Here is a 44250-nt window from a genome sequence, read left to right as displayed (position 1 = left end):
CCTCCGCCTTGCAGCTGCACGCACCAAGCCCCGCTCACCGGCACCGGTTCAGCACCGTCGCTCCGAGTCGGGCTGATCCGAAAGACACGACCTAGCCCTGCCCTGGATCCTCACGGTGAGGCACACGTCACATTTCCGCCCTCCGATGTCACGTTCCCGCCCCCGAGGACCCTCGCAGTAGTGAGCGCGCACCGGGGAGGCCACGCATGACCGAGATCCGTGATCCGGGGACGGACGAGGCGACGGACGTCTTCGTCGACCACCGTGAGCTGCTGTTCGGCATCGTCTACAACATGCTGGGCAGCGTCGCGGACACCGAGGACGTGGTCCAGGAGACCTGGCTGTCCTGGACGGGCCGGGCCCGGGGCGGCGACTCGTCGCCGACCGGGATCGCCAACCCTCGCGCCTACCTGGTCCGTATCGCCGTGAACCACGCCCTCGCCCGCCGCGCCGCGATCAGCAGGCGCCGCGAGACCTACGTCGGCCCGTGGCTGCCCGAGCCCCTGCTCACCGACGCCGCCGAGGACACGGCGTTGCGCGGCGAGTCGGTCTCGATGGCGATGCTGGTGGTCCTGGAGTCCCTGACGCCGCTGGAGCGCGCGGTGTTCGTGCTCAACGAGGTGTTCGGATATCCGCACACCGAGATCGCGGACATCCTCGACCGCACCGCGGCGGCCGTACGGCAGGTCGCCCACCGGGCCCGGGAGCACGTGCACGCGCGCCGGCCGCTGTACGACGCGCATCCCAGGGTGCGGCAGGAGGCGACCGAGCGGTTCGTGGAGGCCGCGCTCGGCGGGGACATCGGCGCGCTGATGGAGATCCTCGCGCCCGACGTGACCATCTGGACGGACGCCGGCGGCAACCGCAGGGCAGCGGGGCTGCGTCCGGTGCGCGGCCGGGACAAGGTGGTCCGCTTCATCGACGGGTTCCGCTCCCGCGGCGCCGCCCTCGACCTGGAGCTGCGCTACGAGCAGGCCAACGGCGACCCGGCGGCGGTGCTGTTCGAGGGTGACTCGCCCTACGCGGTGATGGTCATGGACCTCACGCCCGAGGGTGACCGCGTGTCCGACGTGTACATCGTCACCAACCCCGACAAGCTCGCGCACGTCCGACGGGAGGACCGGTGAGCAGTGGGACGGGGCATCATGCCGGCGCCGAGGGAGCTGGAGGACCGTACGGACCAGCCCTTCCAGCTCCGCTCGTCGCCGTACTTCCGTGAACCGCCGTTCTCCGCCTACGTCTGGTCCGCCACGAAGGAGGCCATCCGGCTCAGGGCGGAGTTCCAGTTGATGGTGTGCTCGTTGGTCGACCAGGACTGGATGTCGTCGATGTAGCAGAACTGGCCGACGCAGCCCTGGAGTTTGCTCTGTGCGTAGGGGTCCTGGATGCTCGAGTTCGGCCCGCCCGACAGGGTGCCCTTCGGCGGGTTCGGGAGGTTCGGGTCGAGCTGGTGGGCGTACCAACGGCTGTGCTGGTTGTGGGAGTTCACCTCGCCGTAGCCGGTGACGTACGACATGTTCAGGGCGTTGCGGCCGAAGAGGTAGTCGACGCTCTGGAGGGCGCCGTCCCGGTACTTGGTCGCGCCCGTGATGTCGTACGCGGTGGCGATGACGATGCCGTTGTGCAGGATCTGGTGGTTGGAGCCCCAGTCGTAGAGGTTGTCGGTGGGCGCGTACGGCATGCCGTACGGCTGCGACTTCAGCGTGCTGAGGTAGCGGTCGGCGCCCTTGACGACCGACTGGCGGACCTTGTCACGGCCGGGCAGCTTGTTGGGGACGGTCGCGAGGTCCAGGCGGGCCGCGGCACCCGTGCGGGCCCAGTCGTAGCCGAGCGGGCCGAAGATGTCGGCGGTGTGGACGGGCGAGTTGAGGATGTAGTCCGCGAACCGCTTCTCCCCCGTGGTGAGATACAGCTCGGCCGCCGCCCAGTAGAACTCGTCCGTGGCGTCGGTGTCGGGGTAGGCGCCGCCGCCGGTGCCGTCGTTGGGGTCGGCGTGGAGGGCGGGGTGCGCGAGGGCCGCGGTCCAGGCCGTACGGGCGGCGGCCAGGGTCTTCGCCGCGAACGCCTTGTCGTAGGGCTTGTAGAGGCGGGCCGCCTGCGCCGCGGTGGCCGCGAGGTTCAGGGTCGCCTCGGTGGTCGCGGGGTGCAGCTCACGCTTCTGCGGGTCTTCGCTCGGCAGCAGCGGGAGGCCGGTCCACGCCTCGTCGTGGATCTTGTGGTGGGCCATGCCGGCCAGTGGTTGCCCCGCCGGCACCTGCATCTTCAGCAGGAACTCCAGCTCCCAGCGGCTCTCGTCGAGGATGTCCGGCACCTTGTTGCCGCTCTCCGGGATCGCGAGGGTGCCGTCGCCGAGCTTCGCGGGTCGGCCGGTGCGGGCGTGCAGGGCACGCTCGTAGGTGCTCAGCAGCTCCCAGGTGGAGATGCCGCCGTTGACGACGTACTTGCCGTGGTCGCCGGCGTCGTACCAGCCGCCGGTGACGTCGAGCTTGTAGTCGCAGACGCCCGGCTGGCAGGGTACGGCGGAGTCACCCTGGTTGGGGGCCACGTCGACATGACCGGCGGCGCGGCCGTAGCCGGGCCGGAGATCGTCGCGGATCGGGGTGCCGCTGCGCTGGGTGTAGTAGTACTTCAGGGCGTCCAGGCGCAGTCGCTCATAGGCGCCGGTGCCGATGTCGAACGGGCGACTGGTCTCCCCGTCGGCGACCAGCGTGTAGCCGGTGCCCGCCTTCTTGTACGCCCCGAAGTCGATCGAGTGGACGTTCTGCGCGGAGGACGCGTCGATGCCGCGCGGTGTGGTCGAACCCTGCGCCACCACGGTCCCGGAGGCGTTCTTCAGCTGCCAGGGCAGCTTGTCCGTCGCGTCCGTGACCAGCGTGGCGTTCTTCGGTCCCGAGGGCAGATAGGCGACCTGGTTGACCCGCACCCGCGGCCCGGTGTCGGGCTCGTACACCTCCGGCGGCACCCCGCCGAGCAGGGACACGTCGTCCATGCAGAACTTCCAGGCGTCCGCGCTGCCGCCGAGCTGGAAGCCGACCTGGGCCTGGGTGGCGTCGACGGGTGAGGTGAAGGTGTAGGAGTAGCTGTTGCCGGAGACGCTGAGCTGCGGGCTGACCTCGAAGTAGGTGTCGTACGGGGCCACTTGGAGCCCCACGATCGCGCGCACGACATGCCCGTCGGGGACACCGTCCGCCGTGAAGGCGAACTTGTACGACTCCCCCTTGACCAGGGTGACGTCGTTCTGGCCGACGGCGGCGTCCCAGCGGTTGGTGGTGCCGCCCGGCACGTCCGCGCACAGCCGCCCGTCGGACAGGCCCGCGGTGACGTTGCTGGTCGCCCACCAAGGGTCGATGGCGGTGTCGAAGGTGCCGTTCTTCAACTGCTCGACCTCGTCTGCCGCTGCTGGGGAGGTCGGCGCGGCGACAAGTACCGCACCCAGCAGGGCCATCAGGGACAACAGGGTGGTACTGCGTCTTTTCACGTCCGGGGCTCCTCGGTGAGCTACGGGCGGCGCTCATGATGGGAGCGCTCCCAAGTGGCGGTCGGTGCCATGCTTGTTGCAGGCATGACACCTCGTCAACGGTCCGGACGTGACTGATTGGTCCGATCCCGTCCGGACCGTACGCGAAGGCGGGTCAGGCGGCCGGCACCGCCAGCTTGCTGATCCGCACCGAGCCGCGGACTTCACCGGGATGGCCGCTGGTCAGAAGCAGCCGCAGCCGGGATCCGCCGAGCGCGTCGAAGGTGACGACGGTCGGCGCGTCGGACTCGCCCGCCCACTCCACCGCCGCGCCCTGCGCCTTCACCCAGCGCTTCCCGTCCCACGCCTCCGCCTCGACGGCGGCGGGCAGGCTGTGGGTCGCGCTCAGGGTGAACGAGACCTCCACCCGATCGAAGGTCCGCGTGCGCCCGAAGTCCACGGAGACCCAGTCCTCGGCCCTGGCCCCGTTGAACACCGGCAACAGCGCGGTCGCCGCCTTGCTGAAGGCGTTGGACCAGCCGGTCGCCGGGTCACCGTCGAGCATCGCGGCGGGCAGGGTGTCGGTGCGGCCGGAGTAACTGGCGTCCGGGTACGGGTAGTTCGGCGGGACAGGGTGGTCGGGCCGGAAGTCGGCCGCCGGGGTGGCCGCGGCCGAGCGGACGGGCTTGGCGCGCACGGTCGCGGTGTCCACGCGCAGCCCCGCCGCCCGTGCGGTCACCTTCAGGGAACCCGGCTCGGTACCCGCGCGCACGACGGCGAGCGCCTTGCCGTGGAACGCGGTGCGGGTGGCTGCCTGGTAGCGCTCGGCGCTCTCCTGACGGCCGTTGTCCAGCCCGGCGAGGGAGCCGCCCCGCACCTCGAACGCGATCAGATCCTCGGCGTCGGGCACGACCACCCCGCGCGCGTCGACGATCTCCGCGGTGACGAACACCAGTGAACGCCCGTCCGCGGCCACCGACTTGCGGTCGGATGTCAGCCGTACGGCGTGCGCCGCGCCCGCGGTGCGCAGCACATCGGTGGCGACGGTCTTCCCGGCCCGGCGGGCCACGGCCTTCAGCTCACCGGGTCGGTAAGGTACCTGCCACGTCAGGTGCAGCTTGCCGGCGCTGCCGTTGGGACTGGTGTAGCTGCCGGGGTAGGGGCCGTCGGTGAAGGTCTTGTCGTCGCCGGTCGCCTCGGTGGTCTCCAGGTAGCCGCGCCCGTCGACGGTCGTCTTCGTGTCGAACTTCCGCACACCCAGGGACTTTCCGTTCAGGAACAGCTCGACGGTCTCGACGTTGGAGTACGCCCACACCTCGACCGTGTCCCCTTCCTCGTGGTTCCAGGTCATCGGCAGCAGATGGACCATGGGTTCCTCGACCCACTGGCTCCGGAACAGGTGGTACATGTCCTTCGGGAAGCCGGCCGTGTCGACGGCGCCGAAGAAGGACGCCTTCACCGGGAAGACGTCGTACGGCGTGGGTTCGCCGATGTAGTCGATGCCGGACCACAGGAACTGGCCGGTGAACCACTTCCGGTCGCGGTCCTTCTTGTGGCCGTACTCGCCGCTCATGGTCCAGGAGGCGAGGTTGTTGTCGTAGGAGGAGACGGCCCGCTTGCCCGGGGTGTGGTTCTCGCCGGTGTTGAGGCGCTCCGGCTCCTGGTAGGCGCCCCGCGTCGAGGTCTCGGAGGACGACTCGGACTCGAAGAGGAACAGGTGCGGATAGCGGGCGTGCAGGGCGTCCACCGACTTGGCGGTGTTGTAGTTGAGGCCGAGTCCGTCCAGCTTGGCGAGGATCAGGTCGGCGGGGGTGCCGGGGGCGGGGACGCTGCGGTGGCGGTGGGAGCCGATGACGACGGGGCGGGTGTCGTCGTGGGACCTGATGCCGGCGATGAGACGGTCCGCGATGGTGAGGCCGGCGGTGGAGGTGAACTCGGAGATCTCGTTGCCGATCGACCACATGACGACGGCGGGTGAGTTCCGGGCGGCCAGCACCATCTCCGCGATGTCCCGGTCGGACCACTCGTCGAAGAACCGGCCGTAGTCGTAACGGGACTTGGGGCTGCGCCAGCAGTCGAAGGCCTCCACCATCATCACGATGCCGAGCTCCTCGCAAACCCGGATCATCTCCGGCGAGGGCGGGTTGTGCGAGGTGCGGAAGGAGTTGACGCCCATCGACTTCATGATCGTCATCTGGCGGCGGATCGCGTCGACGCTGACGGCCGCGCCGAGCGCGCCGAGGTCGTGGTGCAGGTCGACGCCCTTCAGCTTGGCGTGGCGGCCGTTGAGATGGAACCCCTCGTCCGGGTCGATGCGGACGGTGCGGATACCGAACGGGGTGCGGTAGGTGTCCACGGTCCGTCCGCCGACGCGGAGTTCGGTCAGCAGGGTGTAGCGGTGGGGGTCGGCGAAGTCCCACAGCCTGGGGTCGGGGACGGTGAGTTCGTGGGTCTCGGTCGCCTTGTCGGTGAGGTCGACCGTGGTCGCCGTGCGGGTGACCGTGCGGCCCCTGGCGTCCTTCACCGTCGAGCGGATCTCGACCTGGCTCGCGATGCCGGACGTGTTCACCACGGAAGTCGCCACCTGGACGATGGCCCGCTTCTCCGTGATGTCCGGAGTGGTGACACGGGTGCCCCAGCGCTCCACGTGCACCGGCTCGGTGATGACGAGGCGGGCCTCGCGGTAGATGCCGCTGCCCGAGTACCAGCGGCTGCTGGGCAGCCGGTTCTGCACCTTGACCGCGATGACGTTCTCGGTGGTGCCGTCGGTGTGCAGCAGATCGGTGAGGTCGAAGGCGAAGCCGGTGTAACCGTAGGGGTGGCGGCCGACCTCGGTGCCGTTGCAGTAGAGGTACGAGTCCATGTAGACGCCGTCGAACTCCACCGCGACGCGCTTGTCCGCGTAGCCGGGCGGCAGGGTGAAGGCGAGGCGGTACCAGCCGAGACCGCCGGGGAAGAAGCCGGTGCCGCTGGTGGTGCCGTTCTGGGTGGTCGGGGCGAGCTCGATGCTCCAGTCGTGCGGCACGGCCACCTCGCGCCAGGCCGAGTCGTCGTAGGCGGGGTCGGCGGCGCCGGCGTAGGCGCCGGTGGGGTCCGTGATGCCGCCCGGGTCGACCAGGGCGAAGCGCCAGCCGTCGCGCAGGGCGACCGTGCCGCGGCCCGCGGCGCCGCCCGCGGCCTCGGCGGCCAGGGCCGCCGGTGTGCCGAGCAGCGCTCCGGCCGTGGGGGCGGCGACGGAGGCGATCAGAACAGATCTGCGAGTGACCGTCATGACGTGCGGCTCTCCCTCATCCGGCTCTTTCTCATCAGGGCCCAGAAGTACTCACAACTGATCGTGAACACACAGATTCTGACGTGCTGCCACTCGGGACCGTCAAGGGTGCGGAACAGCGCAGGTGCCTCAGCCACCACATCGGCCGGATTTCCGCCTTGACCCCGTCCGGCGGCGGACCGCGCGGTACGCGGGGGGGTTCCGGTCCGCGCACGAGCGTGACGCACTAGGCTGGAACTCATGTGACGTGTCTGTTCACTGTGAGTGTGCGCAATGGAGTGGCCGCGATGAGCCCGGACTATCCGTTCGACGATGCCGCGACGGCGCGGGCTGTCATCGACGACCACGGAACAGTCGTGGAGTGGAACGCCGGCGCCGAGCGCCTGCTGGGCCGGCCCGCCGCCGAGGTCGTGGGGAGTCGGGCCGAGAACCTCCTGGTCAGCGATGGTGGCCCAGCGGCCTTCACCCCGGCCGGCCCGCGCTGGGACGGAACGGTCACGCTCCGTCACCGCGACGGCGGCACCGTGTCCGTGTGGCTGCTGGCCCATCACCACCGTGCCAAGGACGGCGCCCCGGGCCGGTGGCTCGTCGTGACCCCGCTGGAGGACGGCGAGCCGCGCTCCGGCGACGACCCGCTCGCCACGGCGGCGCTCGTGCAGTCGCCGTGCGCTGTCGCGGTCTACGACGAGCGGCTGCGGCTGAGCCGCCTCAACGACGCCATGGCCGACGTGATCGGACTGCCCGAGGCACGCATCCGGGGCCTCAGGCTGTCGGAGATCGGCGGCAAACCGCAGAGCGCGGAGCTGGAGGCACATCTGCTGCGGGTGCTCACCTCGGGCCGGGCCGAGGACGTCCAGACGTACATGCGCACCGGTGGCGAGACAATGGCGCACGCCTGGCTGGCCAGAATGGCCCCGGTCACCGACGGCGAGGGCCGGGTGCGGGGCGTGTGTCTGGCGGCACACGACTTCACCGAGAACTACCTGGCCCGCGAGCGGCTGCAACTGGTCAACGAGGCGAGCGTGCGCATCGGCTCCACGCTCGACGTCACCCGGACGGCGCAGGAACTCGCGGACGTCTGCGTGCCCGCGCTCGCCGACTTCGTCAGCGTCGACCTGCTGGACCCGCAGGAGAACGGAGACCCTCCCCCGGCCCTCACCACACCGATCGGGCTGCGCCGGGCCGCGCACCAGTCGGTCAACCCGGGCACCCCGGAGGCCGTGGCCAAGCCGGGACAGGTCGAGGTCTACCCGGCCTCCTCACCCCAGGCCGACTCATTGGTGGCGGGCCGGACCATCGTCGCCACGGTGGCCTCCGGGCAGCTGGACGAGTGGCTGACCTGGAACCAGGCGCGGGCCGACGCCGTCCGGCAGTTCGGCATCCACTCCACGATGTCGGTGCCGATCCAGGCCCGCGGGCTGACCCTCGGGGTCGCGGTGCTGACCCGGTTCAGGCGGCCCGACCCGTTCACGCCGGACGACGTGCTGCTGGCCGAGGAGGTGACGGCCCGCGCGGCCGTCTGCATCGACAACGCCCGCCGCTTCTCCCGCGAGCGGGAGACCGCGCTCGCGCTCCAGCGCAGCCTGCTGCCCCGCTCGCTGCCGCACACCGCGGCCGTACTGGCGGCCTCCCGGTATCTGCCCGCGGCCCGGGCCGGGGTGGGCGGCGACTGGTTCGACGTGATCCCGCTGTCCGGGATGCGGGTCGCGATGGTCGTCGGGGACGTCGTCGGTCACGGCATCCAGGCCTCGGCCACCATGGGCCGGCTGCGCACCGCCGTACGCACCCTCGCCGACATCGACCTGGCCCCCGACGAGCTCCTCACCCACCTCGACGACCTCGTGGTCCGGCTCTCCGCCGAGGCCGGCGCCGACGGCAGCCCGGGCGAGGTCGGGGCGACCTGTGTGTACGCGGTCTACGACCCGGTGTCGCGACGCTGCACACTGGCCCGGGCCGGACACCCCGCGCCGATACTGATCCCGCCGGGCGGCGCGCCCGAGCAGGTCGGCCTGCCCTCGGGGCCGCCGCTGGGCGTGGGCGGACTGCCCTTCGAATCGACCGAGCTGGAGCTGCGCGAGGGCTCGGTCCTGGCGTTCTACACGGACGGCCTGGTCGAGTCCGCGGACCGCGACACGGACGCGGCCAACCGACTGCTGGGCGAGGCGCTCGCGGCCTTCTCCGACTCCCTCGACGAAACCTGCGACCGGGTCCTCAACACCCTGCTGCCGCCCGGCGGCTCCACCGACGACGTGGCCCTGCTGCTGGCCCGCACCCGGGGCCTGCCCGCCTCCCAGGTCGCGACCTGGCACATCCCCGCCGACCCGTCCCTCGTCGCCCCGATCCGCAAGCAGGTCGTCGAGCAGCTGGGCACCTGGGGTCTGTCGGAGGCGTCCTTCACCGCGGAACTGGTGGTGAGCGAGCTGGTCACCAACGCCATACGGTACGGCGCGCACCCCATTCGGCTACGGCTGATCCATGACGCGACCACGCTCATCTGCGAGGTCTCCGACACCAGCCACACCGCCCCGCATCTGCGCCGCGCCAAGACCTGGGACGAGGGCGGCCGCGGTCTCCTCCTGGTCGCCCAGCTCACCCAGCGCTGGGGCAGCCGGCACACGGCCGACGGCAAGACGATCTGGGCGGAGATCACCCTGCTCGACGAGGAGTGAGCCGCCAGGGCCCGTCCTACGGCGACTCGGCCAGCCAGGGCCTGACCTGTCGGCGTGCCTCGTGCAGACGGGACTTGAAGGTGCCCAGCGCGATACCGAGGCGGTCGGCGGCCTCGGCGTACTCCAGTCGGCAGATGTCCCGGTACACCAACGGCTCGACCAGCAGGGGGTGTTCGCGCTCCAGGCGTTCCAGCGCCTCCAGCAGGTCGATCCGGGAACCGGCGATGACGCTGGTGGTGCGGGGGTCCGCGCGAAGGTCGTCGAGCGTCGGGGCGGGCTGTTCGGCGGAGCGCCGCTTGAGTTCGCGGTACTTCTGCCGGCAGCAGTTGGCCACCACGGTGTACAGCCAGGTGCCGAAGCGGCTGCGCCCCTCGAACATGCCGATCCTCCGGGCGACTTGGAGCAGCACGTCCTGGGCCGCCTCCTCCGCGTCCTCGCGGCAGGGCAGGAACCGTGCGCAGCGCCGGACGACCTCGGGGCGGATCTCCGCGAGCAACGCGTCGAGCGCCGCCCGGTCGCCGTCGGCGGCGCGCCGGGCGAGGTCCTCGGTCGGGGGTCGGTCCGGCACGACTGCTCCCCTCGCCCTGGTCGGTGCGGCAGGCATGATAGTCGTATGCACTCCGTCGAGCGCATCGGCCGCTACCGGGTCGAACGACGCCTGGGCACCGGCGCGTTCGGGACGGTGTGGCTCGCCCATGACGACACGCTGGACGCACCGGTGGCCGTGAAGGTGCTCGCCGACAACTGGTCGCACCGCCTCGACGTCCGCGAACGCTTCCTGTCCGAGGCCCGGTTGCTGCGCCGAGCCGCGTCGCGGCGGGTGGTGCAGGTCCACGACATCGGCGAACTCCCGGACGGCAGACCGTACTTCGTGATGGAGTACGCCGACGGCGGCACCCTCGCCGAACTGCTCCAGGACGGCCCGCTGCCCGTCGGGGAGGCGCTGCGGCTGACGGCGTCGGCGGCGCTCGGGGCGGCCGCGCTGCACGAGGCGGGGATCGTGCACCGGGACATCAAACCGTCCAACCTGCTCCTGCGCACCGGACCGGACGGCACCCGGCAGGTGCTGCTGGCCGACCTGGGACTGGCCAAGATCCTCGCGGAGGCGTCCGGGCTGACCCTGGCCGCCGGGTCGGCGGGATACCGGCCGCCCGAGCAGGCCGAGCCCGGGACCGGCATCGACGCGCGTGCCGACGTCTACAGCCTGGGCGCGGTCGGCTACCACCTGCTCACCGGAACGGTCCCGGGTACGCCCGGCAAGGTCGTACGGCCCGACCGGCTGCGTCCGGGTCTGGACCCCGGTGTCCGGCGTGCCCTGCTGCGCGCCCTGCGTCCGGACCGCGCGCGGCGCTGGCCCGACGCGCGGTCGTTCGCGGCGGAGCTGGAACGCCTGGCGGCGGGCCGTCGTCCCCGCCGCCGGCCCGCCCTGCTCGCCGGGCTGGTGGTGACGGCGGCCCTGACCGGCACGGCCCTCGCGCTGTGGCCGCAGGACACCGCGCCCGCCGACCGGCGGATCGAGGACGTGACGGGGCGGGTGTCGGCCGCCGTACCCGCCGCGTGGGCCGGCCAGGTACGCGCGGCGGGCTGGGACCCGGGGGTCCTCGGCCTGCGCGCCGGGCACGAGCCGGGGTTCGCCGTCGCCGACGACCTGACCCGCTGGCAGGACCTCGGCGCGGACGTCAACGGCGTCTTCGCAGGGGTGCTGGAGCACGGTGACGTCACGGCCGTGGTCGACGGCCTCGACCATCCCCGGTGCCACTACGACGGCGCCCGCGACCGCACCCTGGCCCACTGGTCCGCCCGGGTCCGCAGCTGGAGCGACTGCCCCGGCGGCGGCTCCGTCGTCGAGGCCGGGCTCACTCCTGCGGACGGCGGCGGGCAGCCGCAGGTGTACGTGCAGATCAGGACGGACGGCGGCGCCGCGGCGGCGCAGGGGGTCCTCGGCTCGGTGCGGCTCGGGCGCTGACCGCGCGAACTTTTCCGGCGATCGGTGCATCGGACACTCGTGACGGGGCACAACGCGCCGTACGAGGAGTGAGAAGACATGGCGAACATGTACCGGTCCGTGCACCGGGCGGCGCTGCTCGCGAGCGCCGCCGCCGCGCTGAGCCTGCTGACCGCCTGCGGAGGCGGTGGCGGCGGCGAGGGCGACGCGGCGACCGCGCCGTCGACGCTGCCGGGCACGGCCGCGCCGGCCACCAGCGACGTGACATCGGCGACACCCTCGGTGCCCCCGAGCGCCGGACCGACGTCCCTCCCGCCGTCGCCCTCGCCCACCGGGAGCCCGGCCGCCGGCAGCCGCTGCCACACCTCCGAACTGGAGGCCGTCCTCGGCCGCAACGACCCGGGGGCCGGGCAGGAGAACTTCCCCGTGATCCTGACGAACACCTCCCAGCGCACCTGCACGATCCACGGCTATCCGGGCGCCGCCTTCGTCGACGCCGCCGGCAAGCAACTGGGCCCTGACCCCAAGCGGTCCCCCGGTACACCCACCACCGTGCGGCTGGCGCCGGGACACAGCGCCTGGTCGGGGATCACCTTCTCCAACCCGCAGATCAGTGGGGCCCGTACCGCCAATCCCGATGCCCTGCTGGTGACGCCGCCGGACGAGCGGGATCCGCTGAAGGTGTCCTGGTCGGCGGGCGAGGTGCCGGTCTCCGGCAACGAGTCCTCGGTGTTCCTGACGGTGTTCGACAAGGGCCCCGGCGCCTGACCCGCCTTCGCGGTCTCTTACTTTCACCTGTTTTCATGGGTGGGTACGGCTCGAACACGCTCCGAAGGATCCCCCCTGAACACCCCGCTCGCCGAAGTCCTGTCCATAGCTCTGCTCGTCGCCGTACTCGCCTGGGCGGTGGTGCGTCCGCGCGGGCTGCCCGAGGCGGTGGTGGCGGTTCCGGCGGCGGGGCTGGCCGTCGCGACCGGCGCGATCTCGCCGGAGCACGCGTGGGCCGAGGCGGAACGGCTCGGACCGGTGGTCGGGTTCCTCGCCGCGGTCCTCGTGCTGGCCCACTTCTGCGATGTCGAGGGGCTCTTCCGGGCCTGCGGGGCGTGGATGTCGCGGCGGGCCGCGGGCCGCCCCCGCACCCTGCTGACGTCGGTGTTCGTGCTCGCGTCGGCGATCACCGCGGTGCTCAGCCTGGATGCCACGGTCGTCCTGCTCACCCCGGTCGTGCTGGCCACCGCGGCCCGCAGCGGGGTCCGGGCCCGGCCGCACCTGTACGCCTGCGCGCATCTGTCGAACACGGCGTCGCTGCTGCTTCCGGTGTCCAACCTGACCAACCTCCTCGCCTTCGAGGCGAGCGGGCTGAGCTTCACCCGGTTCGCGGCGCTGATGGCCCTGCCCTGGCTCGTCGCCATCGGCGCCGAGTACCTGGTGTTCCGGCGCTTCTTCGCCGACGACCTGGGGGCCGCCGTCGCCGCTCCCGACACGGCCGAGCCGCCCGAGCTGCCGCGCTTCGCCCTCGTCACCGTCGGCTGCACCCTGGCCGGGTTCGTGGTGGCGTCCGCGGTCGGTGTCGACCCGGCGTGGGTGGCCCTCGCGGGCGCGCTGGTGCTGGCCGGGCGGGCGCTGGTGCGGCGCCGGGCCACGCCGCTGACCGTGGTGAGGGCCGCGGCGCCGGGCTTCCTGGCGTTCGTGCTCGCGCTCGGCGTGGTCGTCCGGGCGGTCGTCGACAACGGACTCGCCGACGCGCTGCGCCATGCGATCCCCGAGGGGTCCGGAGTGGTGGCGCTGCTCGGGATCGCCGCGCTGGCCGCCGTACTGGCGAACCTGATCAACAACCTGCCCGCGGTGCTGGTCCTGCTGCCGCTGACCGCGAGCGCCGGGCCGGGCGCGGTCCTCGCGGTGCTGATCGGCGTCAACATCGGCCCGAACCTCACCTACGCCGGTTCGCTGGCCACACTGCTGTGGCGGCGGATCGTGCAACGCGACGGGCAGGCCGTCGCTCTCGGCGAGTTCACCCGCCTCGGCCTGCTCGCCGTCCCGGCCGCACTGGTGCCGGCCACCCTCGCCCTGTGGGGCTCGATCCAGCTGATCGGGGCCTGAGGAGCCGCGCGGGGGTCAGCGCCGGCCGCCGCCTCCGTAGCCCCCGTACCCGCCGTAGCCTCCGTATCCGGAGCCGTACTGGCCGTCCCAGTCGCAGGAGTACGTGTAGTAGCAGGGGACGTCGCTCGGGTAGGCGCCGCCGGGGGTCGGCGCCGCGGTCGACGCGGTCGCGGACGGTGTCGGCGTGGGGGTCGCCTTCTTCGGGGTGGGCGTGGGACTCGGCGTGGGGGTGGGGGTCGGGGTGGGCTCGGCCACGGCGTCCCAGTTGACCCACTCCATCTGGAGGTCGGCCTTGGAGGTGTCGAAGACCCAGCGCTGGACGGCGGTGTCGTCGGCGCGCGCCTTCAGGACCAGGGCGCCGGTGCCGTCGGTGGCGGCCGGGGTCAGGGCCAGGTCCTGGTTCCGGCGCGGCACCAGGTTGCCGCGCGTGGTGAAGTCGTAGCGGACGTCCTTGGCCTCGGTCTTCGCGAGGCCGGTGCACGGGCCGAGCTGCACCGAGTAGCCGAGGTGGGAGTCGAGGCAGAGCTCGGGGTCGGCGGAACTGCGCAGCAGTCCGTCGGTCTCGTACGTCCACTGCTGGGTGCTGTCCGAGGTGCAGTCGGTGACCTCGGTCTCGGCGCCCTTGACGGCCTTCTTGCCGACCACGGCCACACAGAGCCCGGAGTCGACGTTGTGGATCCGGCCGCTCAGCGTGCCCTGGCCCGCCTTGCCGGCGCCGACCCAGGTCGGGTCGGTGGTGGAGCGGTCCGCCCCGGTGTCGGGTGCGTCGGAGGCCCGGGAGCCCGCGGTCGGGGCGGGGTCGTCGCCGCCCTGGACGGCCCACAGGACCAACGGAAGGGCGACCAGGGTGCTGACGGTCAGGACGGCCGCGGTGAGGTTGCGACGGCGGGCGGCCTTCTTCGCCGAGTGCCGTCTGCGGGTTCTTCGGGCCGCAGCGGGGGCTCCGGGGGCTCCGGTACGGGCAGCGGGGGCCCCGTCGGGGATCGGGGTGCCGGGGACGGAGGGGCTGGTACGGGGAACCGGGGGCAGGTCGAAGAAGGGCTCGCCGGCGATGGCCTGGTGTGCCATGGCCGGCTCCGGCGACATCGGCGCGTCCGCCGCCTCCTGGGCGGCCCGGGTCTCCGCGTAGGCGCGTCCGCCCCAGCCGAGGACCGCCTCGGCGAGGGCGACGCCGAGGTCGTCGTTGAACTGGTTCAGCTGGTCGGCGGTGTGCCGGCAGTGCTTGCAGCGGTCGAGGTGGGCGCGGAGGTCGGGGTCGACGTCGACGCCCCCGCGCCGGTAGGTGACGTCCAGCATCCGCAGGAAGCTGCGGCACTCCTGTTCGGGGGCGAGTTCGCGGTGGACCTGGAGACACTCCTCGCGCAGCCGCTCACGGGCCCGGCCCAGTTCGACCCGGACGTCCTCCACGTCCAGGCCCAGCAGGGCGCCCGGTATCTCCAGCGGCTCGCCCTCGACCTCGCTGTGCCACAGCAACGCGCGGGCGGACTGGGGCAGCCGCTGGAACGCGCCGGACAGCAGGCGACGGTCGGCGGGCGGCAGCAGCCGGGCCGCGGCCCGCTCCCCGTCGGTCTCGGAGCGCAGTTCGGGGTGGAGCTGTTCGCGGCGGCGGTCGGTGTCCCATTCGGCGGCGATCCGTCGCACGGTGACGAGGATCTGCGGGCGCCAGGCGGCCGTCGGTCCGTTGTGCCGCAGGGATTCGCCGAAGAGCCGGGTGAATGCGGCGGTGGTGAGCATTCCCGCGGAACGCGGTCCGTCGGTGCACAGCCGGGCATAGGCGTAGGCCGCTTCCCAGTGCCGGTCGAGGAGTTCACCGACGGGATGCAGGGCCGGTGCCGCACCCGTCCACTTCTTCAGTTCGGCGCTGAGTTGCGCGTCCGTCACATCGAACAGGCGGGCCGGGGCAGGGGAATTCGGCAGGCCTGCGTCATTCACGGCGGCATTCCTCTCGGGGGCTTGCACAGGAAAGTCCATACCAATGGGTATGTGATCCCGCCGACGACAGCTCTCGTGAAGCGTGGGGGGCGTACGGGAGGGAGGCCCCACCTTTCCACAGGTTAGCGAGATGTAACAAGAGAGCCCGCTGTTTTGTGCATTACGTGCGCACCATGCCTTTTTGACGATGGGTCAATAGCGCGAGCGTTAGTGAATGACTTTCCTTCGGTGAACCATTGAACGGCCACTCCATCGCGTATACGCCGAGTCCGGACCGCTCATGCCTCAACCATTGGCCCGCCGGACCGGTACGCGCCGGGCGGCATGCCGAAACGCTCGCGGAAGACCCGGTGGAAATGGAAGGGGCTCACGAACCCCGACGCCGTGGCCACCCGTTCCACGGGCAGGTCGGTGGCCTCCAGCAGTCGCGCCGCGTGCCGCAGCCGCGCCTCACGCAGGGCGCGCATCGGCGACTGGCCCACCTGGCGGGTGAACAGGTGCGCCAGCCGGGAGGGCGACAGGGAGACGTGCGCGGCGAGGGAGTCGACGGTGTGGGGCGCGCCGGGGTCGGCGGCGAGGAGTTCCTGGACCCGGGCGACGCGGGGGTCCAGGCCGGGTGCCGGGGGCCGGCGACGGGCCGCGCCCGCGGTGAGCAGCACGACCTCCTCCAGGGCGCACAGGGCGAGTTCACGGGCGACGGTGTCGTGGGCGACGGCGATCCGGCCGTCCGGGGACGCGTGCATCCGGTGGAACGCCGCCTCGACGCGGTCGCGCAGACCGGTCGGGGTCGGGGAGACGACGTACAGGCCCGCGCCGCGGTCGTACGGGCGCAGCCAGGGCAGCCAGGAGGGCCGGGCCTGGCAGTGCACCCACCAGAACCGCCAGTGCGGGGCGTCGGGCGCGACGCCGTAGCCGTGCGGGGAACCGGGGGCGAGGGCGACCAGGTCTCCGGCGCCGGCCCGCGTGGTGGCCGAGCCGTGGCGCAGTTGCCCGGTGCCGGCCACGGTCCAGGTGAACAGCCAGCTGTCGGAGCCCTGCGGCCGGTTGATGAAGTACCCCGGCGACTCGTCGTAGCGGCCGAGCACCACCAGGCCCGCGGGCGGGGCGGGCACGCCCGGGGCAGCAGTCCCAGGCAGTCCGTCAGCGGTCACGAGCATCCTCTCGAACTCCGGTGCGACCTAGCTTGACATGCGTACACGCAGTTGCCGAGGAGGGCCCGTATGACCGTCATGGACAAGGACACCACGAGCTGGGTGAGCGCGTTCGAGGAGGACGGATTCACCGTCGTACGAGGACTGTTCGCCCAGGAGGAGATCGACCGGCTGTGTGCGGAGTTCACGGCACTGCACGCGGCCGGGCCGGTGCCCGGGCACTTCGCACCGCGGCCCGGGGACGACCCGTTGGCGGTGTGGCCGCGGGTGATGCAGCCGCACGAGATCAACCCGCTCGCCCGCCGGACACTGCTCGACACACGGCTCCGGGTGGTCCTGGAGGCCCTGCTGGACGAGGAGGCGCTGGCCGCGCAGAGCATGTTCTACTTCAAGCCGCCGGGGGCGCGGGGCCAGGCGCTGCACCAGGACAACTTCTATCTGCGGGTCGAGCCGGGGACATGTGTCGCGGCGTGGGTGGCGTGCGATGTGATCGACCGGGAGAACGGGGGCCTGGAGGTCGTTCCCGGTACGCACCGGATGGACCTGTTCTGCCCGGAGGAGGCGGACGAAGGGGTGTCGTTCGCCCGGGAGTACGTGGCGCCGCCCGCGGGCCTGGAGCCGGTCCCGGTGGACATGGCGCCCGGGGACGTCCTGTTCTTCAACGGGAGCCTGGTGCACGGATCGCAGCCGAACCGGAGCGACGACCGCTTCCGGCGGTCGTTCATCGGGCATTACGTGGGGCGCTCGACCGAACGGATCGGGGCGTACTACCGGACGATGTCGATGCGGGGTGACCGCGTCGCCCTGGCGGAGAGCGAAGGCGCGGGCCCCTGCGGCACGGAGTTCGCACCGCAGGGACCGCACTGAGAAGCGGCGTCAGTGGCCGACGATCGGACGGGCCGTGTAGGAGCTCTCCAACTCCTCGATCTCCTTGCCGCTCAGCTCCAGTTCCACCGCCGCCACCGCGTCCTCGATGTGGTGCGGCTTGGCGGCGCCGACGATGGGAGCCGCCACCGTGTCCTGGTGGAGCAGCCAGGCCAGGGCCACCTGGGCGCGGGGCACCCCGCGCTCGCCGGCGATACGGGTGACCGCCTCGACGATGGTGCGATCGCCGTCCTGGTAGAGGCGGTTGCCGAAGTTGTCGCCCGCGCTGCGCTCGGTGACCGTGCCCCAGTCCCGGGTCAGCCGGCCCCGGGCCAGCGGGCTCCAGGGCAGCGCGCTGACGCCCTGGTCGGCGCAGAGCGGGAGCATCTCGCGCTCCTCCTCGCGGTAGAGGAGGTTGTAGTGGTTCTGCATGGAGACGAACTTCGTCCAGCCGTGCCTCTCCGCCGCGTACTGCATCTTGGAGAACTGCCAGGCGTACATCGAACTCGCCCCGAGATAGCGGACCTTGCCGGCCTTGACCAGGTCGTGCAGGGCCTCCATGGTCTCCTCGACCGGGGTGTGCGCATCGAAGCGGTGGATCTGGTAGAGGTCGACGTGGTCGGTGCCGAGGCGGGTCAGGCTGTGGTCGATCTCCGTCATGATCGCCTTGCGGGACAGTCCGCCGCCGTTGGGTCCTGAGCGCATCCGGCCGTGCACCTTGGTGGCGAGGACGATCTCGTCCCGGTCGGCGAAGTCGCGCAGCGCCTTGCCGACGATCTCCTCGCTGGTGCCGTCGGAGTAGACGTTCGCCGTGTCGAAGAAGTTGATGCCCGCGTCCAGCGCCTGCCGGATCAGCGGCCGGGACGCCTCCGCGTCGAGCGTCCACTCGTGCACCCCGCGGTCGGGCAGGCCGTAGGTCATGCACCCCAGACAGATCCGCGACACGTCCAGGCCCGTCGAACCGAGCTTCACGTACTGCATCGTTGCTGCTCCTGCCTTCCGAGTGGTTACGAAAGGGAGCGTACGGCGTCCGCCCCGAAGCCTCGGCGGGTCACCGCACGAGCAGGTCCAGCGCCTGCTCCCAGCCGAACTCGGCCCCCGGCCCGCCCGCGAAGGGCGGACCGAACCGCACACCCATTGCCCGCAGCCGTATCAGGCTGTCCTGGTAGGCGGGATGGGCGGCCAGCGCGTCGGCCACGCACGGCAGTACGGCTATGGGGACGCCCAGGCCGCAGGCCTCGCAGAGGGTGGCCACGGCGAGGGTGTCGGCCAGTCCGGCCGCCCACTTGTTGACGGTGTTGAAGGTGGCGGGCGCGACCACGACGGCATCCGGTGACGGGAAGGGACGCGGGTCGCCGGGGGTGCGCCAGGCGGAGCGGATCGGGCGGCCGGTCAGGGTCGCGACGGCGGCGGTGTCGAAGAAGCCGTTCATCGCGACGGGGGTGGCGATGACGCCGACCTCCCAACCCCGTTCCTGGGCGGCGGTGATGAGTTTGCTGACGTCGGCGGCGATCCCGGCGGCGCAGACGACGACGTAGAGGAAGGGTTTCTCGGCCTGTTGGGTCACCTCGGAACCCTACTGAAGCCGTTGGATCTACTGGATCGGGAAGGACGACCCCTGCTCGCCTTCGGGGCGCGGGCCGACGATACGACGCTCCTTCTCCTCGATGGGCAGGTCGTTGATGCTGGCCTCGCGGCGGGTCATCAGGCCGTGCTCGTCGAACTCCCAGAGTTCGTTGCCGTACGAACGCCACCACTGTCCGTCGGCGTCGAGGGACTCGTACTGGAAACGGACGGCGATGCGGTTGCCGTCGAAGGCCCACAGGTCCTTGCGCAGGGCGTAGTCCCGCTCGCGTGACCACTTCTCGGTGAGGAACGCGACGATCTCGTCGCGGCCGGTGACGAAGGTGTCGCGGTTGCGCCACACCGAGTCCTGTGAGTAGGCGAGCGCCACCTTGTGCGGGTCGCGGGTGTTCCAGGCGTCCTCGGCGGCCTGCACCTTCCGGGCGGCGGTCTCGCGGGTGAAGGGCGGCAGGGGCGGACGGTCGGTCATGTCATCCTCCGTGACCAGAAAGGGAGAACGCGCGTTCTCCCGACTACTGCTACCGTAGGAGAACGCACGTTCTCTCGTCAAGGACCGTCACGGTTCCTCACGATCGCCAAGGAGTGGAGTGGCCCTCATGGACAGCGCGACCGCCCGGGAGCGGGCCCTGGACGCCGCGGAGGAGCTGTTCTACGGCCGCGGCATCCAGTCCGTCGGCATGGACGACATCCGTGGCGCCTCCGGAGTCTCACTCAAGCGCCTCTACCAACTCTTCCCCGCGAAGGAGCAGTTGGTGGTGGCCTACCTGGAACGCCGCGACGTGCGCTGGCGCGGGCGGCTGGCCGCGCACGTGGAGCGCCACCCGGACCCCGAGGAGCGGATCCTCGCCGTCTTCGACTGGCTGGAGTCCTGGTTCGGCGAGGACGGTTTCCGCGGATGCGCATGGATCAACTCGTACGGCGAACTGGGCGCGAGGTCGGCGCCGGTCGCGTCCCAGGTGAGGGCCCACAAAGGCGCGTTCCGGGAGTATCTCGCCGCCCTGGTGGCGGACGCGGGACTGCCCGGCACGGTGGCCGGGCAGCTGTTCCTGCTCGCCGAGGGGGCGATGGTGACGGCCGGGATCACCGAGAGCACCGCGCCCGCGCGGGAGGCACGCGAGGCGGCACGGGTCCTGGTGCGGGGCGCCGACCGCTGAGATCGAGTGCGTGCATGGCGGCTCCCGGCAGGCGGGACTTTGCGGACAGGCCCTAGGTCACGGTGATGGCGGCCACGGGGCAGGCCCTGGCCGCCTCGCGGACCATGGGGTCCCCGGCACCGTCCTCCCGGCCGGGCAGCAGCGCGCTGAATCCGTCGTCGTCCTGGGTGAACACGGAGGGGGCGGACAGGGCGCACTGGCCGGCGCCGATACAGACGTCCTTGTCGATGTCGATGTGCATGGCCTTGAGCCTCTTACCAGGTCACGGGGAGTTCCAGCATCCCCTGGATCGTGTCGCCGGGCTTGAAGGGGATCTCGTCCGCGGGAGCGGCGAGGCGCAGCCCGGGCAGCCGGGTGAAGAGGGTGCGCAGGGCGATCTCCATCTCGGCGCGGGCCAGGTTCTGGCCGAGGCACTGGTGGATGCCGAAGCCGAAGCCGACGTGATGCCGGGCGGAGCGGTGCCAGTCCAGGGTGTCGGCGTCGGGGTAGACGTCCTCGTCGCGGTTGATGACAGAGGTCGAGAAGACCACCCCGTCGCCGGCCCGGATGGTCTCGCCGCCCGCCTCGACGTCCTCGGTGGCCAGCCGCAGCAGGCCGTCGGCGATCGACAGCATGCGCATCAGCTCCTCGACAGCGGCCGGCAGCAGCGCGGGGTCGGCCCGCAACTCGGCCAGCCGCTCGGGGTGTTGGAGCAGGGTGAAGGTGCCGAGCGAGATCATGTTGGCGGTCGTCTCATGGCCGGCGACCAGCAGGATGGTGGCGAAGGCGATGACGTCGACGCGGCTCAGCTCGCCGGAGCGCAGCCGGTCGTGGACGAGTTCGTCCAGCACCCCGTCGCCGGGCCGTTCCTCCTTCAGTTTCCGGTCGATCAACTCCCCGAAGTAGGCGTCGAGCTGGTCGCGCGCGTTCTGGGTGTCGGACGCCTTCGGTCCGCGCAGCAGTCGCCGTGACTGGGCCTCGAAGAAGTCGTGGTCGGTGTACGGGACGCCGAGCAGGGCGCAGATCACCATCGAGGGCACCGGCAGCGCGAAGGCGTTCACCAGCTCGGCGGGCGGGCCCTGCGCGATCATCGCGTCGAGCCGCTCGTCCACGATCCGCTGGATCTCCGGTCGCAGTTCCACGGCCCTGCGCAGGGTGAAGCTGGGCACCATCATCCGCCGTTGCGCGTGATGCTGCGGGTCGTCGAAACCGAGCAGCGCCACCCTCCGGTTCTGGGTGCCGGCGAAGCGTTCGGTGGGCGCGGGGAAGTCAGGGCGGGTGCGGTCGCTCGACAGCCGGGGGTCGGTGAGGAGGGCACGGGCGACCGCGTGCCCCGTGACCAGCCAGGCCGGTCGGCCGTCGTAGAGCGTGATGCGGGCCAGCGGACGGCCGTCACGCAAGGGGTCGTAGGCGGTGGGTGGGTGGTAGGGGCAGGTCCGATCCTGCGGGAAGGCGACGGGTTCCGTTTGCGTGCGGGGGGTTGCCGTCATGGAAGACCTCGCAGACGAAGGTGTGCGTCGTGCAGCAGCGTGCAGATCTTCATTAGATGCCCGGGGCATCTAATGGGCGACGCCAAGTTCGGCCAGATCGGTGGCGGGTGCAGGTTGGCCGGGGATGCTCGCTCGGGAATCGAAAACGGGGTGGGGTGGCGAGGTGCGGGGCGCGCCTCCGGTAAGAACGGGGCCCGACGGCGGGGGCCGGGCGGGCGGAGCACGGGAGGGCTGCCGACGGGGCGGGGCAGGCTGAGCACGGGAGGGCTGCCGACGGGGGCCGGGCGGGCTGCTGGCGTCGACGACCGAACGGGCTTCCGACGGGGACCGGGCGGGCCTCGGAGACGAGGGGGGGGCGGGGCCCGGTGTGGACCGCACCTGCCCCTCGCGGACGAAAGGGGCCGGCCTCCGGCGGGGCTCCCACGGGCCCAGGAGACGGCTGGGCAGCCTCGGTGCGGGCCGGGCTTGCCGTGGAGACGAACGGATGGGCCCGGTGTGGACCGGACGTGCCCCTCCGGGACTGAACGGCTGCCTGCCTCCGCAGGGCCCCCGACAGGCCTTCGACGACGGCTGGACCGGCCCCGGAGCGGGCTGGACGGGCCTCGGAGCGGGCTGGACTGGCCTCGGAGACGAAAGGGCAGGCCCCCGGTGGGGCCCCGACGAGCCTCCGGCGGCCGGGCGGGTCCCAGCGCGGACCGGACGTGCCCCTCGGGGACGAACAGGACCGCCCCCGGTGGAGCCCCGACAAGCCGCCGGCAACGGCCGGGCTGGCCCCAGCGCAGACCGGACGCACCCCTCGGGGACGAACAGGACCGCCCCCGGTGGAGCCCCGACAAGCCGCCGGCAACGGCCGGGGCGCCCCTGAGGCGGCGAACCGGGCGGGCCTCGTGCGGACCGGACGCGCCGCTCAGTGACGAACGGGGCCGGCCTCCGGCGGGGCCCCGGCAGGCGTCCTGCGACCGCCGGGCGGACCCCGGTTCGGGCCGGGCGGGTCTCGGGGGCGGACGAAGTGGCCTTCGTGCGGACTGGGCGGGCGGCGAGCGGGGTGGCCTTCGGTGAGGGGTGCGCGGGGTTTCGGCGAAAACCGGTTGTGGGCGGGGGGCCGGGGGCCGCAGAATCCCGCCATGCCTACGACCTACGCCCTTCTGCCGCTGACCGCCGCCGCCATGCCGGTGCGGTTCCAGCAGCAGTCCGGCCGTCCGGAGGGGCCGACACCGCTCGCGTCGTGACCGGGGCGCTCGTCGCGGGGCTGCTCGCGGGCTACGGCATCGCCATGCCCGTCGGCGCGGTCGCGACCTACCTCGTCTCGCTCACCGCCCGCACCTCCCTGCGCACCGGGGTCTGTGCCGCCCTGGGCGTCGCCACCGCCGACGGACTGTACGCGCTGGTGGCCGCGCTCGGCGGCACCGCCCTCGCCGCCGCACTGCGTCCCGTGCTCGGGCCGCTGCGCTGGGCCTCGGCCCTGCTGCTGCTCGCGCTGGCGGTCCGGGGCGCGGTCACCGCCGTACGCCAGTACCGCGGACGTCGGCTCGCCACCCGCGCGGACCCGCCTCCTCCGAGCCCCGCCCGCGCCTACCTGGCCCTGCTCGGGATCACCCTGCTCAACCCGACCACCGTGATCTATTTCGCGGCCCTGGTGCTCGGTTCCCGTACGGCGGACGCGGTGCAGCCACTGGAGCAGGGCGTGTTCGTCCTGGCGGCCTTCGTCGCGTCCGCGAGCTGGCAGGTCCTGCTGGCCGGCGGCGGGGCCTTGCTCGGCCGGGCGCTGACCGGGCGGCGCGGGCGGCTGGTGACGGCACTGGTGTCGAGCGCGGTGATCATGGCCCTCGCGGTGCGGATGATGTGGTGAGCAGGATCCCGCGCGCGGCCGGTCGCGGCGGGCGTGGCGGACCGGGTGGTCCGCACGGCCACCCGTGCAAGCGGCCGGAGCCTCAACCCGGGCGAGGGAGTCTCGGGCCTGTGGGGTCCGCCGCTGCTCGTCACGGGGTGAACGCCTGGGCCACCGCGAGGCTGTCCTCGTACACGTGGTGGCGGACGATCAGATCGTCCTCGACGGTCAGATGCAGGGCGAACCTGGCGCGATAGGGGCGCCCGGTCGACCTCGCCGTCTGCCGGATCTCGCCGAGGACCACCGCGTCGGCGCCGTCGACGAGGACGCGCTCGATCCGCGTGTCCGCCTGCCCGGGGACGTGGTGTGCGGTCAGTTCCCGGTAGTGGGCCGCGGCGTCCGCGCGGGTGGCGCGGTGGCGGATCCACGGGGTGGCGGCGCGGCCGTGCTCGTCCTCGGGCCAGTCCAGCTTCCAGTCGCCGTGTTCGGCGTACAGCTCGGCGATCCGCTCCGGGTCCCCCTGCCCGATGCGTCGCAGCAGTTCCGCGACCACGGAACGGGTCGTCGTCTCGGCGGTGGTGGTCATGTGTACGGCCATGGGTACTCCTCCCCTTTCGACGGTTGCCACTGTGCCCCGCGGGGGCCGAGCGAGGCGATTACCTCAGAGGTCATCGCGGAGCGGATGAATCCGCGGGGTTCCGGTGTTGTGGACCGTGCGGTGAGCAGTGATCCGTGAGCAGTGAGCCGTAGGACACGACGACGATGGGATGGGATGTCATGCCTCTCGAGGGCGAGTACGAGCCGAGTCCGACCGGGTGGGTGCGCGAGCAGGTGGAGTTGTACGAGAGCTCGGGCGGCACCGAGGGGACGACCCTGCTGGAGACCGGGATGCCCGTGATCCTGCTGACCACCGTGGGCGCCAGGAGCGGGAAGATCCGCAAGACCCCGTTGATGCGGGTCGAGCACGGGGGTCGGTACGCCGTCGTCGCCTCGCAGGGCGGAGCCCCCAAGCATCCGGTCTGGTACCACAACCTGAAGGCGGACCCCCGCGCGGAACTCCAGGACGGACCCGAGAAGCGGGACGTGGCCGCGCGTGAGGTGACCGGCGCGGAGAAGGCCGAGTGGTGGGAGCGGGCCGTGGCGGCCTATCCCCCGTACGCGGAGTACCAGGAGAAGACGGACCGCGAGATCCCGGTCTTCGTGCTGGAGCCGGCCGCGGAGCACTGACCGCGGAGCGCCGCGCGGTCGGCCCCGGAAAGATCTCGCGAGAAATCTTGGGACGGGGCGCATGAAGCCCCGTCCGCCGGGCACCTGTGCGTCAGGCCCCGCCGCGCTCCCCCGTCGCGGCGGGGCTTTCCTCTGCCTCGCCCGCGGGCCGGTCGGTGATGTCGAGGAAGATCTGGTCCGTCTCGGCGAAGGTGTCGGCGACGGAGCGCTTGATGCGTACGGCCACCTCCTCGACCCGCTCGCTGTCCAGGCCCGGCACGAGGTCGACGCGTGCGGCCACCAGGACCGACTCCAGCCCCGTCTTCATGGTGAACAGCGCCTCCACACTGTCGATCTCGGGCTGCTCCTGGAGCAGCGCCCGGATCCGCCCGCCGGTCTCCGCGTCGACGGCCTCCCCGATCAGCTGGTCGCGGGCCTCCCGCCCGAGCCGGTAGGCGACGTAGACGAGCAGCGCCCCGATCGCCAGCGACGCGGACGCCTCCCACACGACCTGCCCCGTGACCATGTGCAGAGCCATGCCTGCCATGGCCAGGGTGACGCCCAGCACCGCCGTGCCGTCCTCGGCGACGACCGTGCGCAGCGCCGGGTCGCGCAGGCCCTCGCCGGTGCCGCCCTGCTGATGCGTCTGGTACAGCGCCCGCACCAGCGACGCGCCCTCGGCGAGGAGGGCGACACCGAGGACGACGAGCCCGGCGACGTATCCGCTCAGCTTCTCCTCGCCTCCGCCGCGCAGTGCCTCGAAGCCCTGGAAGAAGGAGAAGCAGCCGCCCATGACGAAGATCCCCACCGCGGCGAGGAGCGACCAGAAGAACCGCTCCTTGCCGTAGCCGAAGGGGTGACGTGTGTCGGCGGGGCGGCGGCTGCGGCGCAGCGCGGCCAGGAGGAAGACCTCGTTGAGGCTGTCGGCGACCGAGTGGGCGGCCTCCGACAACAGGGCCGGGGAGTGCGCGATCAGCCCGCCGATCGCCTTGGCGACCGCGATGACCAGATTGGCGACGAGCGCCACGAGGACGGTGACCCGCGTTCTGCGGTCCGCTTTCCGAGCCTCCTTCTGGGCCGAGGACGCCTTCCCCGCATGTTCCGGCGACGCCTGTTGTGGTGGGTTCAGGGGTGTGTTCGCTGTTGTGTTCGAAGGTGTCCCGCTCACCTTCGCCGACTGCCCCGACTGGCGGGGCTCACACGCCGAAATCGGGGAACGCGGTGACCAGACACCCGCACGGCGGCACACGGCACGGCACGGCACAGGACAGCAGGGAGGCGGCATGAGTGGCTCGGACGGAGGCAACAGCGCGTACGGGAAGCGGACGTTCCAGCGCTCCAAGGCCCACTTCACGGACCGGGTCACCGCGGACGGCCGGGACGGCTGGCCGGTGGAGCCCGGCCGCTACCGTCTGGTGGTCAGCCGGGCCTGCCCCTGGGCGAGCCGGGCCCTGGTCTCCCGGCGGCTGCTGGGGCTGGAAGGCGTGCTGTCGCTCGCCGTGGCCGATCCCATCCAGGACGACCGCAGTTGGCGCTTCACCCTCGACCCGGACGGCCGTGACCCGGTCCTCGGCATCCGCTACCTCAGCGAGGCCTACGACCGGCGGGAGAGGGACTGTCCGGGCGGGGTGAGCGTGCCCGCGCTCGTGGACGTGCCCAGCGGGAAGCTGGTCACCAACGACTACCAGCAGCTCACCCTGGACCTCGCCACCGAGTGGCGTGCCCTGCACCGGGACGGCGCCCCGGACCTGTATCCGCGGGCGCTGCGCGAGGAGATCGACGCGGTGATGGCGGACGTCTACGAGGACGTCAACAACGGTGTGTACCGGGCGGGGTTCGCCACCGAGCAGGCGGAGTACGAGGCCGCCTGCTCGGCGGTGTTCCAGCGGCTCGAGCTGCTGACCCCGAGGCTCGCCCGGCAGCGCTATCTGGTCGGGGACACCATCACCGAGGCCGACATCCGGCTGTTCACCACGCTGGTGCGCTTCGACGCGGTCTATCACGGCCACTTCAAGTGCAACCGCTGGAAGCTGTCGGAGAACGAGGTGCTGTGGGGGTACGTCCGGGACCTCTACCAGACCCCGGGCTTCGGTGACACGGTCGACTTCGACCACATCAAGCGCCACTACTACCAGGTGCACACCGGCATCAACCCCACGCGGATCGTGCCCCTCGGACCGGATCTGTCGCAGTGGCTGACCCCGCACCACCGCGAGGAGCTGGTCGGCCGGCCGTTCGGCGACGGGACCGCACCGGGTCCGCCGCCGCCGGACGAGCAGGTGTCATCCCAGGGCCGGCCCACACCGGCGTAGCAGAACGAACGAAGGAGAGACGGATGGCCAAGAAGAACAAGAAGAAGATGAAGCTCCCCCTGGCCTACAAGCCCCTGGGTTTCGCGCTGGGTTGGTCGAGCGGGGCGCTGGCCGGTGTCGCGTTCCGCAAGACGTGGAAGGTGATCCGGCACGAGGACGACGCGCCCGACGCCCTGGACCGCAACCGGGGTTGGGGCGAGATCCTGTTCGCGGCGGCCGTACAGGGCGCGATCTTCGCGGTGGTGCGCAGCGCGGTGGACCGCACGGGCGCGAAGGCCATCGAGCGGTCCACCGGGGTCTGGCCGACCGACGACGACGGCGGCCGGGACTGACGCCGAGGCAACTGCGCCTGGACGCACCGCCGTCAGCGCCGATCCGGTCGCCCCGACGTCAGCCCTGCTTGGGCGCCGTCGGGGTGACCAGGCGCAGGGTGAAGGAGTGGCCGGCCGGGTCGGCGTAGCCGCGCTCCTCGAACGGGCCCGAGGCGTCCCTGGTCTCCAGTGGACGCCCGCCGAGCCCGATGACCCTGCGCTCCGCCTCGTCCAGGTCGTCGACGACGAAGTCGAGGTGGGCCTGGAGGGCGTTCTCGGGGCGCGGCCAGCTCGGCGGGGTGGCGTTCATGTCCCGGCGGAACGCCATCCGCATACCCTCCGAGCCCCTGATCTCCACGCGGTTGGCGGTCGCGTCCGTCTCCTCGCCCTCCAGCAGCTCCTTGTAGAACCCGGCGAGCTTCTCCGGCTCGGCGCAGTCGAGCACCACGACGCCCGCTTTCACCAGTGCCATGTCTCCTCCGTACGGTCCGGGGCGCGGGGCGTTCGTGCCCCGCGGCCCTGTACCCCACGGATATCCCGCTCCGGCCCGTTCAGTCGGCGACCAGCCACTCCCCGTCCCGCATCAGTTCCCGCCCGACGAGTTCATCGGCCTCGCGCCAGGCCTGGATCCGCACCGGACGGACCCTGAAGTACTCGTAGGGGGTGGACAGTTGGCGTGGGTCGAAGCCGGTCTTCGCCGCGAAGCGGTCGCCGTCCTCCTGGGACAGTTCGGCGCGGGTGATCGTCTCGACCGTGCCCTCGATCATCGTGACGTCCCTGGTCGGCCCGATGCCGAGCCGGGTGCGGCCGGTGGTGCGCAGATTGCGTCCGGTGGGGCTCTTGGCCGGGGTCGCGAGGAGCAGGGTGGCGCCGTCCCAGAGGAAGGAGAGCGGGACGAGGAACGGCACTCCGCCGTCCGCGGCGGCCGTCGCGACCCAGACGTCCTCGTCGTGCTCCAGGCGGTGCAGGGTGTCAAGCTTCCGCTGTTTCGCGGGACGTGCGGGCGGGTTCGCCATCGCCGGTCGGCCTCCTGGACTCGTCTGAAACGGACGGGATCAGTCTCGCGGCCGGACCCGTGCCGTGTCCTGGATCTCCGCGAGCCGGGCCGCCGCCGCCCCGAGCAGCAGGTCCAGCGCCGTCGGGTAGGAGCTGCGTGGCATGTCCGTGACGAGATGGCGGGCGGTCGCGGCGATGTGCGGGTGGGTGGTGGCGGGGAGTCGGGCGTACGTGGCCCGCCATACGGCCGTCTCCGCCTCCCGGGCCGGTTTCGGCAGCGCGGTGCTCGCCGAGTCGAGGGCGGCGAAGGCGAGCGCCTGGTCGACGAAGGCGTGGTAGATCCGCACCGCCTCGGCGTCGGGGAACCCGGCGTCGCGCAACACGCCGATGATGGTCTCCACGGCCTGGATCTCGTGGTCGCGCCCGGTGACCCGGTGCGAGCTGAGGACCGCGGCCCGGGGGTGGGCGAGCGCGCCGGCGTGCATGCGCAGGCCGAGGTCGCGCAGGTCGGCCTGCCAGTGCCCGGTGGGCCGCCAGGTGCGCAGGGTGTGGCCGATCAGCTCGTCGGCGACGGCGAGCATGAGGTCGTCGGTGTGCCGGAAGTACCGGTACAGGGAGCTGGGGTCGGCGCCGAGGGCACGGCCGAGGCGGCGCACGGAGAGGGCCTCGGCGCCGTGCTCCTCGATCAGCCTGAGGGCGGTGGCGACGATCAGCTCCTCGGACAGGACGACACCCTGCTTGGTGGGGCGTCTGCGCCGCCGGGCGTCGGGCGGGACGACACGTTCGCTCATGGCATGCCTCCGTGGGGCGGATGACGCGACCTTACGACAACACCGTTGACCTGTTAACCCCGCGGACAGTTTCATGTCGCCTCACCGGGGCCGACCAGGCCCCCCGGTGCGAGCGGAGAACCGGCCATGCCCGACACACCACCACCCCACGCGTCTCCCGTGCCGTCGGGGCTGCGCAAGTCACTCGGCGTCCTGGACGGCGTCGCCATCGCCGCCTCCAGCACGGCCGCGACCACCAGCATCGGCATCGGCCTCGGCGTCACGGCCGGCGTCGTCGGACTGCATCTGCCGGCGATCATGCTGCTGGCGTTCCTCCCGGTCCTCGGCATCGCCGGAGCGTACGCCCGCCTCAACCGCGTCGAGCCGAACGCCGGCAACGGCTATGTGTGGGTGGGCCGTTCGCTCACCCCCTGGCTGGGTTTCCTGGTCGGCTGGGTGAACATCGTGGCGACGGTGGCGTTCCTCGCCTACACCACCGCCGTCACCGGGTCGGCCCTGATCCAGCTGGCCGGGGACGCCGGAGTGCACCGGCTGGCCGGCCTCACCCTGGACCCGGGCTCCACGGCCCAGACGACACTCCTCGGTGTGGTGGTCCTCGCCGCGGTCACGCTGACCGCCGTGACGGGGGTACGGACCGCGGCACGACTGCAGGCCGGGTTGCTGGTCTTCGAGTACGTCGTCCTGCTGGGCTTCTGCGGATACGGCATCGTCACCGGCCCGCACGCCTTCAGCTGGAGCTGGTTCGACCCGTTCGCGATCCCGTCCGCGACCGCGCTGGCCCAGGGGTTGCTGCTGTCGGTGTTCTGCTACTGGGGCTTCGAGGCCGCGTTCAGCGTCTCCGAGGAGGTCCGCGACCCCCGGGACGCCTCCCGGGCCGGTCTGACGACCCTGTTCACCATGCTCGGACTGTTCCTCCTCGGCTCGATCGCCTTCCAACGCGTCCTGTCCGAGCAGGATTTGGCCGGGCACGGCGCCGAGGGCCTGGCCTTCTTCGGGGACCGGCTGGCCTCACAGCCGCTGGCCGCGCTCCCGCTGGTGGCCCTGATGTTCTCGGCGGTCGCCTCGCTCCAGGCGGGGGTGATCCCGACGGCCCGGGGCATGTTCGCGATGAGCCGGGACCGTACGCTCGGGCCGGTCTGGTCCAGGGTCAGCAGCCGGTACGGCACTCCCGCCGCCGGGACCGTGCTGATCGGCGCGCTGGCGGCCGGGGTCGCGCTCCTCGCCCTGGTCATTCCCCGGCTCGCGGACATGATCATGGCGACGGTGAGCGCCATCGGCATCGTGGTGGCCCTGTCGTACGCGCTGACCGCCCTCGCGGCCGCCGCGCGCTTCCGCTCGCTGCTGCGCGAGGACTGGCGGGAGGGCGTACGGGCCGTGGTGCTGCCCACGCTCAGCGCGCTGGCCCTGCTCGGTCTCGGCGGATATCTCGGCTGGTCCTTCTACACCTCCACCGATCACTTCGCACTGCGCGCGGACAACGGCTGGTTCCTGCTCAGCACCCCCCTGGCGATGATCGCGTCCGGCTTCGTGGCCGCCGCGTGGGCCAAGTGGGTACGCAGGTCTGCCTACTTCCGCACCGGCGAGGGCACCGACGCGGACGCGCCTCGCCTGATCCCCACCCCTCACTAGGAAACGGACCATGTACGCAGATCTGCTCTTCACCGGCGGCCCCGTCCTCACCCCCGAAGGCCGCGAGGGCCGCGGCGCGACCGCCGTGGCCGTCACCGGCGACCGCATCACCGCCGTAGGAGGGGACGAGGTCCTGGAACTCCGCGGGCCACGGACCGAAGTGGTCGACCTCGCCGGGCGGTTGCTGCTGCCGGGCTTCCAGGACGCGCATGTGCATCCCGTGCCGGCGGGCCTGGAACTGACCCAGTGCGATCTCACCGGCACGAGGACGGCGGCGCAGACGGTCGCCGCCGTGCGCGCGTACGCCGACGCGCATCCCGGGCGGGAGTGGATCACCGGCGGCGGCTGGTCCATGGAGGCGTTCGAGGGCGGCACCCCGACGAAGGAACTGCTGGACGCCGTCGTCCCCGACCGGCCCGTCTATCTGCCCAACCGCGACCACCACGGCGCCTGGGTCAACAGCCGCGCCCTCGCGCTGGCCGGCATCACACGCGACACGCCCGACCCCGCCGACGGGCGGATCGAACGGGACCCCTCGGGTTCGGGCGAGCCGAGCGGCACCCTCCAGGAAGGGGCGATGCAGCTCGTCGGACGCCTCGCTCCCCCGGCCACGCCGGCCGACCGGCTGGCCGCCCTGCTGCACGCACAGCGCCATCTGCACGCGCTCGGCGTCACGGCCTGGCAGGACGCGCTCGTCGGGGACTTCCTCGGCATGGACAACCCCGCCGAGGCGTATCTGACGGCCGCCCGGGACGGCTCGCTGACCGCGCGGGTCGTCGGCGCCCTGTGGTGGGACCGGGCGCGCGGGGCCGAACAGATCCCCGAACTCGTGGAGAAGCGGGCCGCGTTGAGCCACGGCCGGTTCCGGGCGGGCACCGTCAAGCTGATGCTGGACGGGGTCGCCGAGACCGGGACGGCGGCGCTGCTCGATCCGTATCTGGACAAGTGCGGCTGCGCCACCGCCAACCGGGGCACCAGCTTCATCGACCCCGGGCAACTTCCCAAGTACGTCACCGAGTTGGACGCACTCGGTTTCCAGTGCCACTTCCACGCGCTGGGTGACCGTGCCGTACGTGACGCGCTGGACGCCATCGAGGCCGCGCGCACCGCGAACGGACGGAGCGACACGCGACCCCACCTGGCACATCTTCAGGTGGTGCACCCCGACGACGTGCCGCGGTTCGCCCAACTCGGCGCCACCGCCAACATCCAGCCGCTGTGGGCGGCGCACGAACCGCAGATGGACGAGCTGACCATTCCCTTCCTCGGGGCCGAACGGGCCGCGTGGCAGTACCCGTTCGGCGCGCTGCTGCGCTCCGGCGCCACCCTCGCGGCGGGCAGCGACTGGCCGGTGAGCAGCCCCGATCCGCTGGAGGGCATCCATGTCGCGGTCAACCGGGTGGCACCGGGAGCGGACGGCGCGCCCGTCTTCCTGCCCGCCGAACGCCTGCGACTCGCCGAGGCGTTGACCGCGTACACGGCAGGTTCGGCGTATGTGAACCACCTCGACGACACCGGCCGGGTGCGGGTGGGGGCGCTGGCGGACCTGGTCGTGCTGGACCGCGATCCGTTCGCCGTCGCGCCCGAGGGGATCGCGGACACGCGGGTGGCGCTGACGTACGTGGGGGGCGCGCGAGTGTACGCAGCTCAAGGGGCTTGAGCAGTAACGGAGATCACGGTCGGGTCACGGTGTAGATCATTTACGCTCTGGGAAGCCTCGTTCCGCTTCTCGTTTCAACTTTCGTGTCACGAAGCTGAGTTCGAGTGCATGGGCGGTCTCCCCCTGGACCGCCCTTCCCAGGGGTGGGGGGGTTCTGCGCGCCGTCTCCGAAAGGATCCACATGCCTCAGGCCGTCACGTCCGACCTCCCCTCCGACATCCCCACCGGACGGCACCGTTCCACGGAGGCGGGGGACGCCCTGACCCGCCTCCTGGTCGAACACATCAAGGGGATCACCGAGCAACACCGCAGTTCCCAGAGCGCCGTTCAGCAACGGCTGGACGCACTCCGATCCCCCGGCGCCGGTACCACGCTGCGGGTGGAGGGAGCCCTGCACCTGGCGCGGCCCGCGTTCCTCCCTCCCGACGAGGAGGGCCAGGCACGGCTGAGCCGTCTCGACGCCGGGCTGCGCGTGATAGAGGCGGCCTTCCCCCAGGTCGCCACGGATGCCGAGATCTGCCGGCTGACCTGCACGATGCTGGAAGGGGCCTGGCGCAGCCGCGCCCTCGCCCCACCGCAGGCGCAGGCGCAGGCGCAGCAGACGCCCCCCTGCGCCTGCGTGCTCTGCCGCCGACTGCCCATACCCCCCGCCCGCACACTGGACGACTACGGCTGGCGGCAGAGCGCCGGGCGTCCCCTCGCCGTCAAGACCTGGCCGTACCGCCGGGAGCTCGACAGCGTGCTGACGGGCGGCTGGTCCTGGACCCGGCAGATGAACGACCTGGAGCACGACCTCGGCCACCGCCACCGCTTCGAGGACGACATCCTCGTCTTCCACGAGTACAAACGCGTGGTCGACACCATCGACACGACCGGCCTCACCCAGCTCATCGAAGACCGCCTGGCCGAGAACTTCAGCACCAACACGGCGCGGGCCCTGGTCGCCGGGCTCTTCGCGGCCCACAAGCGAGCCGTCGACGAGTACTGGCTCCAGCAGCACGGCGCGGGCACCGTCACGCTCCCGCAGACCAACCCGCTCAGCCACAGCACCTACTCGGCCCTGCAGATGATGGACTGTCTGTTCTGGCATGTCGCGCCCGACTCCGAGCTCTGGCAGGAGGAGAACCTCGCCTCGCTGCTGCTGTGCCGCGTCATCGACGACATGGCCGATGTCCGCGCCGACGCCCTGACCGGCGAGATCAGCAACTTCTGGCTCGCCGACCTGCCCACCCACACCAAGGCGTTCTACGCCGCCTGTGCCATGGCCATCGTCAAGTACGGCTGCACGCCCGAGGCGCACGAACCGATGTGGAACACCTGGCTGATGACGACGACCATCGTCTGGATGGGGCTCACCGGCCGCCACGCCCTGTGGTTCGACGGCATCACCCAGGGCCTCCCCCCGGCCGAGGCGTGCCCGCTGTGCGACCTGCAGCCCAACCCCTGCACCGGCATCCTCACCGAGGGCACCACCCTCACCGTCGCCCCGCGGGCCACGGTACCGGCGCTGAGCCCCCGGACCGCCGAGCTGTCCGCGCGCTGCAAGATCCAACACCCGCAGGTATGGCCCCTGTTCGACGCCGAGCTGCATGCCTTCGAGGCGGTGCACGGCCCCTGGTCCGGTGACATCGACAACGCGTGGGAGATACTGCGCCGCACCTACATAGCCGGCGTGGAGGCGTCCATGGCCGCGCCGTCCCCGGACCGCGCCCGTGCAGTCCAGGTGGACGCCGGCGTGGTCGGCGCCGAGAGGTTCCACGCCCTGCACGACCCTCGGACCGGCAGGGAGGACATCACGCTGCTGGCCTACATGTTCGCCTGCGCCCATCCGCACTTCCTCTGGAACGCCACGGGGTACGTCCCGACAGACGTGGCGGGCGACTGGCTCGACGGCTGACCGCGAACACACCGCTGCCCGGCCGGTGTTCCGGCCGGGCAGCGGTGGTGTCGGGCGGGAGCGGTGTCAGACGGAGAACTCGACGGGCAGGCTGTCGAGTCGGAACTCCCAGGTGGATGCGGTCGAGGAGAGTTCCTCCGACGGCACCGCCAGACGCAGGCCCGGCAGCCGGTGCAGCAGGACGTCCACGCCGATCTCGATGATGGACTGACCGATGCTCTGCCCCGGGCACTCGTGCGGTCCGGCGCTGAACGCCAGATGCGACTGGTTGCCCTGCACGGCCACGTCCGCGTCGGGCCGTACCTCCGGGTCGACGTTGCCTGCGGCCAGGCCCAGTATCAGGAGCTCGCCCTCCTGGATGTGATGGCCGCCGAGTTCCAGGTCGGCGGCGGCGAAGCGACCCGGCAGCACGGCCAGCGGCGGGGTGTCCCACATGACCTCCTCCACCACCGAGGAGATGTTCAGCTGCCCGCTGACCAGACCGGACAGCCGGGCGGAGTCGGTCAGGACCAGTTGCAGCACCCGGGCCAGCAGGTTGCTGGTGGTGGTGTGCGCGGCGATCAGCACCAGGCGCAGATGGCTGACGACCTCGTCGTGGTCGAGCCCGGCCGGGTGCTCCAGCAGGGCCGTGGCGAAGTCGGAGCCGGGCTCGGCGCGCTTGCGCTCGGCGAGGTCCGAGAGGATCTGCATGATCCGGCCGTTGTGCTCCAGAGCGCCCTCGCCGCCCTTGAAGACCTGGGCACACGACTCGACCAGGCGGACCCCGTCCTCCGTGCGCAGGCCCAGGATCCGGGTGAGCACGAGCATCGGCAGGAGCTCGGCGTAGTCGGCGACCAGGTCGGCCTGCCCCGTGTCGGCGAACGCGTCGATCTGCTTGTTGGCGAAGTACGTGGCATGCCGTCGCACACCACGGCTGGACGCCGCGAGCAGCCCGTCGGTGACCGCGCCGCGCAGCCGTCGGTGCGGCTCGCCGTCCTGGGAGACGCAGTCGGGCCGCCAGCCGACCATCGGGATCAGCGGGTGCGTCTCCGGGATGTGCCCCTCCCGCCAGTCCCGCCAGATGCGTGCGTCCCGGCTGAACTGGCGGGGGTTGTCGAGCACCCGCCGGTTGTCCCGGTAGCCCAGGACCAGCCAGGCCGGCACGTCACCCTCCAGCAGCACCGGCGCGACCGAACCGTGCTCCTTGCGCAGCCGCTCGTAGATCGCCTGCGGGTCGGTCGCCGCTTCCGGCCCGTAGAGCCGGGCGAGATCGACTCCGCCGTGGGCGACGGGGCAGCCGCGCGGGGCGTCGGTGCCGTTTAAGGGCTGATCGGTCATCGGGACTCCAGAGCGACGGCGGAGCGGTCCTTCAAGTGACGTATGAGGGCGACCAGTACGTCACGGCTGGAGGCCCGGTCGCGGGCGTCGCAGGCCACGACCGGGATGTGCTCGGGGATGTCCAGGGCGTCCCGGATCTCCTCGACGGGGTAGTCCTTGGAGTCCGGGAAGACGTTCAGGGCGACGACGAAGGGGACGTTCTGCCGCTCCATCTCCTCGATCGCCCGGAAGCTGGAGGCGAGCCTGCGGGTGTCCACCAGCACGACCGCGCCGAGGGCGCCCTTGAACAGCCCGTTCCACAGGAACCAGAACCGCTCCTGGCCGGGGGTGCCGAACAGGTACAGCATCAGGCTGTCGTTGAGGCTGATCTTGCCGAAGTCCAGGCTGACGGTGGTCTCCGTCTTGTCCGCGACGCCGATCAGGTGGTCGACGTCGGCGCTGGCCTGGGTGAGGGTCTCCTCGGTGGTCAGCGGCTTGATGTCGCTGACCGAGCGGACCATCGTGGTCTTCCCGGTGCCGAAGCCACCGGCGATCATCACCTTCACCGAGCGGGTCCCGCCGGCGTCCGGCCCGGGATGGTCAAAGCCTTTGAAGTCCACTGAGTACCTCCTCAAGGAGCGCGAGGTCGGGCCCGCGGCCGGCACCGTGCGCCGGGATGGGGTCACGGGCTTCGACGCGGTCTGCCTCCAGCAGGTCCGCCAGCAGCACCGCGAGAATGTTGAAGGGCAATCCGAGGTGGGCGCAGAGCTCGGCCACCGACAGCGGATCGCGGCAGCGCCGGACGATCTCCTCGTGCTCGTGCTGCATCCCCGTGCCCGGGGTGGATCGGGAGACGATGAGGGTTGCCACGTCGAGACTCGACGCCGAACCGCCCGGTCCGCTACGTCCTCCGGTGAGGACGTAGTAGCGCTCGAGACCGGACGGATCCGTGGGCCGGCGGGGAGCACTCATCCAGAGTGCTCCTCCAGGCGCGGAGTGGTGCCGAGGAGCTCACCCATCCGGCGGGCCAGGTCCCTCATCTGATGCCCGAGCAGCCCCTGGTCGAGGCCCTCACGGGCGAGCACACCGAGATACGTCTCCACACCCGCGCGTACGACGAAGAGGTGCCCGCCGTCGACCTCGATCATCGCCAGCCGCAACTGGCCCAGCTGTCCGCCGGGCCGGGCGAACTGCTCCGCGACCGGCTGGGCCAGCGCCTGGAGGCCGGCCACCACCGCCGCGAAGCGGTCCACGTCGTCGGGGTCCTCGGCGCCGAAGGAGGTGATGGCCTTGCCGTCGCTGGAGGCCACGAGGGCGAAACGGATCTCCGGGATGGACTCCACGAGATCGCGGAGCGCCCAGCTCACGTCGGTTCCCTGTTGCGTCATGTCGACTCAGTCGCTCTCTTCAGTGCTGTGCTCGGTGGACTCGCGGCCGTCGGTCGTGCCGTCGTCGCCCTGGACCGGACCGGACTCGCGTCCGGCGGTGGCGAAGGCGGCCAGGCCGGCGAAGGACGCGTCCGGCGGGACGGCGGAGACGGTTGACGTCGTCTCCTCGCCCGGCTCCGGGCGCGCGGCCGGGGTGTACCGGACCTCCTCGCTCCGCCTGCTCCGGCGCCGGGGCAGTCCGCCGGGCGTGGTGTCCGCGGCCCCCGTCGTGTCGGTCACCTCGGTCGTCTCGATCGTCGCGGCGGCGGGTGCCGGGGTCTCCTCCCTGGCGGGTGCCGGGGCGGAGGCCTGCACCACCGGTGCGGCCGCGGGCAGCGGGCTGAAGTACTTGTGCGGGACCACCACGACCACCGAGGTGCCGAGCCAGGGCGAGTCCGCGTAGGTGACGCGGATGCCGTAGCGACGGGCGAGGATGCCGACGACCCTGAGACCGATCGTGGCGTCCTCCGAGACACCGCCGAGTCCGGGACCGGATCCGGTACCGGCCAGGGCCTGCTCGGCCTCGCGCTTCTTCTCCTCGCTCAGCCCCTTGCCGGAGTCCTGGATCTCGATGCCGACACCGTTGGGCACCTCCTTGCCGGAGACGAGCACCGGCTCGGTGGGCGGCGAGTAGCGGGCCGCGTTGTCCAGGAGGTGGGCGAAGATCAGCGTGAGGTGGTCCACCAGACCGCCGTCGACGCCGAGTTCGGGCAGCTGGCGTACGTCGACCCGGTGGAAGTCCTTGATCCGGCCGATGCCGCCGCGGACCACGCTGAGCAGCCGCTGCGGTTCCTGCCACTGCCGGCCGGGACGGTCCGAGCCGCCCAGCACGCCGATGCTGGCGGCGAGACAGTCGGCGGGGCCGATCTCCTGGTCGAGCTCCATGAGTCCGCGCGCCACGGCGGGCAGCCGGCCGTGCTCACCCTGCATCTCGTGCAGCCGGCCGCGAAGCTTGCTGGTCAGCACATGGATGCGGTTGCCGATGCCGATGACGGCCTGCTCGGCGGCGGTGGACCGGTCGAACTCGCGCTCGACGCCGATCAGTGAGGTCCGCAGCACCTTGCGCAGCTCGGCCTGGAGCTCGGAACTCACCTTGGCGCACTGGTTACTGGCCGGCAGCAGGTCGTCGACGGCGTCACCGGCGCGCAGTTGCTCCAGCGCCTCGGGCAACTGCTCGTCGGCGAGCCGGGCCACGGCGGACAGCTGGTGGGCAAGCTGCTCCTGCCAGACCTCGGCCTGGTCGGCGAGCTGTGCCTCGTACGACGAGGCCTGCTCGGTCAACCGTCCCTCGTAGGCGCGGGCCTGCTCGGCGAGCCGCTCCTCATAACCGGCGACCTGCTCGGCGAGCCGTTCCTCGTAGCCTGCGGCCTGGTCGGCGAGGCGGGCGTCCTGAGCCGCGTGTTCCGCGGAGAACTTCCGTTCCAGGCCCGCGACATGCTGCTGCCACTGCTGGGAGTGCTCGGCCTGCGAGGTGCGGAAGCCGGACTCGGCGCGGTGCAGCTGCTTGCGCGTGCGGACCAGGAGCCGGACGCACACCGTGCCGGCCGCCGTGGCGGCGGCACCGGCGACGGCCGTGGTTATTCGCTCCGAGCTCATGAACGTGGCGGCAACTGTCCCGCCTCCTAAGGCCAGGGGCATCAGCCACCAGCTGTACCAGGCGACAGGGGCCCGCGCCGCCGGCGGCGGAGTGGCGAGTTCCATCTGCATCCTTCGAAGCAACACGATCGAACAGGGGGGGTGTGCAAGGGGGAAGCGCACTGACCAATGCGCACGGCAAGACGACCGATCACGACCGAGTCAACTCGCAGCGCCGCAGGGGAGCTTATCGGGTTTGAACCCGAAAGGATCAACCTCATGGCCCGCCGGAGGTGAGGGTTCCGTCACGCTCAGCCAGGATCGAACAGTCGACAAATGCCCATACTGGCCAGCACAGTTGCGGAAACGGTCCCTTGTCATCGGATGACAAATCACCACCCGGCACCTGTCCGTCGCTGATAAGCCCTGACGTATTACTGATGGGTATCGTCGCCATCGTGTCGAAGAGAGCCGCCATGGTGACCGACGACGGGGGCGGTCCGTTCGCGGCGCTACCCCCGGATCTGCACCATCACCTCAGACCGTTCTTCACCGACCTCACCGAGGAGGTCGTACGGGCGATCAGAACCGAGATCCCCGAGTACGCGCGCCCCGCGGACGACACGTACATGCAGGGCGTCCACCGGGGCGTGGACCATGCGCTGCGGGGGTTTCTCGAGCGGATGGCGAAGCCGGACAGCGACCGGGGGCCGGTGCAGGAGACCTACCAGCGCATCGGGCGCGGCGAGGCCGAGGAGGGGCGCAGCCTTGACTCCTTCCAGTCGGCGCTCCGGCTCGGCGCGCGGGTGACCTGGCGGCGGGTGAACGCCCTGGTGGACGCCGAGCTGCTGCCGCGCAACGTACTGGGCGCGTTCGGGGAGGCGCTGTTCCTGCACCTCGACGAGATGGCCGCCGCGACGACCGCCGGCTACACCGAGGCCCGGCTGCACGCCGCCGGCGAACTCCAGCAGCGCCGCATGCGCCTCGTGGACCTCCTGACCGCAGACCCACCGGCGTCGCCGGAGGCCATCGCGGACCTCGCCCACAGCGCGCGCTGGCCGGTACCGAAGACCCTCGCGGTGATCGCGATCGACTACGGCCCACCGCCACCGGGCCCTGCCGGGCAGGCCGCGAGGCCGTGGCCGCCGGCCGGCGGCCCCGAGCCCAGGTCGTCGACATCGGCGGGCGGACCGGCTGCGAAGCCGTCAGCGGGTGGACCGACCGCACATCCATTGCCGTCAGCAGACGGACCGGTCGCGCCTTCGTTGTCGTCAGCAGACGGACGGGCCGCGCATCCGTCGCCGTCAGCAGACGGACCAGCCGCACGTCCGTCGCCATCGACGGGCGGACCCGCGACGCAGTTCTCATCACCAGGGCGCGGACCCGGACCCCAACACGCACCGCCGAGGCGCGGGCCCGGAACGCCGTCCCCGCCTGCAACGCGCCGGCCTGGGCTGTCGTCCCCGCCTCCGACACCCGACCCCTCCACGCAACCCTCGCCACCCTCCCGCGGACCCGCAGGGCAACCCCCGCCTTCGACGCGCGGGCCCGGGACGCCGTCCCCGGGTGTGCCGCGCGGGCCCTCCACGCAGCTTTCCTCGCCCTCCCGTGGCCCCCTCGTACCGCCCTCTCCCCCGACGCGCGGGCCCATCGTGCCGCCGGAGTTCCTCGCGCGGTTCGATGTGCAGCCCGCTGTGCTGGTGGTACCGGATCCCGAGGGGCCCGGGCGGGCGCGGGCGGTGGCCGGGGCGTTGCAGGGGCTGCGCGCGGCGATGGGGCCGACGGTGTCCCTCCAGGAGGGCGCGCGGTCGTTGCGCTGGGCGTCCGAGGCCTTGGAGCTGGTGCGCCGGGGTGTGCTCCCGGACGCCGAAATGATCCGCTGCCAGGACCACTTGGCCACCCTTCTGCTGCTGCGCGACGACACCCTGGTCGACGCGATGGCCGAACGCCGACTGCGCCCGCTGGAGCAGGTGCGGCCACCACAGCGCGAACGGCTCGCGGAGACGCTGCTCAGTTGGCTGAGCGCCGGCCACAACGCCAGCGAGGTCGCCGTCCGGCAGGCCGTGCACCCGCAGACGGTGCGGTACCGCATGCGCCAGCTGGACGAGCTGTTCGGGGCGGAACTCCAGGACCCCGTGGCCCAGTTCGAGATGCAGCTGGCGCTGCGGGCGCTGCAACTGCGCCGCGGCGCCGGAGGGTCCGGCGCAGGGTGAGTCCTCGGCCCGGGCGAGGAACGCGAGCGGACCTCGGTGACATCCTGGACAGGTGTCCAGCTATAGTGGACACCTGTCCAGGAAATGGGCCCGCACAGCCCGCACAACCCCCTACACCGAGGGAGATCATGGAAGCCGTCGCGAACGTTCTGGTGGGCCTGGTGGCCGCGCTGCACGCGTACATCCTGGTGATGGAGATGTTCCTGTGGCAGAAGAAGCCCGGGATGCGCTTCCACGGCTTCGACCGTGCCATGGCCAAGGCGACCGCCGCGATGGCCGCCAACCAGGGCCTCTACAACGGCTTTCTCGCGGCCGGCCTGGTCTGGGGCCTCGTCGCCGCCGACCCGACCGGCTTCCGCGCCCAGGTCTTCTTCCTGTCGTGCGTGATCGTCGCGGGCGTGTACGGCGCGATCACCGCCAACGTCCGCATCCTCGTCGCGCAGGCCCTGCCCGGTGCGCTCGCGCTGGGCGCGGTCCTGCTGGCGCGGTGACGGCCGCCGAGGACCCGCGCGCGGCCCGCACCCGCGAGAAGCTGCGCGCCGCGCTCCTCGCCGAGTGCGCCGAGCGCCCGCTGGCGGAGGTCGGGGTGGCGGCGCTGACGCGACGGGCGGGAGTCGGCCGGGCCACCTTCTACGTCCACTACGCCGACCTGGAGGCCCTGGCGGTCGACGCCTGCGCCGATGTCGTACGCGAGGCCGTGGAGGCGCTGCACGCGTGGCGCGGCCGGCCGGACCCGGTGCACGCGCCGCCCGCGCTCCCGGCGTTCTTCGCCTCGCTCGCCCCGCACGCCGGTCTGTACCGGGCCCTGCTGAGTCCGGGCGGGGGCGGTCCGCTGGGCCGGGTCCTGCACCGGGATCTGCGGGCCTACAGCCTGCGCGAGCGGGAGCTGGCGGGCGCGGCGGACGCCCCGCTGGTGGCCTCGGCGGTCGCCGCCACCTTCGCCGGCGTGCTGGCCGACTGGTTGCACGGACTGCTGGCCGGCGACGCCGGTGACATCGCCGACCAGGTCTGGCAGTTGCTGGTCGCGCTGCACGCCAGCCGGTGACGGTTCACTTGCAGCCCATGCCGTCCTTCACCCGCGGCCAGGCCTCCACGCCGTCCGACGTGCGCACGTACGCCGTCTTCTCGTCGTCGGTCAGCCACAACTGCCAGTCGCGCAGCCGGTATCCGGTGTCGCGCGCGTCGGCGGGCATCCGGACGTCCCCGTCGTACTCGCCCAGGAGCATCTCACCGCCGAGCACCCCGTGCGGATCACGGGCGTACAGCTTGCCGTCCCTGCCCTCGCCGGTGCCCAGGAAGTGCGCGTCCTGCCAGTCGCAGTGGGCGGCGCCGGCCGAGCTGCTGATGACGGTGAGCGGCACACGCCTGCCGTCCCGGTCCTTCCAGACCTCGTACTCCTGCTCGTCGGTGTAGCTCGCCCCGAACTCCGCCGGATCGCAGGAGGCGCTGGTCTCCGGTCCCCAACCGGGCCTGTTCTTCTGGTCCTTGGCGACGATCACGGCCACTTTCGTGCGGCCGTCGACGTCGTAGGAGAACAGGACGCGTCCGCTCTCCTTCCGCTCCACCCGGTAGCCCTCCCGCGGCACGCCGGGCTGCTCGATGTCGAAGTACGCCTTGAGGCCCTCCTCCGGCGTCTCGCCCCCGTCGCCCTCGCTCCACGGTTCGCTGCCGCCGGCGGTGTCGATCGGCCAGTCGCACTCCAGGGCGCGGGCCGCGGCGCCCGTGTTCACGAGGTCGGCCCGGTCGTCCTTCTCCTCGTCCCAGTCCTTGGCGGCGATGTGCAGCGGCCCGCTGTAGGGCGTGGGCGGAGCCGTACCGGCGACGACCACGCCCCCCTTCTCGGTCCCGCACCCCACGGCCGCCAGCCCCACCAGTGCCGTCACTGCCACGATGCCTCTGCGCATCCCCACCCCTGTTCCCCGCCCGTCGTTGCGATCCTCCGACGCGGCAGTGCGGCGAAACGTTCAGCGGGCCGCCTGGAACGTGCGCCGGTACGTCTGCGGCGACACCCCGATCGCCGCGTGCAGATGCTGGCGCAGTGAGGCGCCGGTGGCGAAGCCGACCTCGCCGGCGATCTGGTCCACCGACAGGTCGCTCGATTCCAGCAGGTGGCGGGCGCGCGCCACGCGCTGCTGGATCAGCCAGCGGCCGGGACTGAGGCCCACCTCGTCGTGGAAGCGGCGGGCGAAGGTGCGCAGGCTCATCCGGGCGTGGGCGGCGAGGTCGGTCAGGGCGAGGGGCTCGTCGAGGCGCTCCAGCGCCCAGGCGCGGGTGGCGGCGGTGCTCGCGGCGCCGCTCTGCGGGACCGGCTGCTCGATGTACTGCGCCTGACCGCCGTCCCGGAAGGGCGGCACGACGCAGCGCCGGGCCACCGCGTTGGCCAACTCGCTTCCGTGGTCGGTGCGGACGATGTGCAGGCAGACGTCCACGCCGGAGGCCGCGCCGGCCGAGGTGAGGATGCGGCCGTCGTGGACGAACAGGACGTCCGGGTCCAGGTCGACGTCCGGATGGAGCCGCCGGAAGGCTTCGGTCACCTGCCAGTGCGTGGTGGCCCTGCGCCCTTGGAGAAGGCCCGCCGCGGCGAGCACGAAGGCGGCGGTGCAGATCGACACCACGCGGGCGTCCGGGCGGATCAGCGCGAGGGCGGCGGCGACCTCGGCCGGCAGCTCGACGGGGATGTGCGGCTGGGCCATCGAGGCGACCACCACGGTGTCGGCCGTGGCCAGGATCTCCGGGCCGTGCTCGACCCCGATCGTGAAGTCCGCGTTGCTGCGCACCGGCAGGCCGTCGACGCTGCACGTCAGCACCTCGTAGTGCCCGTCGGCGGCGCCGAAGATCCGGCTGGGGATACCCAGCTCGAAGGGGTAGACGCCCTCCAGGGCCAGGACCACGACTCGTTCGACCCGTCGTTTCGCATGCATGGCACGATTCTATCGAAGGTTGGCAATCATGCCATTTCCCGGGGAGGCGGGCCCGGGCAGGCTGGATGACCATGAGCACTGTGAAGACGATGCGAGTCATCAGCCAGGACGTTCTCGGCGGTCCCGAGGTCCTGAAGGAAACCGAGGTGGAGCGGCCGGAGCCGCGCACGAACGAGGTACTGGTCCGGGTCCGGGCCGCCGGGGTCAACCCCACCGACTGGAAGCACCGCGCCACCGGCGGCTTCCTGGGCGAGCCGCCCTTCGTCCTGGGCTGGGACGTGTCCGGCGTGGTCGAGGCCGTCGGGATCGGCGTCGCCCGCTTCAAGCCCGGCGACGAGGTCTTCGGCATGCTGTCCTACCCGTACGGCCACGGGTCGCACGCCGAGTACGTCACCGCCCCGGCCCGTACCTTCGCGCACAAGCCGGCCTCGATCGGCCACACCGAGGCGGGGGCGCTGCCGCTGGTCTCGCTGACGGCCTGGCAGGCGCTGGTGGAGTACGCCGACGTACAGCCGGGGCAGCGGGTGCTGATCCATGCGGCGGCCGGCGGTGTCGGACATGTGGCGGCTCAGATCGCCAAGGCGCGGGGCGC

General features: G+C 71.9%; 40 protein-coding genes (1 of these 40 running past the window's edge). 18 read left to right on the top strand and 22 right to left on the bottom strand.

The features are described from left to right. Window positions 1-206: 206 nt before the first annotated feature. Window positions 207-1127 carry an RNA polymerase sigma factor SigJ gene (gene sigJ / locus ACIHIX_RS41810; protein ID WP_399965797.1) on the top strand — a complete coding sequence of 307 codons (921 nt, stop codon included), beginning with the start codon at window positions 207-209 and terminating at the stop codon, window positions 1125-1127. Window positions 1128-1234: 107 nt separating this feature from the next. On the opposite strand, the gene ACIHIX_RS41805 is transcribed toward sigJ, so the two are convergent. Both ACIHIX_RS41805 and ACIHIX_RS41800 read right to left on the bottom strand, forming a co-directional pair. After that, the gene (locus tag ACIHIX_RS41805) at window positions 1235-3478 is read right to left on the bottom strand and encodes a glycoside hydrolase family 9 protein (RefSeq protein ID WP_399965795.1); all 2244 of its coding nucleotides are present in this window, start codon (window positions 3476-3478) and stop codon (window positions 1235-1237) included. Between the two features lie 154 nt (window positions 3479-3632). Then, the gene (locus ACIHIX_RS41800) at window positions 3633-6728 is read right to left on the bottom strand and encodes a glycoside hydrolase family 2 TIM barrel-domain containing protein (RefSeq protein ID WP_399965794.1); all 3096 of its coding nucleotides are present in this window, start codon (window positions 6726-6728) and stop codon (window positions 3633-3635) included. A 287-nt stretch (window positions 6729-7015) separates the two neighbouring features. Between ACIHIX_RS41800 and ACIHIX_RS41795 the strand changes: the two genes are divergently transcribed. Continuing rightward, complete coding sequence (locus ACIHIX_RS41795; RefSeq protein WP_399965793.1) at window positions 7016-9397, top strand: SpoIIE family protein phosphatase; 2382 nt, start codon at window positions 7016-7018, stop codon at window positions 9395-9397. A gap of 16 nt (window positions 9398-9413) precedes the next feature. Here ACIHIX_RS41795 and ACIHIX_RS41790 read toward each other — a convergent pair whose 3' ends face one another. Beyond that, the gene (locus ACIHIX_RS41790) at window positions 9414-10001 is read right to left on the bottom strand and encodes an RNA polymerase sigma factor (protein WP_399965792.1); all 588 of its coding nucleotides are present in this window, start codon (window positions 9999-10001) and stop codon (window positions 9414-9416) included. A 9-nt stretch (window positions 10002-10010) separates the two neighbouring features. Between ACIHIX_RS41790 and ACIHIX_RS41785 the strand changes: the two genes are divergently transcribed. The 3 genes from ACIHIX_RS41785 (at window position 10011) to ACIHIX_RS41775 (ending at window position 13442) form a co-directional block, all read left to right on the top strand. Continuing rightward, window positions 10011-11363, top strand: a complete 1353-nt coding sequence (locus tag ACIHIX_RS41785; RefSeq protein WP_399965791.1) for a serine/threonine-protein kinase — start codon at window positions 10011-10013, stop codon at window positions 11361-11363. Between the two features lie 78 nt (window positions 11364-11441). Then, window positions 11442-12110, top strand: a complete 669-nt coding sequence (locus tag ACIHIX_RS41780; RefSeq protein WP_399965790.1) for a DUF4232 domain-containing protein — start codon at window positions 11442-11444, stop codon at window positions 12108-12110. Window positions 12111-12185: 75 nt separating this feature from the next. After that, window positions 12186-13442, top strand: coding sequence for an arsenic transporter (locus tag ACIHIX_RS41775; protein ID WP_399965803.1), 1257 nt, complete (start codon window positions 12186-12188; stop codon window positions 13440-13442). A 15-nt stretch (window positions 13443-13457) separates the two neighbouring features. Here the strand turns inward: ACIHIX_RS41775 and ACIHIX_RS41770 are convergent, their stop codons facing one another. Further along, window positions 13458-15374 (bottom strand): ricin-type beta-trefoil lectin domain protein, encoded by a 1917-nt coding sequence (locus ACIHIX_RS41770; RefSeq protein ID WP_399965789.1) that lies wholly within the window; start codon window positions 15372-15374, stop codon window positions 13458-13460. A 278-nt stretch (window positions 15375-15652) separates the two neighbouring features. Then, window positions 15653-16531, bottom strand: coding sequence for a helix-turn-helix domain-containing protein (locus ACIHIX_RS41765; RefSeq protein WP_399965788.1), 879 nt, complete (start codon window positions 16529-16531; stop codon window positions 15653-15655). Window positions 16532-16594: 63 nt separating this feature from the next. Between ACIHIX_RS41765 and ACIHIX_RS41760 the strand changes: the two genes are divergently transcribed. Then, a complete protein-coding gene (locus ACIHIX_RS41760) occupies window positions 16595-17392 on the top strand; it encodes a phytanoyl-CoA dioxygenase family protein (RefSeq protein ID WP_399965787.1) in 798 nt (265 codons plus the stop codon). Between the two features lie 9 nt (window positions 17393-17401). Here the strand turns inward: ACIHIX_RS41760 and ACIHIX_RS41755 are convergent, their stop codons facing one another. The 3 genes from ACIHIX_RS41755 to ACIHIX_RS41745 all read right to left on the bottom strand — a co-directional run bounded on the left by ACIHIX_RS41755 (window position 17402) and on the right by ACIHIX_RS41745 (window position 19442). Next, complete coding sequence (locus tag ACIHIX_RS41755; protein WP_399965786.1) at window positions 17402-18370, bottom strand: aldo/keto reductase; 969 nt, start codon at window positions 18368-18370, stop codon at window positions 17402-17404. Between the two features lie 70 nt (window positions 18371-18440). Beyond that, window positions 18441-18956, bottom strand: coding sequence for a flavoprotein (locus ACIHIX_RS41750; protein ID WP_399965785.1), 516 nt, complete (start codon window positions 18954-18956; stop codon window positions 18441-18443). A gap of 27 nt (window positions 18957-18983) precedes the next feature. Beyond that, on the bottom strand, window positions 18984-19442 hold the full coding sequence (locus ACIHIX_RS41745; protein ID WP_399965784.1) for a nuclear transport factor 2 family protein: 459 nt from the start codon (window positions 19440-19442) through the stop codon (window positions 18984-18986). 127 nt (window positions 19443-19569) lie between these two features. Between ACIHIX_RS41745 and ACIHIX_RS41740 the strand changes: the two genes are divergently transcribed. Continuing rightward, entirely contained in the window at window positions 19570-20127 is a 558-nt protein-coding gene (locus tag ACIHIX_RS41740; RefSeq protein WP_399965783.1) for a TetR/AcrR family transcriptional regulator, read from the top strand. Between the two features lie 52 nt (window positions 20128-20179). On the opposite strand, the gene ACIHIX_RS41735 is transcribed toward ACIHIX_RS41740, so the two are convergent. After that, window positions 20180-20368, bottom strand: a complete 189-nt coding sequence (locus ACIHIX_RS41735) for a ferredoxin (protein WP_399965782.1) — start codon at window positions 20366-20368, stop codon at window positions 20180-20182. Window positions 20369-20381: 13 nt separating this feature from the next. Beyond that, window positions 20382-21596, bottom strand: a complete 1215-nt coding sequence (locus ACIHIX_RS41730; RefSeq protein ID WP_399965781.1) for a cytochrome P450 — start codon at window positions 21594-21596, stop codon at window positions 20382-20384. Between the two features lie 1225 nt (window positions 21597-22821). Here ACIHIX_RS41730 and ACIHIX_RS41725 point away from each other — a divergent pair. After that, window positions 22822-23445, top strand: coding sequence for a LysE family transporter (locus ACIHIX_RS41725; protein ID WP_399965779.1), 624 nt, complete (start codon window positions 22822-22824; stop codon window positions 23443-23445). A gap of 130 nt (window positions 23446-23575) precedes the next feature. Here the strand turns inward: ACIHIX_RS41725 and ACIHIX_RS41720 are convergent, their stop codons facing one another. Then, the gene (locus ACIHIX_RS41720; protein ID WP_399965778.1) at window positions 23576-24022 is read right to left on the bottom strand and encodes a nuclear transport factor 2 family protein; all 447 of its coding nucleotides are present in this window, start codon (window positions 24020-24022) and stop codon (window positions 23576-23578) included. Window positions 24023-24201: 179 nt separating this feature from the next. On the opposite strand from ACIHIX_RS41720, the gene ACIHIX_RS41715 reads away from it, so the two are divergent. Continuing rightward, complete coding sequence (locus ACIHIX_RS41715) at window positions 24202-24651, top strand: nitroreductase family deazaflavin-dependent oxidoreductase (protein WP_399965777.1); 450 nt, start codon at window positions 24202-24204, stop codon at window positions 24649-24651. A 91-nt stretch (window positions 24652-24742) separates the two neighbouring features. Here the strand turns inward: ACIHIX_RS41715 and ACIHIX_RS41710 are convergent, their stop codons facing one another. Continuing rightward, complete coding sequence (locus ACIHIX_RS41710; RefSeq protein WP_399965776.1) at window positions 24743-25657, bottom strand: cation diffusion facilitator family transporter; 915 nt, start codon at window positions 25655-25657, stop codon at window positions 24743-24745. A gap of 256 nt (window positions 25658-25913) precedes the next feature. Here ACIHIX_RS41710 and ACIHIX_RS41705 point away from each other — a divergent pair, with 256 nt between their 5' ends. Together ACIHIX_RS41705 and ACIHIX_RS41700 are read left to right on the top strand one after the other, a co-directional pair. Beyond that, window positions 25914-26942 (top strand): glutathione S-transferase family protein, encoded by a 1029-nt coding sequence (locus tag ACIHIX_RS41705; protein WP_399965775.1) that lies wholly within the window; start codon window positions 25914-25916, stop codon window positions 26940-26942. A gap of 23 nt (window positions 26943-26965) precedes the next feature. Further along, a complete protein-coding gene (locus ACIHIX_RS41700; protein WP_399965773.1) occupies window positions 26966-27274 on the top strand; it encodes a DUF4235 domain-containing protein in 309 nt (102 codons plus the stop codon). Window positions 27275-27332: 58 nt separating this feature from the next. Here the strand turns inward: ACIHIX_RS41700 and ACIHIX_RS41695 are convergent, their stop codons facing one another. From ACIHIX_RS41695 to ACIHIX_RS41685, 3 genes are all read right to left on the bottom strand, one after another. Then, window positions 27333-27725 (bottom strand): VOC family protein, encoded by a 393-nt coding sequence (locus tag ACIHIX_RS41695; protein ID WP_399965772.1) that lies wholly within the window; start codon window positions 27723-27725, stop codon window positions 27333-27335. 79 nt (window positions 27726-27804) lie between these two features. Next, window positions 27805-28269 carry a pyridoxamine 5'-phosphate oxidase family protein gene (locus ACIHIX_RS41690; protein WP_399965771.1) on the bottom strand — a complete coding sequence of 155 codons (465 nt, stop codon included), beginning with the start codon at window positions 28267-28269 and terminating at the stop codon, window positions 27805-27807. A gap of 39 nt (window positions 28270-28308) precedes the next feature. After that, window positions 28309-29040: a TetR/AcrR family transcriptional regulator gene (locus tag ACIHIX_RS41685; protein WP_399965770.1), complete on the bottom strand. Its 732-nt coding sequence runs from the start codon at window positions 29038-29040 to the stop codon at window positions 28309-28311. A gap of 126 nt (window positions 29041-29166) precedes the next feature. Here ACIHIX_RS41685 and ACIHIX_RS41680 point away from each other — a divergent pair, with 126 nt between their 5' ends. The 3 genes from ACIHIX_RS41680 to ACIHIX_RS41670 all read left to right on the top strand — a co-directional run bounded on the left by ACIHIX_RS41680 (window position 29167) and on the right by ACIHIX_RS41670 (window position 34226). Beyond that, entirely contained in the window at window positions 29167-30669 is a 1503-nt protein-coding gene (locus ACIHIX_RS41680; protein ID WP_399965769.1) for an APC family permease, read from the top strand. Between the two features lie 10 nt (window positions 30670-30679). Next, on the top strand, window positions 30680-32329 hold the full coding sequence (locus tag ACIHIX_RS41675; protein WP_399965768.1) for an amidohydrolase: 1650 nt from the start codon (window positions 30680-30682) through the stop codon (window positions 32327-32329). Between the two features lie 181 nt (window positions 32330-32510). Next, window positions 32511-34226, top strand: a complete 1716-nt coding sequence (locus ACIHIX_RS41670; protein ID WP_399965766.1) for a hypothetical protein — start codon at window positions 32511-32513, stop codon at window positions 34224-34226. 66 nt (window positions 34227-34292) lie between these two features. Here ACIHIX_RS41670 and ACIHIX_RS41665 read toward each other — a convergent pair whose 3' ends face one another. Genes ACIHIX_RS41665 through ACIHIX_RS41645 form a run of 5 tightly spaced genes read right to left on the bottom strand, consistent with a single transcriptional unit; the run spans window position 34293 to window position 38650 of the window. After that, window positions 34293-35543, bottom strand: coding sequence for a cytochrome P450 (locus tag ACIHIX_RS41665; protein ID WP_399965765.1), 1251 nt, complete (start codon window positions 35541-35543; stop codon window positions 34293-34295). After that, window positions 35540-36142, bottom strand: coding sequence for an ATP/GTP-binding protein (locus ACIHIX_RS41660; RefSeq protein WP_329342435.1), 603 nt, complete (start codon window positions 36140-36142; stop codon window positions 35540-35542). Before ACIHIX_RS41660 ends, ACIHIX_RS41665 begins: the two co-directional genes overlap by 4 nt. Then, window positions 36123-36494 carry a DUF742 domain-containing protein gene (locus ACIHIX_RS41655; RefSeq protein WP_329342434.1) on the bottom strand — a complete coding sequence of 124 codons (372 nt, stop codon included), beginning with the start codon at window positions 36492-36494 and terminating at the stop codon, window positions 36123-36125. The genes ACIHIX_RS41660 and ACIHIX_RS41655 overlap by 20 nt, the downstream gene beginning before the upstream one ends. Continuing rightward, a complete protein-coding gene (locus ACIHIX_RS41650) occupies window positions 36491-36910 on the bottom strand; it encodes a roadblock/LC7 domain-containing protein (RefSeq protein ID WP_329342433.1) in 420 nt (139 codons plus the stop codon). The genes ACIHIX_RS41655 and ACIHIX_RS41650 overlap by 4 nt, the downstream gene beginning before the upstream one ends. 6 nt (window positions 36911-36916) lie before the next feature. Then, window positions 36917-38650, bottom strand: a complete 1734-nt coding sequence (locus ACIHIX_RS41645; RefSeq protein ID WP_399965764.1) for an ATP-binding protein — start codon at window positions 38648-38650, stop codon at window positions 36917-36919. A 332-nt stretch (window positions 38651-38982) separates the two neighbouring features. Here ACIHIX_RS41645 and ACIHIX_RS41640 point away from each other — a divergent pair, with 332 nt between their 5' ends. The 3 genes from ACIHIX_RS41640 to ACIHIX_RS41630 all read left to right on the top strand — a co-directional run bounded on the left by ACIHIX_RS41640 (window position 38983) and on the right by ACIHIX_RS41630 (window position 41782). Further along, window positions 38983-40737, top strand: a complete 1755-nt coding sequence (locus ACIHIX_RS41640; RefSeq protein WP_399965762.1) for a helix-turn-helix domain-containing protein — start codon at window positions 38983-38985, stop codon at window positions 40735-40737. Between the two features lie 128 nt (window positions 40738-40865). After that, window positions 40866-41228 carry a DUF1304 domain-containing protein gene (locus tag ACIHIX_RS41635; protein ID WP_399965761.1) on the top strand — a complete coding sequence of 121 codons (363 nt, stop codon included), beginning with the start codon at window positions 40866-40868 and terminating at the stop codon, window positions 41226-41228. Then, the gene (locus ACIHIX_RS41630) at window positions 41225-41782 is read left to right on the top strand and encodes a TetR/AcrR family transcriptional regulator (RefSeq protein ID WP_329342425.1); all 558 of its coding nucleotides are present in this window, start codon (window positions 41225-41227) and stop codon (window positions 41780-41782) included. Before ACIHIX_RS41635 ends, ACIHIX_RS41630 begins: the two co-directional genes overlap by 4 nt. Before the next feature lie 4 nt (window positions 41783-41786). Here the strand turns inward: ACIHIX_RS41630 and ACIHIX_RS41625 are convergent, their stop codons facing one another. Beyond that, entirely contained in the window at window positions 41787-42641 is an 855-nt protein-coding gene (locus ACIHIX_RS41625) for a hypothetical protein (protein WP_399965760.1), read from the bottom strand. Window positions 42642-42701: 60 nt separating this feature from the next. Next, window positions 42702-43658 (bottom strand): GlxA family transcriptional regulator, encoded by a 957-nt coding sequence (locus tag ACIHIX_RS41620; protein ID WP_399965759.1) that lies wholly within the window; start codon window positions 43656-43658, stop codon window positions 42702-42704. Window positions 43659-43729: 71 nt separating this feature from the next. Here ACIHIX_RS41620 and ACIHIX_RS41615 point away from each other — a divergent pair, with 71 nt between their 5' ends. Beyond that, a protein-coding gene (locus ACIHIX_RS41615; RefSeq protein ID WP_399965758.1) for an NADP-dependent oxidoreductase crosses the window boundary here: on the top strand, window positions 43730-44250 show its 5' portion. The gene runs 430 nt beyond the window's last position; 521 of the gene's 951 nt are visible here — the first part of the coding sequence; it begins with the start codon at window positions 43730-43732; its stop codon lies off the right edge, out of view.

Origin of the sequence: Streptomyces sp. NPDC051913, assembly GCF_044593635.1 — a bacterium.
Taxonomy (GTDB): Bacteria; Actinomycetota; Actinomycetes; order Streptomycetales; family Streptomycetaceae; genus Streptomyces.
This window is presented reverse-complemented; position numbering and strand designations above follow the sequence as displayed.

Coding starts and splice junctions, on each gene's coding strand:
- ACIHIX_RS41695 (WP_399965772.1), bottom strand. CDS start 27,725: ATGGCACTGGTGAAAGCGGGCGTCGTGGTGCTCGACTGCGCCGAGCCG.
- ACIHIX_RS41720 (WP_399965778.1), bottom strand. CDS start 24,022: ATGGCCGTACACATGACCACCACCGCCGAGACGACGACCCGTTCCGTG.
- ACIHIX_RS41765 (WP_399965788.1), bottom strand. CDS start 16,531: ATGCTCGTGACCGCTGACGGACTGCCTGGGACTGCTGCCCCGGGCGTG.
- ACIHIX_RS41670 (WP_399965766.1), top strand. CDS start 32,511: ATGCCTCAGGCCGTCACGTCCGACCTCCCCTCCGACATCCCCACCGGA.
- ACIHIX_RS41705 (WP_399965775.1), top strand. CDS start 25,914: ATGAGTGGCTCGGACGGAGGCAACAGCGCGTACGGGAAGCGGACGTTC.
- ACIHIX_RS41715 (WP_399965777.1), top strand. CDS start 24,202: ATGCCTCTCGAGGGCGAGTACGAGCCGAGTCCGACCGGGTGGGTGCGC.
- ACIHIX_RS41780 (WP_399965790.1), top strand. CDS start 11,442: ATGGCGAACATGTACCGGTCCGTGCACCGGGCGGCGCTGCTCGCGAGC.
- ACIHIX_RS41760 (WP_399965787.1), top strand. CDS start 16,595: ATGACCGTCATGGACAAGGACACCACGAGCTGGGTGAGCGCGTTCGAG.
- ACIHIX_RS41740 (WP_399965783.1), top strand. CDS start 19,570: ATGGACAGCGCGACCGCCCGGGAGCGGGCCCTGGACGCCGCGGAGGAG.
- ACIHIX_RS41675 (WP_399965768.1), top strand. CDS start 30,680: ATGTACGCAGATCTGCTCTTCACCGGCGGCCCCGTCCTCACCCCCGAA.
- ACIHIX_RS41730 (WP_399965781.1), bottom strand. CDS start 21,596: ATGACGGCAACCCCCCGCACGCAAACGGAACCCGTCGCCTTCCCGCAG.
- ACIHIX_RS41665 (WP_399965765.1), bottom strand. CDS start 35,543: ATGACCGATCAGCCCTTAAACGGCACCGACGCCCCGCGCGGCTGCCCC.
- ACIHIX_RS41735 (WP_399965782.1), bottom strand. CDS start 20,368: ATGCACATCGACATCGACAAGGACGTCTGTATCGGCGCCGGCCAGTGC.
- ACIHIX_RS41690 (WP_399965771.1), bottom strand. CDS start 28,269: ATGGCGAACCCGCCCGCACGTCCCGCGAAACAGCGGAAGCTTGACACC.
- sigJ (WP_399965797.1), top strand. CDS start 207: ATGACCGAGATCCGTGATCCGGGGACGGACGAGGCGACGGACGTCTTC.
- ACIHIX_RS41620 (WP_399965759.1), bottom strand. CDS start 43,658: ATGCATGCGAAACGACGGGTCGAACGAGTCGTGGTCCTGGCCCTGGAG.
- ACIHIX_RS41755 (WP_399965786.1), bottom strand. CDS start 18,370: ATGCAGTACGTGAAGCTCGGTTCGACGGGCCTGGACGTGTCGCGGATC.
- ACIHIX_RS41785 (WP_399965791.1), top strand. CDS start 10,011: ATGCACTCCGTCGAGCGCATCGGCCGCTACCGGGTCGAACGACGCCTG.
- ACIHIX_RS41795 (WP_399965793.1), top strand. CDS start 7,016: ATGAGCCCGGACTATCCGTTCGACGATGCCGCGACGGCGCGGGCTGTC.
- ACIHIX_RS41650 (WP_329342433.1), bottom strand. CDS start 36,910: ATGACGCAACAGGGAACCGACGTGAGCTGGGCGCTCCGCGATCTCGTG.
- ACIHIX_RS41800 (WP_399965794.1), bottom strand. CDS start 6,728: ATGACGGTCACTCGCAGATCTGTTCTGATCGCCTCCGTCGCCGCCCCC.
- ACIHIX_RS41655 (WP_329342434.1), bottom strand. CDS start 36,494: ATGAGTGCTCCCCGCCGGCCCACGGATCCGTCCGGTCTCGAGCGCTAC.
- ACIHIX_RS41745 (WP_399965784.1), bottom strand. CDS start 19,442: ATGACCGACCGTCCGCCCCTGCCGCCCTTCACCCGCGAGACCGCCGCC.
- ACIHIX_RS41700 (WP_399965773.1), top strand. CDS start 26,966: ATGGCCAAGAAGAACAAGAAGAAGATGAAGCTCCCCCTGGCCTACAAG.
- ACIHIX_RS41790 (WP_399965792.1), bottom strand. CDS start 10,001: ATGCCTGCCGCACCGACCAGGGCGAGGGGAGCAGTCGTGCCGGACCGA.
- ACIHIX_RS41685 (WP_399965770.1), bottom strand. CDS start 29,040: ATGAGCGAACGTGTCGTCCCGCCCGACGCCCGGCGGCGCAGACGCCCC.
- ACIHIX_RS41625 (WP_399965760.1), bottom strand. CDS start 42,641: ATGCGCAGAGGCATCGTGGCAGTGACGGCACTGGTGGGGCTGGCGGCC.
- ACIHIX_RS41645 (WP_399965764.1), bottom strand. CDS start 38,650: ATGGAACTCGCCACTCCGCCGCCGGCGGCGCGGGCCCCTGTCGCCTGG.
- ACIHIX_RS41635 (WP_399965761.1), top strand. CDS start 40,866: ATGGAAGCCGTCGCGAACGTTCTGGTGGGCCTGGTGGCCGCGCTGCAC.
- ACIHIX_RS41680 (WP_399965769.1), top strand. CDS start 29,167: ATGCCCGACACACCACCACCCCACGCGTCTCCCGTGCCGTCGGGGCTG.